The organism is Mediterraneibacter catenae (assembly GCF_008691045.1).
GTDB lineage: Bacteria > Bacillota > Clostridia > Lachnospirales > Lachnospiraceae > Mediterraneibacter > Mediterraneibacter ornithocaccae.
Genome location: NZ_VMSO01000016.1, coordinates 1 through 56,898, shown reverse-complemented (window position 1 = coordinate 56,898; position 56,898 = coordinate 1). Strand labels below are relative to the sequence as shown.

49 protein-coding genes, 2 pseudogenes and 1 riboswitch are annotated in these 56,898 nt (G+C 47.2%); of the genes and pseudogenes, 7 read left to right on the top strand and 44 right to left on the bottom strand.

Annotation, left to right across the window (positions count from 1 at the left end; translation table 11 throughout):
• Nucleotides 1-84 precede the first annotated feature (84 nt).
• The 8 genes from FNY66_RS11675 to FNY66_RS11640 all read right to left on the bottom strand — a co-directional run bounded on the left by FNY66_RS11675 (nt 85) and on the right by FNY66_RS11640 (nt 9,690).
• Complete coding sequence (locus FNY66_RS11675; protein WP_150311266.1) at nt 85-576, bottom strand: GNAT family N-acetyltransferase; 492 nt, start codon at nt 574-576, stop codon at nt 85-87.
• A gap of 109 nt (nt 577-685) precedes the next feature.
• A complete protein-coding gene (locus tag FNY66_RS11670) occupies nt 686-1,354 on the bottom strand; it encodes a cell wall hydrolase (protein WP_150311265.1) in 669 nt (222 codons plus the stop codon).
• A gap of 383 nt (nt 1,355-1,737) precedes the next feature.
• Nucleotides 1,738-2,271, bottom strand: coding sequence for an ECF transporter S component (locus FNY66_RS11665; RefSeq protein ID WP_150311264.1), 534 nt, complete (start codon nt 2,269-2,271; stop codon nt 1,738-1,740).
• Nucleotides 2,268-2,906 (bottom strand): ECF transporter S component, encoded by a 639-nt coding sequence (locus FNY66_RS11660; protein ID WP_150311263.1) that lies wholly within the window; start codon nt 2,904-2,906, stop codon nt 2,268-2,270. Before FNY66_RS11660 ends, FNY66_RS11665 begins: the two co-directional genes overlap by 4 nt.
• Nucleotides 2,907-3,085: 179 nt before the next feature.
• Nucleotides 3,086-3,221: riboswitch (FMN riboswitch) on the bottom strand.
• Nucleotides 3,222-3,468: 247 nt separating this feature from the next.
• Entirely contained in the window at nt 3,469-4,260 is a 792-nt protein-coding gene (locus tag FNY66_RS11655) for a DAPG hydrolase family protein (protein ID WP_150311262.1), read from the bottom strand.
• A 20-nt stretch (nt 4,261-4,280) separates the two neighbouring features.
• The gene (locus FNY66_RS11650) at nt 4,281-4,796 is read right to left on the bottom strand and encodes a DUF1097 domain-containing protein (RefSeq protein ID WP_150311261.1); all 516 of its coding nucleotides are present in this window, start codon (nt 4,794-4,796) and stop codon (nt 4,281-4,283) included.
• 20 nt (nt 4,797-4,816) lie between these two features.
• Entirely contained in the window at nt 4,817-7,573 is a 2,757-nt protein-coding gene (locus tag FNY66_RS15980) for an FAD-dependent oxidoreductase (protein ID WP_150311260.1), read from the bottom strand.
• A complete protein-coding gene (locus FNY66_RS11640; RefSeq protein ID WP_150311259.1) occupies nt 7,570-9,690 on the bottom strand; it encodes an FAD-dependent oxidoreductase in 2,121 nt (706 codons plus the stop codon). The genes FNY66_RS15980 and FNY66_RS11640 overlap by 4 nt, the downstream gene beginning before the upstream one ends.
• Before the next feature lie 224 nt (nt 9,691-9,914).
• On the opposite strand from FNY66_RS11640, the gene FNY66_RS11635 reads away from it, so the two are divergent.
• A complete protein-coding gene (locus tag FNY66_RS11635) occupies nt 9,915-10,526 on the top strand; it encodes a TetR/AcrR family transcriptional regulator (protein WP_150311258.1) in 612 nt (203 codons plus the stop codon).
• Between the two features lie 83 nt (nt 10,527-10,609).
• On the opposite strand, the gene FNY66_RS11630 is transcribed toward FNY66_RS11635, so the two are convergent.
• Complete coding sequence (locus FNY66_RS11630; RefSeq protein ID WP_150311257.1) at nt 10,610-12,151, bottom strand: DUF5597 domain-containing protein; 1,542 nt, start codon at nt 12,149-12,151, stop codon at nt 10,610-10,612.
• 165 nt (nt 12,152-12,316) lie between these two features.
• On the opposite strand from FNY66_RS11630, the gene FNY66_RS11625 reads away from it, so the two are divergent.
• Complete coding sequence (locus FNY66_RS11625) at nt 12,317-13,132, top strand: AraC family transcriptional regulator (protein ID WP_150311256.1); 816 nt, start codon at nt 12,317-12,319, stop codon at nt 13,130-13,132.
• Nucleotides 13,133-13,135: 3 nt separating this feature from the next.
• Here the strand turns inward: FNY66_RS11625 and FNY66_RS11620 are convergent, their stop codons facing one another.
• From FNY66_RS11620 to FNY66_RS11545, 16 genes are all read right to left on the bottom strand, one after another.
• Nucleotides 13,136-15,301, bottom strand: coding sequence for a GH39 family glycosyl hydrolase (locus tag FNY66_RS11620; protein WP_150311255.1), 2,166 nt, complete (start codon nt 15,299-15,301; stop codon nt 13,136-13,138).
• Nucleotides 15,302-15,408: 107 nt separating this feature from the next.
• Complete coding sequence (locus FNY66_RS11615; RefSeq protein WP_150311254.1) at nt 15,409-15,840, bottom strand: C-glycoside deglycosidase beta subunit domain-containing protein; 432 nt, start codon at nt 15,838-15,840, stop codon at nt 15,409-15,411.
• A gap of 22 nt (nt 15,841-15,862) precedes the next feature.
• A complete protein-coding gene (locus FNY66_RS11610) occupies nt 15,863-16,726 on the bottom strand; it encodes a sugar phosphate isomerase/epimerase family protein (RefSeq protein WP_150311253.1) in 864 nt (287 codons plus the stop codon).
• A gap of 155 nt (nt 16,727-16,881) precedes the next feature.
• Nucleotides 16,882-17,823, bottom strand: a complete 942-nt coding sequence (locus FNY66_RS11605; protein ID WP_150311267.1) for an ROK family glucokinase — start codon at nt 17,821-17,823, stop codon at nt 16,882-16,884.
• 203 nt (nt 17,824-18,026) lie between these two features.
• On the bottom strand, nt 18,027-19,097 hold the full coding sequence (locus tag FNY66_RS11600) for a Gfo/Idh/MocA family protein (RefSeq protein ID WP_150311252.1): 1,071 nt from the start codon (nt 19,095-19,097) through the stop codon (nt 18,027-18,029).
• An 11-nt stretch (nt 19,098-19,108) separates the two neighbouring features.
• Nucleotides 19,109-20,023, bottom strand: a complete 915-nt coding sequence (locus tag FNY66_RS11595; RefSeq protein WP_150311251.1) for a sugar phosphate isomerase/epimerase family protein — start codon at nt 20,021-20,023, stop codon at nt 19,109-19,111.
• Nucleotides 20,024-20,040: 17 nt separating this feature from the next.
• Nucleotides 20,041-21,003 carry a flavodoxin family protein gene (locus tag FNY66_RS11590; RefSeq protein ID WP_150311250.1) on the bottom strand — a complete coding sequence of 321 codons (963 nt, stop codon included), beginning with the start codon at nt 21,001-21,003 and terminating at the stop codon, nt 20,041-20,043.
• A 19-nt stretch (nt 21,004-21,022) separates the two neighbouring features.
• A complete protein-coding gene (locus FNY66_RS11585) occupies nt 21,023-21,415 on the bottom strand; it encodes a C-glycoside deglycosidase beta subunit domain-containing protein (protein ID WP_150311249.1) in 393 nt (130 codons plus the stop codon).
• Between the two features lie 14 nt (nt 21,416-21,429).
• Nucleotides 21,430-22,440: a sugar phosphate isomerase/epimerase family protein gene (locus tag FNY66_RS11580; protein ID WP_150311248.1), complete on the bottom strand. Its 1,011-nt coding sequence runs from the start codon at nt 22,438-22,440 to the stop codon at nt 21,430-21,432.
• Between the two features lie 67 nt (nt 22,441-22,507).
• The gene (locus FNY66_RS11575; protein ID WP_150311247.1) at nt 22,508-23,623 is read right to left on the bottom strand and encodes a Gfo/Idh/MocA family protein; all 1,116 of its coding nucleotides are present in this window, start codon (nt 23,621-23,623) and stop codon (nt 22,508-22,510) included.
• Nucleotides 23,624-23,805: 182 nt separating this feature from the next.
• Nucleotides 23,806-24,759, bottom strand: coding sequence for an alpha/beta hydrolase (locus tag FNY66_RS11570; protein ID WP_150311246.1), 954 nt, complete (start codon nt 24,757-24,759; stop codon nt 23,806-23,808).
• An 18-nt stretch (nt 24,760-24,777) separates the two neighbouring features.
• Complete coding sequence (locus tag FNY66_RS11565) at nt 24,778-26,979, bottom strand: glycoside hydrolase family 3 N-terminal domain-containing protein (protein WP_150311245.1); 2,202 nt, start codon at nt 26,977-26,979, stop codon at nt 24,778-24,780.
• A gap of 91 nt (nt 26,980-27,070) precedes the next feature.
• A complete protein-coding gene (locus tag FNY66_RS11560) occupies nt 27,071-28,468 on the bottom strand; it encodes an MFS transporter (RefSeq protein WP_150311244.1) in 1,398 nt (465 codons plus the stop codon).
• Nucleotides 28,469-28,734: 266 nt separating this feature from the next.
• The gene (locus FNY66_RS11555) at nt 28,735-31,131 is read right to left on the bottom strand and encodes a GH39 family glycosyl hydrolase (RefSeq protein ID WP_150311243.1); all 2,397 of its coding nucleotides are present in this window, start codon (nt 31,129-31,131) and stop codon (nt 28,735-28,737) included.
• A 73-nt stretch (nt 31,132-31,204) separates the two neighbouring features.
• Entirely contained in the window at nt 31,205-32,827 is a 1,623-nt protein-coding gene (locus FNY66_RS11550; RefSeq protein WP_150311242.1) for a glycoside hydrolase family 43 protein, read from the bottom strand.
• Nucleotides 32,828-32,981: 154 nt separating this feature from the next.
• Nucleotides 32,982-33,611 (bottom strand): cyclic nucleotide-binding domain-containing protein, encoded by a 630-nt coding sequence (locus tag FNY66_RS11545; protein ID WP_150311241.1) that lies wholly within the window; start codon nt 33,609-33,611, stop codon nt 32,982-32,984.
• A gap of 94 nt (nt 33,612-33,705) precedes the next feature.
• Here FNY66_RS11545 and FNY66_RS11540 point away from each other — a divergent pair, with 94 nt between their 5' ends.
• The gene (locus FNY66_RS11540) at nt 33,706-35,043 is read left to right on the top strand and encodes an MATE family efflux transporter (protein WP_150311240.1); all 1,338 of its coding nucleotides are present in this window, start codon (nt 33,706-33,708) and stop codon (nt 35,041-35,043) included.
• 50 nt (nt 35,044-35,093) lie between these two features.
• Here the strand turns inward: FNY66_RS11540 and FNY66_RS11535 are convergent, their stop codons facing one another.
• From FNY66_RS11535 to FNY66_RS11515, 5 genes are all read right to left on the bottom strand, one after another.
• Complete coding sequence (locus FNY66_RS11535) at nt 35,094-37,709, bottom strand: glycosyl hydrolase family 2 protein (protein ID WP_150311239.1); 2,616 nt, start codon at nt 37,707-37,709, stop codon at nt 35,094-35,096.
• A gap of 181 nt (nt 37,710-37,890) precedes the next feature.
• A complete protein-coding gene (locus FNY66_RS11530; protein WP_150311238.1) occupies nt 37,891-38,952 on the bottom strand; it encodes an AraC family transcriptional regulator in 1,062 nt (353 codons plus the stop codon).
• Nucleotides 38,953-38,991: 39 nt separating this feature from the next.
• On the bottom strand, nt 38,992-39,522 hold the full coding sequence (locus FNY66_RS11525; protein ID WP_150311237.1) for a hypothetical protein: 531 nt from the start codon (nt 39,520-39,522) through the stop codon (nt 38,992-38,994).
• The gene (locus FNY66_RS11520) at nt 39,513-40,199 is read right to left on the bottom strand and encodes a DnaJ domain-containing protein (protein WP_150311236.1); all 687 of its coding nucleotides are present in this window, start codon (nt 40,197-40,199) and stop codon (nt 39,513-39,515) included. Before FNY66_RS11520 ends, FNY66_RS11525 begins: the two co-directional genes overlap by 10 nt.
• Nucleotides 40,196-41,032 carry a DUF5685 family protein gene (locus FNY66_RS11515; RefSeq protein ID WP_150311235.1) on the bottom strand — a complete coding sequence of 279 codons (837 nt, stop codon included), beginning with the start codon at nt 41,030-41,032 and terminating at the stop codon, nt 40,196-40,198. Before FNY66_RS11515 ends, FNY66_RS11520 begins: the two co-directional genes overlap by 4 nt.
• Before the next feature lie 263 nt (nt 41,033-41,295).
• On the opposite strand from FNY66_RS11515, the gene FNY66_RS11510 reads away from it, so the two are divergent.
• Nucleotides 41,296-41,817, top strand: a complete 522-nt coding sequence (locus tag FNY66_RS11510) for a biotin transporter BioY (protein WP_229409510.1) — start codon at nt 41,296-41,298, stop codon at nt 41,815-41,817.
• A 67-nt stretch (nt 41,818-41,884) separates the two neighbouring features.
• On the opposite strand, the gene FNY66_RS11505 is transcribed toward FNY66_RS11510, so the two are convergent.
• The 7 genes and pseudogenes from FNY66_RS11505 to FNY66_RS11480 form a co-directional block, all read right to left on the bottom strand.
• Complete coding sequence (locus tag FNY66_RS11505; RefSeq protein ID WP_150311233.1) at nt 41,885-43,066, bottom strand: ABC transporter substrate-binding protein; 1,182 nt, start codon at nt 43,064-43,066, stop codon at nt 41,885-41,887.
• Nucleotides 43,067-43,198: 132 nt separating this feature from the next.
• On the bottom strand, nt 43,199-43,426 hold the full coding sequence (locus tag FNY66_RS11500; RefSeq protein ID WP_087152406.1) for a hypothetical protein: 228 nt from the start codon (nt 43,424-43,426) through the stop codon (nt 43,199-43,201).
• Between the two features lie 301 nt (nt 43,427-43,727).
• A pseudogene (locus FNY66_RS16235) lies at nt 43,728-43,820 on the bottom strand (glucosamine-6-phosphate deaminase); the annotation flags it as partial.
• 46 nt (nt 43,821-43,866) lie between these two features.
• Nucleotides 43,867-44,790: a dihydrodipicolinate synthase family protein gene (locus tag FNY66_RS11495; protein WP_150311232.1), complete on the bottom strand. Its 924-nt coding sequence runs from the start codon at nt 44,788-44,790 to the stop codon at nt 43,867-43,869.
• 36 nt (nt 44,791-44,826) lie between these two features.
• The gene (locus tag FNY66_RS11490) at nt 44,827-45,939 is read right to left on the bottom strand and encodes a Gfo/Idh/MocA family oxidoreductase (protein WP_229409511.1); all 1,113 of its coding nucleotides are present in this window, start codon (nt 45,937-45,939) and stop codon (nt 44,827-44,829) included.
• Nucleotides 45,940-45,967: 28 nt separating this feature from the next.
• Nucleotides 45,968-46,321 (bottom strand): annotated as a pseudogene (locus FNY66_RS11485) (carbohydrate ABC transporter permease); the annotation flags it as partial.
• Between the two features lie 347 nt (nt 46,322-46,668).
• Nucleotides 46,669-47,544: an AraC family transcriptional regulator gene (locus tag FNY66_RS11480; RefSeq protein ID WP_150311230.1), complete on the bottom strand. Its 876-nt coding sequence runs from the start codon at nt 47,542-47,544 to the stop codon at nt 46,669-46,671.
• Between the two features lie 186 nt (nt 47,545-47,730).
• Here FNY66_RS11480 and FNY66_RS11475 point away from each other — a divergent pair, with 186 nt between their 5' ends.
• The 3 genes from FNY66_RS11475 to FNY66_RS11465 are packed head-to-tail and all read left to right on the top strand — an operon-like array spanning nt 47,731 to nt 49,844.
• Nucleotides 47,731-48,186 carry a YhcH/YjgK/YiaL family protein gene (locus FNY66_RS11475; protein ID WP_150311229.1) on the top strand — a complete coding sequence of 152 codons (456 nt, stop codon included), beginning with the start codon at nt 47,731-47,733 and terminating at the stop codon, nt 48,184-48,186.
• Nucleotides 48,187-48,190: 4 nt separating this feature from the next.
• Nucleotides 48,191-48,907, top strand: coding sequence for an N-acetylmannosamine-6-phosphate 2-epimerase (locus tag FNY66_RS11470; protein WP_150311228.1), 717 nt, complete (start codon nt 48,191-48,193; stop codon nt 48,905-48,907).
• A complete protein-coding gene (locus tag FNY66_RS11465; RefSeq protein WP_150311227.1) occupies nt 48,900-49,844 on the top strand; it encodes an ROK family protein in 945 nt (314 codons plus the stop codon). Before FNY66_RS11470 ends, FNY66_RS11465 begins: the two co-directional genes overlap by 8 nt.
• Nucleotides 49,845-49,927: 83 nt before the next feature.
• Here FNY66_RS11465 and FNY66_RS11460 read toward each other — a convergent pair whose 3' ends face one another.
• From FNY66_RS11460 to FNY66_RS15535, 7 genes are all read right to left on the bottom strand, one after another.
• Nucleotides 49,928-50,944: an aldo/keto reductase gene (locus tag FNY66_RS11460; RefSeq protein WP_150311226.1), complete on the bottom strand. Its 1,017-nt coding sequence runs from the start codon at nt 50,942-50,944 to the stop codon at nt 49,928-49,930.
• 39 nt (nt 50,945-50,983) lie between these two features.
• Nucleotides 50,984-51,913 (bottom strand): 1-phosphofructokinase, encoded by a 930-nt coding sequence (gene pfkB, locus FNY66_RS11455; RefSeq protein ID WP_150311225.1) that lies wholly within the window; start codon nt 51,911-51,913, stop codon nt 50,984-50,986.
• A gap of 12 nt (nt 51,914-51,925) precedes the next feature.
• The gene (locus FNY66_RS11450; protein ID WP_087152409.1) at nt 51,926-52,975 is read right to left on the bottom strand and encodes a galactitol-1-phosphate 5-dehydrogenase; all 1,050 of its coding nucleotides are present in this window, start codon (nt 52,973-52,975) and stop codon (nt 51,926-51,928) included.
• Between the two features lie 2 nt (nt 52,976-52,977).
• Entirely contained in the window at nt 52,978-54,498 is a 1,521-nt protein-coding gene (xylB, locus tag FNY66_RS11445; RefSeq protein WP_150311224.1) for a xylulokinase, read from the bottom strand.
• A 21-nt stretch (nt 54,499-54,519) separates the two neighbouring features.
• Nucleotides 54,520-55,569: a LacI family DNA-binding transcriptional regulator gene (locus FNY66_RS11440; protein WP_150311223.1), complete on the bottom strand. Its 1,050-nt coding sequence runs from the start codon at nt 55,567-55,569 to the stop codon at nt 54,520-54,522.
• Between the two features lie 29 nt (nt 55,570-55,598).
• Nucleotides 55,599-56,450, bottom strand: a complete 852-nt coding sequence (locus tag FNY66_RS11435) for a class II fructose-bisphosphate aldolase (RefSeq protein ID WP_087152412.1) — start codon at nt 56,448-56,450, stop codon at nt 55,599-55,601.
• Between the two features lie 173 nt (nt 56,451-56,623).
• On the bottom strand, nt 56,624-56,898 hold a 275-nt coding region (locus FNY66_RS15535), incomplete at its 5' end, for a hypothetical protein (RefSeq protein WP_190324835.1).

Below are 56,898 nucleotides of genomic sequence, written 5' to 3'. Positions count from 1 at the left end.
CGTGGATACGTGAATTGTCTGTGCTGTATCAATCTGTTTTTGTGCTGTTTTTCAATTATGAGCCTGTACGATAAATCCGGAATTTTACAGTTCATGATAACACAGAATGATATCTTCATAATGTCCGTCTTTCATAAGAAAGCCTCCGGGAACCGTCCCGAGCCGGACAAATCCCAGCTTCTCATACAGTCTCAGCGCATATCTGTTGGAGGCGACCACTGCATTAAACTGCAGGATGCGAAACCCCAGTTCCTTTCCTTTCTGCATGCAGTGTGTTACCAGCTTTTCCCCGATATGCTGTCCTCTCATGCCCTTTTTTACAGCGTAGCTGGCATTGCAGATATGCCCGCAGCGCCCGACATTATTCGGGTGAAGGATATACAGACCGGTAATCTCACCGCTTTCTTCATCGTAAGCAATGCCGGTAAACGACTGTTCCCGGAAAAATTCGTCTCCGGCTTCCGCCGTCAGTAATTCCGTCTGAGGGAATGCTTCTCCATCCCCCACGACCTGATTCCATATATTTACCGCTTCATGAGCATCATTTTTTTCATATTCTCTTATCCGGACTGCCATCTTTTGTCTCCTCTGGTATCGTGAACATACACAGTAATTTTACTAATACCGGACTATTTTATCATAATTATACTGCTATTACCATCCACTATTTTAACGGAACCCCCGTTTAACGGAAGTAATGATCCCCTAATTGGTACCCGCCTCCGCCTGTGCTGAAATAAAGACAGTCTCCGATCGGGTTGCTCCCTGCCAGCGCATCTGCCGCTGCCTGCATCGCAGAGTCTGTATAACCATCGCTTGCAAGGACTGAATCCAGCCATCCTGTCATCGCCGGGGTAAACTGTCCGGACTGATAGATCACGTCTGTGATCGTATCTGGGAATGATCCGCTGCGCACGCGGTTCATAACAACCGCACCTACGGCTACCTGTCCGTCATAAGGCTGATTTCCCGCCTCACAGAAGATCAGTGCCGCCAAAAGCTCCTGCTCGGAAGCCGATGCATTGACTGCCGATGAAACCTGAGCCTGCTCTGCCTGAGCCTGTGCTTCTTTTTCAGCCTGGGCGGCAGCTTCCTGAGCCGCCTTTTCCTCTGCAAGCCGTTTTGCTTCTTCTGCCGCAGCCTTTGTCTGATCCACGGCATCTTCCTGAATATCCGTTACAGTATCTGCAAAATCCCACGAAGCTCCTTCCTCTGCTTCCTCCTGTACAAGGCCGGTATCTGCCGTAAAAGCATCCTTCTCCGCAGCCAGGCTCGTAAATCCTGTTAACAAAGTTACACTGGCAGTGGCGGCGTAAAACATACGAAAAATCCGCCTGTTCTGATTATATTTCATATACTCCTCCTCTAACATATTGCAATATCTTTACAAACTTCTTTTAAATATATATGTTATTATTTTCAGTTTTATTACAGATATTACAAAATTGTTACAGGCGGTATTTTAATACAAACTTTTTGAATTGTCAACTTTTTTATTTCTATCCTGTTTTGCACGCCAACACTGCTCTGCTAACGACGCAGACCGAACTGTTATTTTCAATCGGGTAGGGGAAGATTCCTTCCCCTACCCAATCACCGCGATACCTCGCTCATCTCACGGCATTGCCGCTCGATGACCGTTGCCCGTCGGATGCCCGCTCGTGCAAGCACGGCGGTCGCCCTCCGGGCGTATCGCGCAAAATAACTCCCGCTTCTCCATAAAGAAGCGGGAGTCATCTATCTCCTCAAAAAATTGGCAATCCGTTTGTAAAGGATAAAAGTAACTCCGCCATTGATTCCAGCCTTGATCAAATTAAATCCGACAATAAATGGCATAAGAGACCACACGGCTTCTGCCGAAACTCCCATAAAAAGAGGAGTAATGACAATATTGGCGCCCATCATAACGACCGCCATGGCAGCCATACCGCAGAGAAGCGATACAACTGCCATGTTTTTTGTCTTCTTGCGACCGTAGATTGACCCGGATACGATGACCAGCATCCCTGTCGCGATCACATGCATCAGGATGCCATAAAGTCCGCTTCCGGAACTCACTGTCAGCCCCTGGATCACAGAAGTTACTACTGTCAGGGCCAGCCCTGCAAGAGGTCCAAAAGCAAAAGTACCAATCAGGATCGGGATGTCTGCCGGATCATATTCCAGAAATGCAACTGCCGGGAAGATAGGAAAATGGATAAGATAAACCAGCGCGACCGATATCGCTACCATCGCTCCCATTTTAACCAGTTTTACTGTTCGCCCTCTCATGACAGACGCATCCTGAAGATCGGGCTGATCTTTTTATAGATAAGGAACACAATAGCGGATACGAGCACGCCTTTCAGGATATTAAATGGTGCAACCGCAAAGAATACAAATGTGGTCAGGCTATTGATCGCCGGGTTCACTGCTGTTCCCATTTCCACAAGAGCATCGATCGGCATTCCGAACGCTGTAGCATAAGTCGGCAGAAGGACAAATGCATTCACTGCGCATCCGATCACCGTCATTGTAACCGTGCCTGCAGCCATACCGATAAGCGCTGTTGTTCTTGTACGTTTTCTCCTGTAGATCAGACCTGCCGGAACACAGAGCGAACAACCGATGATAAAGTTCGCCAGCTCACCTACTCCGGCTGTATCTGTACCTGTAAAAACAAAATTGAGCAGGATCTTTACAAACTCTATGAGAGCTCCTGCAAAGGGTCCCATCGCAAAGCATCCTACCATGACGGGCACCTCGCTGAAGTCAATCTCGTAAAATGACGGAGCAAACGGCAGGGGAATCTCAAAAAGCATCAAAATGACCGCGATTGCCGCAAGCATGCCGATATTCACAAGGGCTCTGACGCCGAACCTCTCCTTCACCTGTGACTGCACTGTTGTTTTTGTTTCTGTACTCATCTTTCTTCTCTCCTTTTTCCGCCGCACATGCGGCAAATTATTTTGAAAAAGGCAATCTTCACGGAAATTTCGTCCATCAGCCGTATCGCGCAAAATAAAACCCCGGAAATCTCTTTCCGGGGTTAATCTCTCATGCAATGGACTGTCGTCTGATACACAAAATATATACGGACGACTATAAATCTCTTCTCTCATCCAGACTATACTGTCGGTACCGGAATTCCTTCTTATCAGAAGGTCACCGGTTCGGCTGCTGTGAAGCAGTTCGCGGACTATACCGCCGGTTGGGACTTACACCCGACCCCGAAGATTTTATTCCTTTTACGTGTAATAATATAACTCTTTATACACAGGATTGCAATAGTTTTTTACGCATTGTTCATACTCCATTCAAAAGTTGAACACACTTTTTACACAACTCTTTTCTATACTATAACTGTTCTTAAAAAGAACACTTTTTCATAAACTTTTTCCCCCTTTGAGCCACAGAGATGTGGCTCTTCCTTTTTTGCGGAAAAAGATATTCCAGTCCGGCACTGCTCTTTGCCTCACAGACAAGGCATCACAGTGCTCCTTTGTTCTCTTTATATACCTGAGGCAGAATTGCCGCCAGATTGGAAAATTCTTTAATGTTATGTGCAAACAGTCCTTTTGGCACTATATCCGGAATCCGCACGCCCTCCGGCAGTGTCTTCACAATTTTCCCGTCCACAACGCCAAAGCCGATCCAGAATCTGGAGCAGAACATGACGCCATCCTCGTACGGATACCACTTATGCGTCATGGCCGCCGCGCAGGAACTCTCCCCGATCGCGCACACCATGGACTGGCATTTTTCCGTTCCGATATTGGATATATCATATCCGAAATCCGCCGGATTCTTAAAACAGAGTTTCAGGAACTCGGGTCCGGGTCCCACATCTTCCATAATATAATGGTTGACCCCCCAGGTCTTCTGATTCATCGGTACATTCGGATCACATACATAGTCCGCCCTGTCCGCTCTTGCAAAGTAGTGGTCTTCCGGATCCCAGATCTTGTAGCGCAGATCCGAACCCACACTGTGCCACGGGAACCACCAGTCCAGCATCTCCCCGGTCACACCCGGCATATAGGTGGTATTGCAGACAAACCCTGTCCCGTCGTCCATTACACCGTACCCGGTCTGACAGTAATCTTCATCCATTCCCGCCAGAAACAGGTCTTTCCTTTCAAACGGCACCGCTTTCTTTTCATCCCCCGTTCCTTCCGCAAGGATCACAAGCTTTTCCGCAGGGATCGGCGCCAGGTCCTGTTCAAAATATTTATAATACGGAAGTGCTTTCTCTTCCGCACTCACTCCGACTTTTCCCATAACTTTATCTTAGCCTTTCTTTATTTTTTACTGAATCTGCATTGAATAATTTTCAACATTTTCTTCTGTACTTTATCAAGAAGGACACCGACATACCACACGCCTGCAAGCATTGCCGCAGCGATCTGCAGCGGATATCCTTTCATGCCTTCCATTCCAAGAGGCGACATGATTGTAAGCCCAATGGCCCATCCGCACAGCCAGGACGGACAGTAGATCCACTTTGGCGCAAGACCTGAGATCAGTACCGCAAGACCGCCCATGACAAAAAGCGTCAGGAACAGCTCAAGCTCCGGATTCCATTTAAGCAGATCCATAATGTGCAGTGCAGCCCATGCCCAGAAGTCACCCAACAGAAAACCAACGGAAATTTTTACTCCATCGGAAGCCCGGTTACCGTTCGCCACATATACCCCTGCGCAGATCAGCGCGACTGCACCGGTGGATACATGGATATGGGGCGCAAGCACCGCCCAGATGGGCGGCAGCAGTGCAATGCACAGTGCCAGTGTCAGATTATCCCATTTTTTTGACATTACCCACTGCCCCCTGACGTTTATGCTTCACAGTCATGGATATACTCTGCCACACTCTCACCTGCCATACGTCCGGAATTGATGGCGAATCCCATTGTGTTTCCCGGAAGAGTAAAGTTATAACTGTCTCCGTAAATTGTATTAGCATCTGATCCGGCGCTGTAGAGTCCCTCGATCGGCATCTGATTTTCATCCAGCACTTCACAGTACTTGTTGATGCGGACGCCGCCGACAGTTCCATAGGCTGCCAGATAATACTTGCCAACCAGATATTTCCCTTTTCCGGTAATCGGGTGCAGGTATTTCTGAGGTTTGTGGAACTTCGTGTCCACGCCGTTCTCACACATCTCATTATATTCATTGATCGTATCCTGAAGCTTCTCCGCGTCAATTCGCAGCTTCTCTGCCAGTTCTTCCACCGTCTCGGCTTCAATATATCCCGGATACCCCTGCTCTACCGCCTGTGCGGCCTGTCCGTCAAATGCAATGAATGCCTCTGCCGGGTGTACGATATCTACAATGTCCGGACCGTTCTTCTTGTATTCTTTCAGAATCCCCTCGTCCATAATGCAGTATCCGTAGTTGCCCGGCTGCAGATGAAGTGCATTTCCGGCGTACGTGGTATTTCCCATATCGCCCTCGTTCATAAACCGGTCTCCCAGCTGGTTGATCAGCAGATTCGGCTGACGAAGTACCGCATCAAGCAGGAACCAGTTCAGATTGTCCGGAATCTGATAGATAGCCTCGATGTTGGCGCCGAACTTCTCTGCTCCGACCTCCCACATCATACGCAGGCCGTCTCCTGTAATGCCCGGAATCTGGAACGGGAAGAAATCTTCGCCAAGGTTCAGGCCGAACTCCTCCTTCAGCATCTCCTTATTGTTTCCAAATCCGCCGGTTGCAACGATAACAGCTTTTCCTCTCACCTCAATGCCGTTCCCGTCCTTATCCACCGCTTTAGCGCCGCAGACTTTACCATTCTCTGTGATGAGGGAAACTGCCGGAGTCTCCAGAAGAATCTCTGCTCCCAGTTCTTTCGCGCGCTCGGTCATCTTCTTGATCATGGGGCCTGCCGCACGCGGCCCGATCACACCGTTCTCCGGCTTCACGATATGCCAGGTAGCCTCAGACTCCTTGAAGTAGCGGAACGCACCCGCAAACTCTACGCCCATCTCCTGAAGCCATTCAATGGTTTCCGCACTTTTGTTGAAATAGGTCTGTACCAGATCCTCATCCACACGGTAGTGAGTATACTGCATATGCATATCCAGCGCTTCCTGCACACTGATATTGTTGAAGTTTGCCTTCTGGATCTTCGTATCAATTCCCAGCGGTCCCATTCCCATATTGGCCGCGCCGCCCGTGGTACCGGATTTTTCCAGTATAATAGACTTCAGGCCGTTTTCTCCTGCAGTAATGGCTGCTGCCAGACCTGCCGGGCCTCCTGCAACAATGACCACATCTGTCTGTAATGTTTTCATTATCTTAACCTCCGCTTTCTTTTCTGTATGAACTCTCTGTTCGGCTTTCTGAGCTTTTTGGACTGCCATATGTATACCCGGCGCCGCGTACGCACGTTTTCTCCCTGCACTTCTCTCCCGCAGGCCGGAAGAGCTCCGGCGCGCTTCCGATGCAGCCGCTGCGCCTTTCAGTCTCGCGCGCTTCGGCGGAAGCTTCGGCATACGTCCGGATACTTTCTTCACAGCGTGATTTGCACAGACATCAAGACATTTTCCGCAGCGGGTGCAGTCAAACTCATCGATCTGTGAGACATACCCGTCTTTCCCTTCAATGCAGTGTTCCGGGCAGACATCCACGCACGCGCCTGTTCCGGTACACAGTTTCGGATCGATATAGAACTTGGTCAGCGCAAGACAGACTTCCGCAGGGCACTCTTTCCTCCGGATATGTGCCTCCGTCTCATCCCGGAAGGATTTCAGCATGGAAACTGCCGGCACGCCTGCGCGGTCGCCCAGCGTACAGTTGCAGGACACTTCCATGGCCAGGCCGATTTCTTCCGCAAGTTCCAGATCCTTGAGCTCCGCCCGGCCTGCCGTAACGGCATGAAGAATCTGGGATATCTGATACAGTCCCTCCCGGCAGAAGGTGCATTTGCCGCAGCTCTTCTTCCGCAGCGCAAACACTTCTTTCGCTGCCAGATCCACCGCACAGTCTGTTTCACGTATGGTCCGGATCACACCGCCCCATGTATGAAGATCTTTTATCTTCACTCCTTCCAGCTCGGCCAGTGTATAGAGACAATGTCCCGTCCGGATACCTCTGCATCCTTCCGCCGGCAGGAAACTCTTTACCGGTGCCTGCGGGTCTGCCTCCACAGGCACTTCATCGTCCACTGCAAGAAAGATCCCTGGTTCATTTCCTGTCATGCGCTCCGCAAGAGCGGCCAGTTCCTCGAAAGTCATCATCAGATCCTGCTTGTGTGCAGTTTTATTAACCATCTCCGCGTGCTCAATTTCAAGCTCAACACCTGCAGTGGCCGCAGCGGCCGTATATTCCTGTTCATTGATATCACAGTCTGTGACAAGAACAGCCCCCTTTGCTCCGGAAAGCTTCACCGCAGCCGCCAGCCCGGCAACGATCCCCGCCGGGTTGGTGTGGAGCAGCATATTCATCTTTCCTTCCGTATCTGCATTGTACAGCGCGGCCAGAACTCTTCCTTCCGTCTCCGGCAGTCTGCCCAGCTTCGTTTCCAGCTCGGCCTGACTGAGCCTGCCTGCCATTGCAAGGGCTTCTGAATTATTGCTTAATAAACTCATCTTACTGCCTCCTTTTCCTGATCGGTATAATCACTCCACAGTCTGTGACCGGTGATATCAAATCTGAGATCGCACTTCAGGCACCTGCCTGCCTCCGCACAGATTTTCTCGTCACAGATTCCGCTGCTGACAGGCCGGAAGCTGTCCCTTCTCTGATCAGCCGGAAGAAATACCTCCTCTGCTCTTTCCAGATATCCGAACCCTTCAATGCGGCCGATCCGGGCATCCCTCTTCTCAACCGGCACAAGGACTTCGGAAATATCCCCGTCACCGCCGAGATACCGGTCAATTTCAGACGCCGCATTCCGTCCGGACGCCACGCCCTGAATCACTGTTTTTGTTCCATATACCGCATCGCCGCAGGCAAAAATACCATCCACGCTGGTGGCAAGCGAACCTTCTTTCACGGCAATCGAATTTCCTCTTCCAAGCTCCAGACCGGCATCAGCCGTAATCTGCGCACGCTGACCCACCGCGAAGATCACAGTGTCAGCCTCGATCACATGGTTCGAACCTTCTTCTTTCTCAATAATGGCACGCCGGTTCTCATCAAACCGGAAGCTTTTTACATTACAGAACTCCACACCCGTTACATGATCCACGCCGCAGATTCGCTCAAAAGTCTGGGCCGGATGAACATGGATACCTTCCTCCTGTGCCTGCTCGATCTCCTCATCATCCGCCAGCATATTTTCCCGTGCTTCAAGACACGCCAGATGGATTTCTTTCGCGCCGAGCCGGACAGCCGACCTCGCACAGTCAAACGCGACATTTCCGCCGCCGAGCACGATCACGCGCTCTCCCATCCCGGTCTCCAGCCCCATAGAGGCATTCTGCAGGAAATCCGCATTCAGTATTACACCTGGAAGTTCATTGCCTTCCATCGGAAGCCTCACACCCATGTGAGTCCCGATGGCCATCAGAACTGCGTCATATTCCTGAAGAAGCATCCTGGGATCTTCCACTCTGCACCCGGTCTCAACACGGACGCCTGCATCCTGAAGATAATCCGCTTCTTTATCTACCACTTCTCTCGGAAGGCGGTAGGACGGGATTCCATACTGCATCTGACCTCCAAGTTTCGGCATAGCCTCCTTGAGTACAGTCTCATGCCCCTGCTTGGCAAGATAATATGCCGCTGTCATTCCTGCCGGACCTCCGCCGATCACGCAGACTTTCTTCCCTGTAGCCGGAAGATGTCTGCTGTTCTTCTTCCACAGTTCATTATTTGCGTGTTCCGCGGCATAACGTTTAATATTGCGGATCGATACCGGTTCATTTACTTCTCCGCGCCTGCAGTCCGCTTCACACGCATGATTGCAGACATGTCCAAGACATTCGGGGAATGGAATCTTTTCATGGATCACGGCTGTCGCCTCTTCCATTCTTCCTTCTTTTACATATCTTACATATCTTGGAACATCGGCATGTGCCGGGCATGCCGCCTGACACGGGATGAGAGTATCCCGCTTCTCAACTGCCGTATAATTCACCATATCTCTGATCGTGCCTGTGGGACATACTTCCGCACAGGCGCCGCAGAACCGGCAGTCTGAATCTTTCAGGAGACGGTCATGAAGGGTTCCTATGTATGTCTCCATCTCTTTCTTATTATACTGAAGCACGCCCACCCCTCTTAAGTCCGCGCAGGCGCGGACACAGCGCCCGCAAAGCACACAGCGGTTCATATCATGGATGATAAGTGGATTGCTGTCATTCATTTTAATCCCTTTCACCCGGGTATTCATTCTCGTTGCTGAGACACCCATATACTGGATCAGGGTCTGCATCTCACACTGTCCGTATTTCGGGCAGGTCGAACAGTCTTCCGGATGTGCCGCCAGGATCAGTTCCATGGACAGATTTCTCAAATGACTGATCTGTTCACTGTCCGTGCGGATTTTCATCCCTTCCTCCGCCTCCAGCTTACAGGACGGCCATACTCCCTCCCGGCCTTCCACCTCCACGATGCACAGCCTGCAGGAACCGATATCCGGAAGATCCGGATGATGGCACAAATGCGGGATATAGATTCCGTTCGTCAGAGCCGCCTCAAGGACGTTGCTTCCCTGCTCCACATGGAGCTCTTTTCCGTCGATCTGAATCGTAACTTCCATTGCTTCTCTTCCTTTCATTTTTACTGATCCCGACAGAATATATTTCTGTAGAGATTTCCTATATTACTATGTTATCAATCTGCCTTTTTTGTGCATATCACCAGTTTATTTTTATTTGTATGATATGCAACATTTTGTTTTATTCTGTTGCTTTTTGGGAATATTTTGCTTGAAAGAAAGGGAAAAAACAGCTAAAGTAGAATTATCGGAATAAGGAGAATAAAATGGGAAAGAGCGATTTACGAATCATCAAAACACTGAGACAGATTGATGTGTCACTGCTGGAAAATCTGGCCGCCTGTCCGTTCCGGAAAATTACCATAAGCATGATCTGCGACAGGGCCATGATAAACCGGTCCACCTTCTATAAGTATTATCTTGACAAGTATGATCTGCTGGACAAATATCTGAACAGGACAATGGAAGAATTCAGACAGCATATCAATGTGGAATTTATTAACGCGGAACCTTCCCGCATACACGATATCTGTTATATCAATAATTTTGATGCCACTCTGGAATTTATTGAAAAAAATAAAGATAAATATGAAATTCTGTGGACTGCTTCCACAGATCGGAGGATTTATGATGAAATGACGGGAATCATCCGCGACAGCATTATTACGGCCATGAAATCCTCATCTGAACAGACGCCTCACCAGAAAAAATGCGCCAGCCTCTACGCCTTCATTTTTGCTTCAAATATGATGTCGCTTATTCAGTGGTGGTTCCAGTACTATACCACCGTTACAAGGCAGGAAGTCGAAACAATCATGACCGACAACATGCATTTCGGACTTTTTAAAACATTCAAAAATCAGACAGAAAAATCATAATAAAGATCCGGCAGAACAAATTACTGTATTGTAATCTTCTGTCGGATCTTTTGTTTCAGTCAATATTGACTCAATTCCGTAAATCAGAACTTGTAGAGTTCAACCAGCAGACAGCCGGGCATATCCCCGAGTCTGACCGCCATCTTTTCATCGCCGTTCAGCACCCGTGCGGTTTTCCACTCTCCGTTCTGCAGAATACCTTCCTCAATCTTGAGATAATCTGCCTTTACGTTCTCTCCGGGCTTCGCCATAAAAGTAAATTCCGTCCGCATTCCGGCCAGCAGAAATCGGTTATTTGACAATTCCAGTACAATTCCGGCAGAAAGGGGTTTTGCATTCTGCTGAGGTGAGTATGCCGCAAGAATATCAAAATCGGAAAACTGCAGATACGTTCCAAAATCCGTAGCGGATTTCTTCACATAACTTTTCATATGCTCCGTCCCCCTGTACTTCAGAAGCAGCGGTTTCATTTCATTAATGATTCCATATGCCGCTTTCAAATAATCCCGGCTTCCGGTAATATCAAAGGCGGACGGGTCGATATTGAGCGCGATCATTACTTCCATAGGCGGCTTGTCCACAGCCTCCGGAGGAAGCGCAAGCTCTTCAATACCGAAAGGCGAATACCCTACAGCATTCCTGCCGGCAAAGGCATACAGGCAGTAGGAGGAAGTCACTGCGTCCTTCCGGACTTCCGGAACAAACAGGGGATTGCCGTCATATCCGTACTGATCCAGTATGTCTGCCACATACGGTACATAAATATCCGGAGAAAGAGTAAACAGCGACGGGGCTGTTTTCTTCCATATTCCATGCATTTCCTTCACCGGTCCTCCCATAGGATAGGAACCCGGATACCATGGATACTGCTTCAGCCATGCATTTGCATAGCAGGGCAGTGCATACTCTTTTCTTCCGGCTGATGCAATCCGTTCCACAGCGGATGCAAACTGATACGCCATAAAAGCTTCAGCCGCATCCTCCCCGAAAGCTTCCGCCCATGTTCCGGACTTCTGACAGCAGTCTTCCAGTTCTTCCGGAATTTCTCCAGCAAACGCCTGCTCCGCTGCGGCACAATGATCCCTGTCCGTACCCATCAGCCCGATCTCGTTTTCTACCTGCATCATAATGACAGTGGACTCCTGTTCATCCACCTCCCTGATATGTTTCATCACCGCCGAAAATGCTGCCGCATCCTTTTCCACCGCTGCTTTACATAACGGAGAAACAGTGTTCGTCTTTTCCCCGTTCTGCTTTTCCGCACGGAAATAAGTTGCCGTATCTTTCTTCATCCACGCCGGGATATACATGGATTCTGCATTTTTCCACAGCCCGAACCAGAGGAATACCAGATGCATCCCGTTTTCCCGGGCTTTATATATCAGTCCGTCCATAAGATCAAAACTGTATTTTCCCTCCTCATGCTCAATCTGCTCCCAGTACAGCGGAAGAACAACTGTATTCATGTTCATTTCCTGCAGATTAGGCCACACATTCCGATCCATATATTCCAGACTGGCAGCTGCGGAGTTGTGAAGCTCTCCACCCAGAATAAAAAACGGTTCCCCGTTTACAAAAAGCGTCTGAATTCCGTTTACTTCTCTGATCTGCGGTATCTCTTTCATTCTGCTCTCTCCTCTACTTTTAATGATTTAATTGTCAACTCATGTTCAATAGTTTAATTGTCCGGACTTTCTACGCTTTCATTATAATATCTGTTGACATTTGATCTCAATATTAATATCATAATATTTATATAAATATATTAATATTGTCAAAAAGGAGTTTATATGATTTTATCTGTCGGATCATTAACAGGAACCCTTCCTCTCAATCTGAATATGCTTGGGATAGGACATCGGCAGGAACCGATCAACCGTCCTTCGGGAATTCCCCTGTACCAATGGTTTCTTTGTGTAAAAGGTTCGGGCGAATTTGTCTCCGACCAGCAGAGATCTGTCGTATCAGAGGGGCAGGGGCTTCTGATCTATCCGGATATACCGCATATTTACCACAGTCTCAGTGACGACTGGACTGTAGATTTCATCGGGTTTTCAGGCCCTGTCTGTCCGGATCTGCTCCTCTCACTTTCCATGAACAGATCCGGCGTGTATCATCTGGCTGATCCGGAAGTCTTTCGGAATGCTGTGAACCGATTGTACAGATTATACCGGGGAAATTCCGATTCTGACTCAAAAAAAATCGCACTTTCTTCCGAATGTTATACCTTCCTGCTTCGGCTTTCAAGAGAGATCGCGTATCTCGCCCCGTCAGATCTTGCCGTAGAAAACCAGACTCTGAAGGCTGTCCTGAATTATCTGGAACAAAATTATTCCCGGCCTGTTACGCTGTCGGATCTTGCAGACAATATCGGACTTACAAAGGAATACCTTTGCTTTCTTTTCAAAAAAGAAATGAACCAGACGATCATGCATCATCTCCTCACGCTGAGGATCAGTCATGCACGGATCTGCCTGGTCCAGTATCCGGATAAAAAAATATCAGAAATATCAAAAATGTGCGGCTTTGAAAGCCCCGGCTATTTTGGACAGATTTTCCGCCGGGAAGTCGGGATGACGCCCGATCAATTCAGAAAAGTACAGTAACCGCTATACGGTATTTCCCATATATCTGATTTTATAAAGCTGTATCTCGTTTGCGCAAAGAGACGCATTGACAGCCAGGGAATCCTTCTTTGCCTCCAATTCCTCATACTCCAGCTTTGGTATGCACACGGAAGAAAGATATCTGACCTCATCCTTTTCAAGTCTTTTTCCATATCCCAATTGTTTCCAGTTGTCCAGGATGTTCCCTTTTCCTGATCCCAGACAGCTCTTTTTTATATGATACTTTCCTTTTTTCATATTCCGGAAAACAATCTGTATCTCAAGGGTATCCTTTTCAAAAAGACGCTCCACTTCCTCCGCGCTGATATCTTCTTTCTGATTCTGATAGAAGAGCATATCCATTCTGTAGCAGTTGAATACAATCATATAATAATTTCCCCGATCGTCTTTTGAAATAAAATAATTTTCATCTCTGGCAACAAAATACTTTCCCATGTTCTGCAGGAAACGTAGTGCATAGAATGCCGGCTTTCCGATCCCGTCCTTTGTGATCAGCCCATAGCCTCCGAAAATAGATTCCGCTGTATCATAAAAATCACAGAGAAGATCCGTGCTTCCAAAGCAGGACATTACCTCCGCCTTCCCCAGGCAGGAAACAATATTTTTAATAAGCGAAGCACCTCTGTAGCAGCTCTCGTTCAGATAATTCCTGCAGGACAGGGAGATATCCCAGCGTGTAACATAGAGCGGTATGTTCCCATATTCTTTCAGAATATTCTGTACGGCCGATATTCTGCTGCAGATATAATCAGGATTTCCCGATACAATCAGTTTTTTCTCTTTTTCATCATCCAGAACAAGCTCGTAGGGGTAAACCCATACAGACAGAAAATCCGGGTAGGACCTCCGGCTTTTCCATCCTGACAGAAATTCTTTCAAAATACTCAGGTCGTCGTACACAAAAATTGCTCCGCCCCCTACCCTGGCTTCCGGAATCCTTTCCCGGATAATGAGGCTCACGGACTCATACATCTGAAAGAAAGACGCTCCTCCGTGAAGAAACAGCCTGTCGTCCTTGGATATTTCAAACTGCCAGCCGGCCGTCTCATATTCTCCATATCTTGCAACGCAGTGGTCCGCAAATTCACGGATCAGTGACAGATACTGTTCCGGTTCTTCGTATCCCTTTTCCTTTTCTCTGTACAGTATCGTTTTTCCCGCACTGTACAATTCCACAGGATGAAATCCCAGATCAATCATTGGCGACATATGATGTAATACAAGGAAATCCAGAACCTGATCAATCCTGCTGAAATTATAGTTCTCTCCTTTTTCCAGCCGGATCAGCATTTCCTCCGAAAACAGTCCCCAGATATGCACTGTTTTCATCCCCAGTTCTTTCTGCATTAAAAGAATATGTCTCTGCACGTCCGCACGGAGGAGTTCTTCTGCACTTCCAAGATTCCAGAGCTGTTCCCATATCCTTGTATAATTCTTTGACAGGGCTGCATCTATGATACATTTTACACGGGTCTCCACTCCGATCTCAGGCATCTGCTTGTCATTCTCTGTCAGATAATCCCGAAGCAATGTCATCCCGGCATAAAGGTTCTTTTTAATATATTTGGACAGATATGGAACAGAAAGATGGAACTGCTCCGCCAGGTCTCCAAGACCGATCTGACGGTTGTAATTACCGTGTATAAATTCTATGATCATCCTCGTCCTGTCTTCCGAATTTTCGTCTTCCTGCTGATTCCGGAAGTCCCATACAGCATAATTTTTCAGCAGAAGTTCTGTCAGCCCGCAGAAGTATTCCTGCTCTTTCAGCTTTTCCTGCCATCTCTGCCATGTATGCACCGCCAGGATTCGTTTCAGAAGACTACGCAGCAGACCGTAGTCATATTCAGGCGGGCGGGAAGAATCCAGCTGAAACCGGATAGACGGCTTTGCGGTAATATAACTGATATATGCGGAATTGATATAGAATACTGCCGCAAGGCTGTCCTCCTTCAGAATATACCGGTGCTTTTCCCGTTCATTGACCAGTTTTATTCCTTCCTTAACAAGCAGGCTTATCTCAGTCCCGCAGATAATCTCTGTGGTCCCCTTCAGACAGAAAAAAAGTTTTATATCCGAATGCGTAAGGTCCCCGGGCGCAGACTCTGTCAGAATCTCGATCTTCACCGTTCTGTTGTTAAACTCCAAGTTTCTGTTCCCCCTTCTGTTTGCCGCACACGCCAAAAAGGATATCGTATCTGCGATATCCTTCCCGACTGTCTTCTCTTACGGCCGATTTCTTTTCCGGAATGGGACTATACAATGATCATATTTTCTCTTGTATAGGTTCCTCCGTTGAAAGACCTGTCATCTCCGTCCTCATCAAACTGATCCAGAAAAGGCGGCATGTAGGAGCAGCTCGCCGCAAACCTTACGGAAACATTGTGGAAGCCCTGCTCCAGTCCCCCTTCTTTCGGAATCTTCAGTGTGGCTGTATCAGTAATCCTCCAGAAATCATTTCCCGCTTCCGCAAGCTCATCTACAGTATAATCTTTTCCGTTGATCTGCCAGATCACACTCTCCTTTGGATAAGTAACACCGTCAACCACGACCTTTCCCGGACGCAGCTGACTCAGCCACACGCCGCGGTAATAATCGGACCGGATGCAAAGCTGGAATCCGGTTACCTTTCCATCTTCAACAATATTATGAAATCCTCTGTACTGAATTACATTTGACTCTAACATATCCTGCCTCCTCTCATGCCGGTCAGTATCCCAGCATTCTCTTTAACATGACGTGGTGTTTCCTCAGTTCATGGGATACATATCCCGGAACATCCTTCTTTTCCCCTTCATATTCGCTGAGCAGATAACCCTCCCAGCCCTGATCCTTCAGAATCCGGATCACTTCTTTATACGGAATTGTCAGCTCATTGAAACTGTCATCCATCTTATTAAATTTGGCATGGATACATTTTACATAAGGCAGCAGCGGGATAATCTCCTCCGGCTGTGAATGTTTGCAGTCCGGATTAAATACAACAACTCCCGGAACGTCAAACCGGTTCTGAAACACGCTCAGATCAATATTAAGTCCAAAGTTCTTTGTTCCCGTTTCCTCAATAAACTCTACGTAATCTGAAACGAATTTATCTGCAAGAACCGTGGTTAGATGGATCTCCGGACACATCACCACATCGTACTTTTCCGCCTCAGGCAGTACACTTTTGATAATCTCTCTCCAGTTCTCCACAGGCGCCAGCTCATCGTTAATTACACCGAGTTTTGTCCGCAGAATATGAAACCCGAGACGGTTGGCAATTCTGAAATCATTGACCAGTTTTTCCTTTGCCTCTTCCAGACTGATTCCACGGCTTTTATAGAGACGCGTGTCCACCCAGTGCCCGTACTCCGCAGGCTCGATCTGATACTTTGCGCACAGACGTTTCCATTCCGCCACGTATTCGTCACTCAGTTCAGGGTAGCTGTCGATATGGGAATTTGCAAGAATCTCAATTCCTGTCGCTCCCATGTCGTACATGTCTTTGAAGCAGTCTTCCAGGTTCATGGTCCTGCCGTACTCTCCGGAGTAGCTGTAGATTGCCACTCCGCGTTTGATTTTTTTCTCCATTTCGTCCTCCTCAATGATTTATCTTATACACATATTATAAAAAATCCGGGGTACAGATTACTGTGCGTTCATTAATGTGATCGGGATGATATTTTAACGCCCGGCGTCCGAAAGGTTCTGGAGATTAAAAATTAACTGCTGTTTTTTAACCTTTCTTAGCCGAGAACCATCTTCACGCATCCGAACATTCCGGCATTATTTCCAAGCTCCGCCAGCTTAAACTCTGTCGCTCTCTCTGCATGGAACGCATACTCCACATAGTATTTCTGAATAGCATCTGTTAATATTTCTCCGGCTTTTGACATTCCTCCGCCGATCACAAATGCTTCAGGATTGGCCACACATGCAATGGAAGCCAATGCTTTTCCAAGCAGCTTTCCGACTTCATCTACCAGAGAAAGTGCAAAACCGTCGCCTGCTTTTGCGGCATCAAAAATATCTTTGGACGTCACATCCGGGATATCCCTCAGGGATGTTTCAATTCCGGCATCCGCAGCCAACCGCTTTCCTGCCGTTCGCGCAATCCCGCTGGCGGAAGCATACTGCTCCAGGCAGCCTTTCTTTCCGCAGCCGCAGCATTCCGTCTCGCCTTCCTTCATGGGAATATGTCCGATCTCGCCGGCCGCTCCGTTTACGCCTGCAAGAATACGCCCGCCAATGATAATACCGCCGCCGACACCGGTTCCCAGTGTGACCATTACAATATCCTGATGGCCTTTGCCGCCTCCCTGCCACATTTCACCGAGAGCCGCCACGTTTGCGTCATTTCCCGCCTTCACTTTCAGCCCGGTAAGTGCGTTCATCTTTTCCTCTACATTAAAAACGCCCCAGCCGAGATTCACACACTTGAGCACCGTTCCGTCCGGTCCCACCGGTCCCGGAACACCGATCCCAAGTCCTTCCACCTCATCGGCTGTGATTTTCTTTTCATCCAGTTTTTTCTTAACTTCCTCCGCAATATCCGGGAGGATAGACTCTCCGTCATTTTCCGTTCTGGTGGGAATTTCCCACATCTCCAGAAGTTCTCCTCCTGTGGTAAAAAAGCCCATTTTTACCGTAGTTCCGCCGATATCCACCCCAAACGCATATCTTTTCATTTCCTTACTCCAATCTTTTGATAAATCTGTCATTTTCCGTATCTCTGCATTTCGGAACCCATATATTAAGATACAGGCAGCCCTCACTCATCGGAAATATAAATTCCGGGTCATGATAAAACTCCCTGTAGTTTTTTCCTGTGAAGGGACTGCCCGCCGCCGTAGATTCCCCGCCGGCGGCAATGCATATCCCCCCTCAAATCTTATTCAAAATCAATAGATTTTCCTGTTCTTCCGGACTCTCTCACTGCATCCATCAGTGCAAGGACTCTTCTTGTCTCCGGAATCTTTACCAGGAACTCTTCCTCGCCATGGTAGGCTTTCATATAATTCTCGAAGTAGTTTTCATGACAGGTATTAACCTGCGGAAGTTCTTCGGTAAGGATCTTTCCTTCCGGCGGCGGTCCAAATGAACGGGTCGGTCCTGCTGCCGTCATAGTCCTCTGTCCGCCTACATTCTGAAGGAGCCCTGCCGTGCGGACAATCTTTCCTTCCGGCTCGAATCCGTCCACATAAGCACTTCCCTTATTTCCTCCGATAAACCAGTGACGCTCAAACCACTTGTCATGCATCTTATCTGTCAGATAATAAGTTCCAAGTTCCACTTCCGCGGTAATATTATTGTCAAAACGCATCATAATCTTAAAGTAGTCGTCTACTTCAAAGTTGATCACGTTTCTGATATCCGCATAAAGGCTCTTGAGCTTTGCTCCCGGCATCATCCACAGGATCTGATCCAGAAGATGTACGCCCCAGTCATAGAGCATTCCGCCGCCTTCAGCAATGTATACATGCCAGTCGTGCATGTTTCCGTTGAATCCGTACAGGCTGCTCTTGATCGTAAAGACATCGCCCAGAGTTTTCGAGTCAAACACTTCCTTTGCCGTGCGGAAATCCGGATCAAATCTTCTCTGATGATGTACGGTAAATTTCACGCCGCACTCCTCAGTTACTCTCACCATGTCATCCAGCTCTTCCAGACTCATTGCCACCGGTTTCTCGCAGATAATGTCTTTGCCTGCCCGGGCTGCCTGAAGCACCAGATCATGATGCTGGTTGTTGTTTGCTGCGATCAGGACTACCTGTACCTCCGGATCGTTGATCAGCTCTTCATTGGAGCTGTATCTCCTGAGGCCCTCCTGCACATCCTCCAGCTGCCTGGGATCGATGTCAGAGAATCCGAGCAGCTTAATGCCGTCCATCTTCGTCAGCATTTTCTCGTGCTCATGGCCCATAAAGCCATGACCGATGATTGCGATTCTGATATCTTCCATTCTCTGCCTCCTTAGATCACAAAATTTCTGAGATACTTCGCGCTCAGGATGACCGCCTTCTTGGCGTCGTCCAGGCTCTTCTCGAACGCCTTGTCCTCCACCTCAATGCATGTGTATCCGTCGTATCCGATATCCGTCAGAGCGGAGACATATTTACCCCAGTCTACATCGCCCAGTCCCGGAAGTTTCGGGGACATGAACTGCAGCGGAGTAGCCATTACACCAACGTCAGCCAGCTTATCCTGGTACACTTTAATGTCTTTATAATGCACGTGGAAGATCTTGTCTTTGAATTCATAGATCGGTTTGATATAATCGATCTGCTGCCATACAAAGTGAGACGGATCATAGTTGATTCCGAAGTTGTCATAAGGCAGGATCTCGAAGATCTTTCTCCAGTTTGCCGGCGTAGTCATCAGGTTCTGTCCGCCCGGCCACTCGTCTTCCGTGAACAGCATCGGGCAGTTCTCGATGGCAACTTTCACGCCCTTGCCCTTTGCGTACTCGAGAATCGGAGGCCATACCTCTTTCACAATCTCAAGGTTCTCGGAAACCGTCTTATCCGGAACACGTCCCACGAATGTAGTGATCATGTTCACATCCAGCATAGCGGAAGCATCGATCAGTTTGTAGAGGTGATCAATATAGCTCTGACGTTTTTCGAGATCCGGATCCAGTGTGTTCGGATAATAAGCCAGCGCAGAGATCGCAACGCCTTTCTCAGCGCAGAGATTTTTGATATAAGCTGCTTTTTCCTCGTTCAGATTTGCAACATCAATGTGGCTCACCCCCGCATATCTGCGTTGTGCGCCCCCCTGCGGCCAGCATGCCACTTCCAGGCACTCCAGCCCGTTCTCTGCTGCGAAATCAACGACTTCCTCAAATGTCATACCCTCACAGATGGAGGTGATCAGTCCTAATTTCATATCTGTGTTCTCCTTTCTTATTTCTCGGCATATCCGATATACGGAGCTTTCAGTTCTTTCAGATTGGGGATCTGTCCCGGTCCCACTGCCTGAGTCTTGATCTCTGTAGAATGTTCAAGTTTTCCTGCCCAGCGGAGTCTGGAACGGTTCTGCTCTTCCTCACTGAAGGACACCTCAAGTTTCCCGTCTTTCACTTCAAATTCACCCTTAATACCGCACACCGGACACTCGACAGATTTTCTGTCCGGGGATACATTCAGCATGTTGAGGTGGCATACCGGACAGACGCCCTCTTCGTCGCCTCTCCATTTTGTACGCTCTTCTTCAGTCTCTGCATTAAGAGCTGCGGCGATGTTCTGTCCCATCTTTTTCATACGTTCCATCTGCTCCTCATTGCCAAGCACATGCTCGTATGCCATTGCGCCGTGGTATTCATGCATATCCACAACATCAATTCCCATGGACATCGTAAACTCATACATAACCGGCAGCATGAATGCCAGCCAGTTCTTTGTCATTGCTCCGCCCACTGAGATAAGAGCACCCACACGTTTCTTGAAGGAACGGGGATCCGGAAGCTGCTCCGGAGCTTTTCCTGCAGCAAGTCCTTCTTCATAAGTTGCTTTTCTGAATGTCACATCATGGGACGGTCCCATACGGTCACATACGGTTTTGAAACGTCCCGTCGGTGAAGTCTCATAAGTAGGAGATCCTACGATCACAGCATCACATTCCATCATAGCCTCATCAATTATATGGAAATCATCTTTGATCGGGCATCCTCCTTTTCCGCGGCCTGTGGTCATTCCCACTACGCATGAGATACATCCTGTACATGGTTTGATGTCAAGATCATCCGCCCGGATAAACTGTACGTCACATCCCGCCTTTTCGCATTCCATAAGCGCTGTTTTTACCATGACATCCGTATTTGCCATTTTTCTTCCGAATGATATACCTAAAACTTTCTTTTTAGCCATTTTTATTTCTCCTGCTCTGCTATACGATTTCGACTTCACGCTCTTTGATTCCTTCAAGCGGAACCGGAATATAGGCGGTTCTTGTAGCTACTGTCAATTTTACCTTGTGGGTTCCTTTGGGAACTCCGCCGTCTTTGAGCACGCGCACATAAAGAGGCTCTCCGTACTCCCATTTGTAGGATGTCACTGTCTCTGCTTCTTTCAGCGTAAACCAGTCAATCCTGTCAATGGAGATGCGGATATCCTCAGCCGGCGCTTCCACTCCGTCCACAGCAACCTTAACGTACTCGATCATAGACATCGGAATTCCGCGGTAGTATGTGATGTTTGTCTCCATCTCATAACCGATGACTTTGCCGTCCTCTGTTACATTTGTGAATGTATTTTCTTTAAAAACGTTATTATCAAACATTTACTCACGCCTCCTTAACCCTGGATCTCTTTCAGACATTCATTAACATATTTGAGCTGCATTGCAACCTGCTGTTTCTCCATCATCGGATGGCCCGGGAGAGTGAAACGGTTTCCTTCATATTCTGTGGAAACATATCCGTCATAATCATGGTCATGCAGATACTGAAGCAGTCCCTTGTAATCCATGGAGTATTCCGGTCCTTCCGGTGTCATCTCGAACATTTTGAAATGGAAATGCTTAATGTACGGCATATACTCATCCAGTACACTGTAGTCATAATTCTCATAGCCGTCGCACAGCGGTACAAACATCCGGTCATGTTCAGACTGGATCGCTGCCTCAAGTTCTGCAGGATATTTGCCGTCATTCTCGATCAGCACTCTGTGAAGGTCTGTTCCCTTTTCAAACAGAGTATCAATATAATCAAATACCTGAGAGCTGGTTCCGTTGTTCGTCTCATAAGCTCTTACGACTCTCGGGAACTTTCTGCAGAAAATACCGGTATCAATCACAAGTCCTGCATATTTGGAGTTCAGCCTCTTTACCTCATTGATGAAAGCCATTGTCTCAGGCACATCGAATGCCATGGCTGCATGGATCTCGATGGCGATAGCAACATCATACTCCTCACAATAAGGAAGGAGCGGTTCAACAACCCACGCCGGAACCATGGATACCAGACGGATCAGGTGAATACCGAGACGCGCTGCCTGTTTGATTTCCTTGACAAGAAGATCGATACACTCTCTTTTTGTCAGTGTCCTGTTTTTATACAGGTTTGTGTTAAGAAATACATCCGCGATAACCGGCTTCAGCCCCGTCTCTTCAACAAGCTTATTCCACTCTGCAACGGTCTCATCAGAGACGTCCGGAGCATTTTTCAGCATCTGGTCCGGAAGGATCTCTACGCCCTCTGCGCCTTTTTCTTTTACATAGTGCATAATTTCACTTAAGTTCATTCTCTTGTTCAGATATTCATCCTGCAAGCTGTAAAGGCTTACACATGTTTTAATCTTAGACATTCTATTACCTCCTGCATGTTATTTCAGGCCGGCTGTTTGAGGCCGGCCTGCCAGATACTGCTTTTGATTAACCAAGCTTGATCTCTTTTCCTTCGCTTGCTGATTTGTAGATCGTATCCAGGATCTCTGTTACAACAAATGCCTGCTCCGGCTTTACGAGCGGCTCTTTGTCCTCAAGGATTGCCTCAAGCCACTGCTTGCACTCTTTCACTTCCGGTGCCCCGTCGCCGTTGCCCTCGAAAAATGCGATTGCGCCTGTATCGGAGATGTGCTCTTCCGTCAGTACTCCGCCTGTTGTTTCGTTAAATACAAGATCATATCCTTCCTGGCTCATTCCGCCGATCATTTCAGCACCTGCTTTTGTTCCGCAGAGCGTTGTCGCGGCTTCTCTGGAATCTTTAACATTCAGTGCCCATGCGGACTCAAGGAAGATCGTCGCTCCGTTCTTCATCTTAATAAACCCGAATGCAGAGTCCTCTACCTCATAAGTCTCCGGATCCCACGGTCCGAACATATTTCCCTCTGTCGCCTCCGGAAGGTGGCCCAGTTTCTCAAATACGGAACCTGTTACAGATTCCGGCTCATAGTTGTCCATGCACCACAGTGTGATATCAAGTGCGTGCGTTCCGATATCGATCAGCGGACCGCCGCCCTGTTTTGACTTATCCGGGAATACGCCCCATGTCGGAACTGCTCTTCTTCTTACTGCGTGTGCTTTCGCGAAGTAAACCTCACCCAGTTTTCCTTCCTCACATGCGCGTTTCAGTGCCTGTGCGTCTGTACGGAAACGGTTCTGATATCCGATGGTGAATTTCTTGCCGGATTTCTTCCATGCATCCATCATCTTCTGTGCATCTTCTGTTGTAGCGGCCATCGGCTTCTCGCACATTACGTGTTTTCCTGCCTCAAATGCAGCAACCGTGATCGGGCAGTGTGCCACGTTCGGTGTACATACATGGACTACATCGATATTCTCATCCTTAAGCAGCTCATTATAGTCCTCATAAACCTTTGCATCTTCTGTACCATACTCTTTGGCAGCCTTTTCCGCTCTTTCAACCTGTATATCGCAGAATGCAACGATCTCGCATTTGTCTGCCTGAGATTTCAGAGCCGGAAAATGTTTCTGATTTGCAATTCCTCCACAACCGATCACAGCTACCTGCAGTTTACCATTTCTCATAACCTTTGTTCTCCTTTCGTGTGATTCACTTTGTAACTACATTTTATCTGAATCAGTCAGAACAAACCTTTCTGATTTCAGCATTTTTTTCTTCAATTTTTGTCTAAAAAACAATTTTGATACTCAAAAACAACGTCAGGACAAAAATGCTACATATATTTTTGTCCTTGCAACCTGTTCACTTAATCTTCCGGCATTACCCATACAGGGCACACATCCGGCACATCAAACGGAAACATCTCCTCCAGCCATCTCTGGGCCATCGCCGGCCACTGGGCAATCTCAGCCATGTTCTGCTCCTTCGCCTGAGATGTCGCCTGTGACGCAAGGGACAATCCGTGCATACCTCTGGAAAAGACATGCATTTCAAACGGGATGTCGTACTCCGTCAGCGCATTCGCCATAATAATTGTCTGCTGTACAGGAACTACATTATCCTGGCGCGTCGTCCACAGGAACATAGGCGGAGTATTTTCGCTCACGTGATATGCCGGGCTTCCCGCAATCTTGTCGCTCTCCGATGGTTCCGGTGTTCCGAGAGCCGCGAGATAGAACCCTTCATTTGCGGAAATTCGTCCCTTATCACCAATCTTTATAAGAGATTTCTCCATAGCCGGATAGTCATACACACCGTAGCCAAGCACTGCCGCTGCAGGACGGATCATCTCCCTGTCAACCCCAAGATAATCTGTGATCACCGGTTTATCCCAGTTCACGCAGTAAAGGGCGCAGTTGTTTGCCCCGGCAGAATACCCGGTCAGGATAATCCGATCCATATCCACCAGCCACTCATCAGCATGCTCCCGGATCTTCAGAATCGCACTGCCAATCTCACGCATAGGACCCGGCACAACAGATTTCTCATAAGCCGGACTCTTCCGCGGATTTGGAAAATCGATGCCGGAGTTGCTGTACACGGAATATCTGAGCACAGCCGCATGGTATCCCATAGCCGCAAACCGGAGAGCGACAGGCTCTGCCTCACGGTCGGAGCAGAACATATACGCTCCGCCCGGGCAGACCAGCACAAGCGGTCTTCTGCCGCCCTTCAGGATCTCGTCAGAATCCTCCTGAATGTAAGTTGTCAGTGTTACTTTCTCTCTGTCTTCAAAAAGCTGAAATTTCTCTATTTTCATTCTGTTGTCCTCCTAAAACTAAAACTTCAGGGTCATTGAAACCTCCAGGCAGTCTCTTGAGTTTCCGCCCACGTAGATCCGGAACTCACCGCTCTCCAGGCGGTACTCTCCTTCATTATTATAGAAGCCCATATCCTGCTTCTTAAGGGTGAAAGCAACTTCTTTCTTCTCACCCGGCCTGAGAGATACTCTTCTGAAATCTTTCAGTTCTTTTACCGGCCGCACGATTGACGCTGTCACATCTCTCATGTAGAGCTGGACAACTTCCGTCCCTTCTCTGTCTCCGACATTCTCCACATATACAGTGACATTTAGACAATCGTCCGTTTCTTTCACGTTCAGATCGCTGAATGCGTACTCTGTGTAGCTGAGACCATATCCGAAGGGATACAGAGCGTCAAACGGCGCGTCCAGATAGCGGGATGTAAACTTGCTCTTTCCGCCGGGTCTCCCCGTATTCGGGTGGTTGTAATAGATCGGACACTGGCCTGTCACTGCCGGGAAAGAGGACGCCAGATGCGCGGACGGATTCACGTCTCCCGCAAGTACCTCTGCCACCGCGTTCCCCATCTGGATTCCCAGATGCCAGCCTTCCACAATCGCCGGAACATGCTCCGCCTCCCAGCCAAGGGCAAGAGGACGTCCGTTCATCAGTACAGCCACTACCGGCTTGCCTGTCGCCATCAGTTTTGCCAGGAGCTCTCTCTGCTGTCCCGGAAGAGTGATGTCTGCGCGCGAAGAAGCCTCCCCGGACATGCTCACCAGCTCGCCGACGACCGCTACGATCACATCGCCGTATTCGCCGGCTTTCCGGATATCTTCCTCGTTCAGATCCATGGACGGACCACCGCATGGGAAGTACTCCACGCTGTCAAACCTGCTTTCCATTCCCTCGCGGATTGAGACGCAGTCCTTCTCTTTCCAGCTGATCGCCCAGGCGCCGATCACTTCCTCGCGGCTGTCTGCCAGCTGACCCACCAGACTGATCTTTGCGTCCTGTTTCAGAGGGAGGATATTTCCTTCATTCTTCAGGAGAACAATGGATTCCTCAGCGGATCTTCTCGCAAGAGTCTTGTTCTCCTCCGGAAGCTCCTCGTATTTCCCGATCAGTTCTGCAGGTACATACGGATGGTCGAAGAGTCCCAGCCACATCTTGACACGGAGAATTCTCTCAACCGCCTCATCGATCACTTCCATGGAAACTTCTCCTGACTCCACCGCTTTTTTCAGGTGATCCCTGTAGATGCCGGTTCCCATATCCATATCCAGTCCCGCATTGGCAGCCTGTATTCCGGCCTCCGGCTCGTCTGCCGCAATCCCGTGAACCACGCACTCCCGGATGGCATTGGCGTCACTTACCACGAATCCCTGCAGTCCGTATGTTTCCTTCAGCATCTTCCGCAGGGTAAACGGGTTCACCGTACATGGAACACCATTCAGATCATTAAAGGAAGCCATAACCGTCTGGGCGCCTTCTTCCACCGCCGCCTTGAAAGGAGCGAGATAATTGTTGTACAGGATATGAGGAGCCATGCTGGTTGTATTGTAGTCTCTTCCGGACTCGCATGCACCGTACGCCACATAATGCTTCAGGCAGGCTGCCACATAGTTTTCCGGGGTACTGTGATCATTCTGGAGTCCCCGTACCTTCGCCCGCGCAAACTCGGACACCAGATGCGGGTCCTCGCCCGGTCCTTCGGACACTCTCCCCCATCGGGCGTCCCTTGCCACATCGATCATAGGTGCAAAATGCCATGCCACACCGTGGGCTCTTGACTCTTTTGCCGCCATCTGAGCCGTCTTCTCAAAAAGTTCGGTATCAAAGCTGCCCGCTTCCGCGATGGCAATCGGATATACCGAACGAAAACCGTGGATCACGTCCAGACCGAAAATCAGCGGGATGCCAAGCCTGCTCTCCTCCACGGCAATTTTCTGAAGTTCATTGACTTTTTCCGGTTCCTGGACCATCAGAGAACCGACTTTCCCGGCACGGATATCATCCTCATGATAATCCTGCTTCGCATTGCTCATAATATTTTCAAATTCTTCCTGGGAGATCCGCCCGTCCGTCATCATCTCGATGAGTTCCTCAAACGGAACGTCGAACCCTCCCACAATGGAGACTGACTCCTGGTTCATCTGTCCGATCTTCTCGTCCAGTGTCATCTCCTTTAACAGTTCTTTGATCTTTGCTTCCTGCTGCTTTGTAAGCTGCGTCATCCTGACACCTCCATTTTATTTTCTATAAAATAATCCCCGGAGACACACAATTCTCATTCTGACATCCCCGGGGACCCGTTCACGTTATTATTTAGTTTTCTTTTTCTTTTGCAGCGTTTCTTGCATCAATTTCAGCCACGATCTTGTCCATTGTCTTCTTGTTCAGTTTGTAGAAGAACAGTGGGATCATGGAGATGAATACCAGCGCTGCCGGGAACAGGTTGACGATCGCATTGATTCCTGTCTTTGCAGCTTCAGTCTGCTCTGCGTTCGGAACGAATCCTGTAGCAGCCAGCAGAAGGACACCTACAGAACCTGTAACTGCTGTAGCCAGCTTAACGCCGAAGCTCATGTAGGCATATGTAAGACCTTCTTCACGGATACCGTATTTCCAGTCGCCGTACTCGATACAGTCAGAAAGCATTCCTGTACATACATTGGCAGCAGAGTTTGTGATACCGATCACACAGCTGACGCCGACCAGGAATATCATATTGTTCGCCGGAACAAGGAACATAATTACAAATGCAGCAATCTGAACCACATTCAATATGATCAGCCAGTTTCTCTTTCCGAAAATTTTTGTTGCCATCGGAAGGAGCAGACATCCGATAAAGTTGAAAATATTCATAGCCGAGAAAATAGCCGAGAGTGACATAGGCGATCCAACAACGTAAATTGCATAATAGGACAGAAGGCTCATACGTCCCATCGTGGAAGCAGCGCCGATGAATACACAGAACACTGTGATAAGGAGCATCTTGTTCTTACTCATCAGTTTCAGGGACTGGAGAACAGAACGTTTTTCTTTCGGTCCTTCCATCTGTTCAGTTTTTTCCACAACAACCGTCTCTTTACAGTTATAAGCACACAGCCAGAAGATCGGAACCATGGTTATTGAGCAGATAAGCGCTGTCATAAAATATCCTCTTGCCTGCGGCATATCGCTTCCGCTGAAGTAAAGGATCAGCGGCATTGCAGCTGCTCCGATAACGAACTGCGTTACAGAAGATCCGATGGCACGTGCGGATGTGTAATTCATACGTACCTGAGAATCTCTTGCAATCCTGTTTACGATAGCGCCGTATGTGATACAAATAGCGGTGTAAGCCATACCCGCCCCAATGTAGCATACCAGGCAGATAAGAACTTTCGCGATACCCTCAACCGGGAATACGGTAAAGGTTAATACGTTGAACACTGCCAGGAACGGTGGTGCAAACATCAGATACGGGCGGAATTTACCCCATCTTGTGTTGGTACGGTCCGCGATAACACCCATCATCGGGTCGTTGATAGCGTCCCACACACGGGCGATCAGCATAATGATCGATACAGCTGCCGCTGTCAGCCCTACAACGTCAGTGTAAAAAACCGTCAGATAGGTGTTGATCATAGCCCAGCTCAACTGGGATCCCACCTCACCGAAGCTGTAGAAGAACGCAGTCTTCATGCTTGTCTTTTCTTGTACTTTTACTTGGTTTTCCATAAAGTACCTCCTCTTCCTTTCTTGATGGTATCATTCTATCAACTGATGCCGTATCGGACTAACGCCTGATAGTCATAATATTGCGCAATTTTTGTTCAGTTTTGCCGAAAAATCTTTCTTTCAAAAATGAGAGCAAATTCTCACATATGATTTTTGTTTTTATATGTCCTGCACAGAAAATATCAGATTCAAAACAATCCTTTGGCACTTTTCACAATTTTCCACATTAAAATTCCCCGGCCGGCCGCCGGGGAATGGACGTTGTTCTACATCATTTCCGTAACAGTGATACGCTGGATCTCCTGAGGACTGAGCGTCGTTTCGACCAGAAGCACGCCATCGCTGCAGGTTTTCTGGGAGATATGGATATTGGGCTGTGATACTGCTCTGAGATAGTTCATCTCCTCCAGCGTCAGCTCGTTATAATACCCCATCTTCTTCCATTCCGTCTGTATATTCCCAAATTCTTCATTAACAGAACAGATTTTGACCTGATACTTTCCATCGGAAAGATTTTTTAAACGGAATGTCATCTGCAGTTTCTCATTATCCTCATACATTCCCGCCTGACGTTCGATCTCAATCTCATCTTCCTCGATGAGATAATAGCGAAAATTGAAATGCTTGTAATTATGACAGCAGATACTGATCTGCTTTCTTTCCGTATAAGTCACAATTGCATTTTCATTCATACCCAGAAAGTAACTGCCCAGGGAAGCCAGAAACCTCAGCGCATAATAGGCAGGTTTCCGTATCCCGTCTTTTGTCAGAAGCCCGCAGCCTCCGTGCAGGATCCTCTTGGTGTCATAATAATCCGAAAAAAGGTCTGAGCCGAGCCAGTAACCGATCAGGTCAGCCTCCCCCGTATTCTGGATCAGGTTTCTCATAACATAAGCGCCTTTGTAGCATCCGTCATTCAGGACATTTCTGTTGGAAAGAGTATTGCTCCATTCTGTCACATGGAGTTCGGCGCTGAACCCCGCTTCATCCATAATCTCCCTTGCCTCCTGAATCTGGTTGCGGAGATAGTTCCGGTCCGATGCGTAAGAGTTGCGCCCGGCCTCCAGAAGCTTTTCATCCATTATATAAGGATAACTGTACAGACTGATAAAATCCGGCTGTATTTTCCGTTTTTTCCATTTTTCGAGGATAACTTTCAGATCTTCATCCGGATAATTCAGACAGAACCCTGCTCCGCCGACCCGTATTTCCGGCACATAGGTTTTGAATATTCCGCAGATGATCTCAAAACTGTTGAAATATTTTTCCGGCTCCACATAGGCGCGCATAATTGAATTTTTTTCCAGCTCTACATACCAGTGCTTTACTTCCTCAACCCCGTACCGCATCACAAGATGCAGGATGAGTTCCTCCAGAAACCCTTTGTTCTTCTCAATGATTTCAAGCTGATACTTATTGTCCGTGTCAATCAGCATTTTATGTACATTCTGATAGACCTCTTTCGCTTTAAATCCCATCTCGATATAGGGACGGATTCCGTTCTGCACCAGAAAATCAAAGATTTTATCTATCCTTGTGAAATTAAATTTTGTCTTATTCTCATCCAGAAATATCATCATCTCGTCGGACAGAAAATTCCAGAATCTCACATATTCGAATCCCAGAGAACTTTTGAGGTAGAGAAGCTGCTCTCTGACATCATACTGAAGCAGCGCCTCCGCGGGGCCGATATTGATCATCCGTTTCCAGTTTTTTTCAAAACTGGTTTCCTGCTTAACATCACATTCCAGAGCAGACACAGTCAGATCCGCCTCTTCAGGCGCGTTGACCTTGTTCCGGGTCAGATACTGTTCGACACGTTCCAGTATCTCCTCCGAGTTTTCCTCCTGCCGCGGCTTCTCCGCCTTTTTCTGCATTTCTTCACGGTATTCAGCCGGTGTCTGTTTATAAATTTCTTTGAAGGTACGGTTAAATCCCGCCAGGTTGGAAAATCCGTTGTCCATGGCTATTTTGATAATGGACTTATCTGTGTAGATCAACTGCCCCATGGCATACTCCATTCGGATATTATTGACCAGTTTCAGGAAGCTCAGCCCGAAATTACGTTTAATATATTTTGAAAGGTATGCATTCGAAAGATACAGTTTGTCCGCAAGTTCCTGGAGCGTGATCTGTTCCTGATAATGAGACATGATATAATTCAGGATCTCACTCATTCTTTCATCTGATATCCCTCTCATTGAGTCATAATGACTCATCCCCTTCTTCACGATAAATGCCGAAGTCAGCAGATAAAGCATCTGATATGATATGCTCCTCCTCAGGAGAATCGCCTGCCCTTCCGTCGTCTGGTAATAATTAAAAATCTGACGGATATAATACCGCATCTTCTCGTACTCTTCCGACTTTTCCCTTGTAGAATCGCAGAGGAAATAAATCTGCTCGCCGCTAAACATCTCAGTCAGAAGATTATAATTGATGAATATACTTCCGATCAGCAGATCTCCGGACCCGTGCCACTCATGTCTTACATTCGAGTTGGCCACAAGGAAATCATCTTTTTTCAGCAGATGGGACATATTCTCGCCCGATACTGTCAGTTCCCCGTCCAGCAGATAGATAATCTCCGGTTCCTGATGGAAATGGAGTTCTTTATCCTTCATTGTCGAAAACTGACACTCTATAATCTCTTCGTACTTCATTCTGTGCCTTCCTTACTGTAGTATTTATATCTTTTTGCCCCCTCACGGCTGTCCTGTTTACGCAGGAACGGTCTTACTTATCTTCATAGACGACATCTGTGAACACTGCCGTATTCGTGCTGTCGGTTCCGTTTCCACTGGCAAATATTCCTGCCAGCATACCTGTCATACATCCTACAATTTCCGGATTGATCAGTCTTCCGTCCGCATGCTCGAAGATTGGAAATTTTCTGCCCGCTCTGACATAGTAAAAACTGAAATCCTGCTCCGAAACTTCGGCAGCCAGCTCTGCATCTGCGGAAAACCACGGGATTTCCGCCAGAATCTTTTCCTTTGTCTCGCTTGTGAACCCTGGAAAATGCGGCGGCACATCCATTTTGCAGGTAGACAGAACCACCTGAAGGACTTCACTTTCTCCCTTGCGCACTTTTTCCAGCCGATACTGATGATTGCTTGCCTGAAGAAGCACAATTCCCGCTGACTCCCCTTCTTCAGGAGAAAAATTCATGCGGCAGGAAAATCTGTAGTCCACACCGGTCACCCTGTGCCCGATGAAGCTTACACAGTCATCCCTGCGCCCGTTTTCCGATTCATCCAGAAGACATTTGAGCGGTTCATTGATTTGTCTGGGCAGACACCGAAGCGATACCGATTTATCTTCCGCTTTCCAGAAATCCCCGTAAGGTGTTCCCCAGAAGCACCATTCATCGGTAACACCGCTGTCCAGACTCTTCTGGTTTTCTTTCGAAACTTCCATCCACGGCAGATTTTCATCCGCATCATATTCCCATTCCAGCTTTCCGGTCCCCGGACTGAATACCGGCCAGTCCCGTTCCCAGATAACCGGGCATATATAAGTCTCACGTCCCAGATTTTTATAATAGCCGCCAATGGTTCTGGATGCGAGCATTACCGCATACCAGTTTCCTTCATCTGTCTCAACCAGATCTGCATGTCCCGCGTTAGCAATCTCACAGCCGTACCCCAGATGCCTGTGAGTCATAACCGGATTCCCCGGAAAACCTTCATACCAGCCTTTCACGTCACGGCTTCTGGCAACTGTCACTGAATGATAATGCTCGGTTCCTCCCTCTGCAATAACAAGATAATACCAGCCGTCTTTATGGTACACATGAGGCGCCTCAGGAGATGCCGCATTTCTGAGAGCACTGTCCCAGATAGCTTTCGGTTCTCCGGCAAGCTTCATTTCCTTCAGATCAAATTCTGCGATCCAGATTCCCCTGTCCATACTTCCGTCTGCCCGCTCAACCACATTTCCGGTTCCCAGAACATATGCACTCCCGTCATCATCAATAAAGAGAGATGCGTCAATTCCCGGGACATCATCCAGCCAATGAGGTTCGGACCATGGACCGGCCGGATTTTTTGACGTAACAATATAGTTTCCTTTGTCACTGTAATTTGTATTAATAATATAAAAAGTTTCATCGTAATACCGGATTGTAGGCGCCATAACGCCTCCGGTAAATGTATTGGCCTTGACATGAAAGCCGTTATCCTTTGTCATGACGTTTCCAATCTGTACCCAGTGGGCCAGATCTCTGCTTCGAAAAACCGGAATGCCCGGATAGAGTTCAAAACTTGAACAGACAAGGTAAAATTCACCATTGGCTTTGCAGATTGACGGATCCGGATAAAATCCCGGAAGAATTGGGTTTTTGATTTTTCTTTCCATAGATAATTCCTTTCTTCGCGTTATACATATGTTACTATTATCCTAAAACAAAATAAATCTTAAAACCTCTCACGAATTCACATTTCTCAACAATAAAATTGACCTGTTCTTTTTCAGAAGCTCATAAGTTTAATCATTGGTCAATTTTAAGCATTCATTTTTTGTCATCTGTAAGGCAATACCTGCCCCGCCCGGTTTTTTCTATTCTGCTTTCCTCCGTCAGTTTCCGGAGAATCCTCTGAAGCTGACGACGGCTGCAGCGCAGATGAAGCGCTGCAGCCTCAACTCCGTCCAGCACACCGCCGCAATTTTCTTTCATATAAAAGAGCACACGGTCCTCGATATTGGCCGAAACTGCTTCCATGGAAGCAAACATATTCAGTTTATCTGACAGAGAATGCAGGACAAGATGGAGAAACGATACATCCTGATGCAGCTGTTCGCGATATCGTCTCAGTGGAAGGACAAGGCATATCACTGCAGATCTGGCTTCCACAAACAATGGAGAGGCCTTTTCCTCACAGAATTCCATATCTCCCAGCAGCGCTGTTCCCGATATGGCAGTGATGGGTGACATCATACCATTATCCCGGATGCCGTATATCGAAATCTGCCCCTCCGCAAGAAACAGAATGTTCTCCAGCATAGTATCCGGAGAAAGTATCACTTCTCCCTTCTCATATTGAACCGCACGGAATTCCAGGTCCGGTGTATCAAAATGATCTCTGATTCCGCACTGATCCAGCCATTTTTCAATAAGTCTTTTATCCCTGATCTCCTTCATATCAGTTTCCACCCAAAAGTCTTTTTCTTATTGTGACATATGTCACACAAAAAATCAACCGGCTCGTATAAACTATGGTCAGGAGGTTGAAAAAATGGGAAATGAATTATTTGAAAAGGAAAAACTGTCAACAGCTTATTTCAGACTCTCCATTCCTCTGGTGCTGAGTCTTGTTGTCACACTTATCTATAATCTCGCGGACACATTCTTTGTCGCGCAGACCGGGGATACCAACCTGGTAGCCGGTGTCTCACTCGGCGCTCCGGTCTTCATGCTGCTAATGGCTTTCGGAAATATATTCGGACAGGGCGGAAGCTCAATGATCTCCCGGCTGCTGGGCCGGCAGGACAGCGACGGTGTAAACCGGGTCAGCTCCTTCTGCTTTTACGCCGCATGGATCGTCGGGCTTGCAGTGACCGTCATTCTGCTGGCTTTTAAATCACAGGTCCTTGTTCTGCTTGGCGCCAATTCAGAAACTCTGCGGCATGCATCCGACTACTATTTCTGGATTGTACTCGGTTCACCTGCAATTGTGGCATCCTATGTGCATACAAACCACCTGCGGTCGGAAGGCCTCTCGAAAGAATCCATGATCGGAAGTGTGGGCGGCGCCGTGGTAAATATCATTCTTGATCCGATCCTGATCACACTCCTCGGACTGGGCGCTGCCGGAGCGGCTGTCGCCTCTGTGATCGGTTACCTGTTTACAGATATCTTCCTTATCCTGATCGTAGCTTCAAAAAGCCGGAGCCTTTCCATGAATCCCGGAAAGATCCGCATACCTCTGGGCTACGTCGGCCAGATCTTCGGCATCGGGATTCCGGCTGCGATCGTAAACGTCATGCAGAGTATCAGTGTAATCCTTGTCAATCAGTTTCTTCTTTCCTACGGGAATGACAGGATTGCAGCAATGGGAATCGTTCTGAAAGTCAGCATGATCGTTCTGCTTGTCCTGACCGGTCTCGCCTTCGGCGGCCAGCCGATGTTCGGCTACTACTTCGGATCCGGGAACCACAAAAAACTCTGTGAACTTCTCAGATTCTGCATGATTTTTATCAGCATTACCGCGATTATACTTACCGCGGCCGTATTCATCCTGTCCGGCGTTCTGATGAGGATATTCATCGACAATGAAAGCATTGTACGCGAGGGAACACTGATGCTCCGCTGGCAGGTAATTTCCATGGTCTTTGTAGGAGTTGTTCTGCTTATTACCATTATCTTCCAGTCGGCAGGAAAAGTTGCAGGATCATTCATTCTGTCGATCAGCCGACAGGGCGTAGTATTCCTTGCTGTACTCCTGATTGCGGTGCGTGTCGGCGGATATACGGGAATCATCGCCGCACAGGCTGTATCCGATGTCCTCTCCGCGATACTTGCTCTGTTCCTGCTGCGGATCCAGCTCTATAACGAATTCCGTACAGAGAACTGATTGAGTGGAAATTCAAAAGAAGACACAGAACAATCCTCGGCGCGTCAATGTTACTCTGCCGGATCATGCATCCTTTCTTTCACAAGGCAGATCGTTCCGAACATGCCGGACGGCTCCATGACCGCCCTGTCCGGTCCGAAGATTCCCGGCTTTGTATTTGCGTCTCTGAGAAGTGTATTTACCACCCTGACTCTGATCTCATTTTCACCGTCTGTCAGCGCATCCGTAATATCCACATCGTAGGGCGGGCAGATCTTTGTCCCTGCGGCAGCTCCGTTTACGGATACTTCCATGCACTCAAAAACATACTGTGGACTGAAAATATATCTGCTGCCGTCTTTCTTCACATTTACCATCTTTGTATATTCCATCACGCCGGAAAAATCTCTGTATTTTTCCGATACCGGACGCAGGCTGTCCATTTCTTCCATCTCTGTCCATTCCTTGCTTCCGGCCGGACACATCCTGAATTTCCAGCTGCCTGAAATATCAACAGCCCCGGTGGATCTGGCTTTCAGGTTCTCTTCAAGCCCGTGATCCGGGTCAACTGCCAGAACCACAGACTCATACGGCTTCAGTTCCAGGCGGAAGCTGCTGCCCTTCTGGTCTGCTTTGTACCACCTGTCAGTCATCGCATCATACATTCCAAAGCAGCCGTTCTCTCTCAGGGTTACCTCTGTGGAAATTGTTTCCGACAAAGAGGTGTTAAAGAAATAGTAGAAATCTTTCTCCTTTTTATAGTGATATACACTCAAAGTCTTATATTTATTCTCTGTCTGTATGTCAAATATTCCGGCATTCCTTAGTGTATCCGCCAGTTCTTCGAGCGGAACTGCCGGATATTTCTCCAGCACATCGGCGCTGAATTTTCCCCCGGTCACTGCTTTCGGCCTGCTGTTTACAAAAATGACGTTCAGATCCGAATTGGCAGTAATAAATTTAACCGCCTCTTCAGAAATATGATCTGCCTGAGGAATGATGAGCGCTTTCATACAGCGGCCGTTAACGATAAGACTGCCGTTCTCAACCTTTGTACCGTAATACTCACTGTCCTCAAACACATCCGCCGGAATTACTTCATAGTCGATCTGATGCTCCAGAAGTTCTCTGCCCGGCGCGTAAAACGGCATCGTCTCACCCGCCCAGTCTGCTTCCGCCTCATAAAGCACTGCTGCCTGAGGGACATTCATGCCGCCGTCAAAAATCTGACACAGTCTGTCCGTATATTCCATAAGCTTCCCGAAGAACGGAAACTGCGGGTTATTTCCTCTTGCATAGTAGTGCGGCGGGCAGTCGTCATCCGGATACTCTGCCATGGAAAATGCATGGGGTACAAAACGGTTTACCCCCTGAGCAATAAAGCTGTCCACCATCCATTTCATGTTCTTTATCCCCAGGCTCCATCCGTATGCCCCAAAGTTCTCGCACAGCAGACGCCCCTGCTTCTTCGGGTCAATAGCTGCCGCAGAGGCTCCCAGCTTTCCGATGCCGAAATGGTAGAACGTGGGATCCCAGAGGATCGCACCGTTGTGTCTCGAACTGTCCGGGTTGCCCGGGATCAGCTGGTTTCCGATGTTATCGATTCCGGCCATATCCTGTCCCAGCATGGCACGGAAATAGTGAGCTGCTCCGCTGCCCAGTCTGGAATGCTGCCGGCCGTCCTCCACAACATGTCCGACATATTCTACGCCGTGCTCCCTGCACCATCTGCCAAGCTGACCGCTGAAATTCTTCGCATACAGTCTGCTCACACAGTCCATATAGTGAAATCTCAGATCACTGAATTCACCATCTGCATCCTCGTACCAGAGATACGGAATCTTTTCCTTCCAGTCATCCCCGCATGCCTCAGCGAACATTTTTTCCATCTCTTTTCCCCATGGAAGAGGCATAAGTTTTGTTCCGATCTTATCATTCATTTCCAGACCGTTCGTATTATAAAATCCCGGTTCGTCTGAGAAAAATCCGAGGATCGTTTTTCCGAATTCGTCTTTATAGCGCTCATAATGCGGCTCGTATACACTCTCAATCAGCACCTTTACGGAATCCTCATCAATATAGTTGATATACTCCGGATTTACGCCGAAATCTGTGGTGACGAAGTTGACGTGGATCCGCCATGTTCCTGCCGGAATATCCCATGTCAGAATGCCGTCCCGGATATTTCCCGTCAGGTCCACCACTTCACCGCTTAACACTTCCCCTTTTTCCAGACGGCATGCTGTCACGCTCACGATCCGGCTCTCATCGATCAGCGGTTTCACAATCGGTTTACCCAGATCCATCCATGTGATCTGCTTTGTGGTCATCAGATCCACATTGACCTGAGCGCACGGCACCGGTCCTGTCAGTTCTACGAACTGCGTATAGAGATATCTCCTTGCGCGTTCCGGATATTTTTTAGGGAGCAGACCATTTGCCTGACCGGTCGGGAAATGAGCATCATCGAGAATCCAGATTTTCATATCACGCTTCTTTGCCTCGTCCAGCACGATGTCAAAATCATGCCACCAGCCGTCCCCTGCAAAATCCGGGTGGGGCCTTGCCTCCAGACATACCGCATTAATGCTGGACTCACTGATCTTCTCCAGTTCTGTCCGTAAAACGCTTTCTTCCTCACCACGCATCCACAAAAACGGAAAGATATGTACCTGACTGTTTTTCATTTCATTGCACCTCACACTTCTTTTACTTTTACGTTTGCACACACTGCTTCTAGGATAGGAAAAGTATAACAATACATGGAAGTAAAATATTGTATATTTTTGATAACATTAACGGTATTTTTTTGATAATAAAAAAAATACTGCAAAGCAGAATTTCCTCTGTTTTACAGTACATTTTTAATTAATTCAAATCTTCTTTCAATTTTTTTCGGTATTCTTTTGGTGATACTCCATATTTTCCCCGGAACTTTTTGCTCAGATGGCTCGAATCAAAGCAGCCGACTTCCTGGCTGATTTCGCCGATTGTTTTATCCGTGTTCCCCAGCATTTCCTTCGCATGTTCCATGCGCAGATCATTAACGATTTCATTGAATGTTTTCCCTGTATGTGTTTTGAGCATCCTGCTGACATATGACTCATTATAACAAAAGAATTCCGCCAGACTGCGCAGAGTTACATTACTGTAATTCGCCGCAATATACCCCAGCATAGCCACAATATGGTGATCTGTTTTCGCACTGGCGTATCCCGGAACCACCGCCATCATTTCATAACTTCGGATCAGATAAAGGAACAGGATCCTGGCATAGAGAGCGATACATTTCTCATATGCGTATTTTCCGGATATACGTTCCTGATACATCGCCATCCACAGCCCGTCAATTCTGAAATCACCGCCCGTAGGGAACAGGATGAACGGCGTTGCCGCCCTGTCATAAAGCACACGCCTGAAAAAATCAGAAATCAGATTCTTTTCTCTGAGCATCTCAAGAAAAAAGCATTCGAAACTGTCCCTGCTGAGGATCAGGTTCATAATAATATCCTCATCATTCACCGAGACAATGGTATGCATGGAATCCGGCGCGAGAAAACAGAAATCCCCCTGCTTCATCTCAATGAAAGTATCTTCGATATAATTGATACAGGAGCCTCTGTATACATAGATAATTTCAAAAAATGTATGATTATGAAGCAGAGGGTATGAATATCGCCCATTGATATTCATATCAACCTCGTTCCGATCAGCGAATACACCTTCTCTTGCCAGCGTTGTTCCGTATCCGAATGAAGTCGTGGTACGGTAGAACTCCCTGACATCCGGAAATTCCGGATGTTCATCCATAAGCTGCTCATACTGTTCAAAATTCAGCGGTGTTGTCAGGATCTCTCTTCCGGTTGTCTGATAGAAGTTTTTCATCTTCTTTTCATGTTCAGTCAGTTTAAACAGTTCTTTATTGTCCATAATATCTCCATCCGGTTCACCAGACAGATCCGCTCCGTCTCACAGAAATCTTCCTCTCATCTTTCCCCATATATGCTCCTGTACATAATCATAAGCCCTGTCATAAATAAAGAGCCCGATCTGTCCGCCAAGAATTACGATGACAAGCAGCGTGTCTGATACCGCCTGTGCAAAAAGCATATCACGGAAAAGAATCACGATCGGAATATATACAATATTAAATACGACATATTTTCCAATCCAGAATATAAGATATCGTTTTTGTATTTCATCCCGCCTGAGGAGCCAGCGCCACACCGCTTCAATCCCCAGGATGTAAAATCCCATTGCCGCAAATGTAAGCACATAAAATTTATTCGGAGCCACAAAGAATCCGAGCAGTACTGCCGCCAGATAAAATGCAGCGCCCGCCGCAAGTCCGAACTCACGGACCACGATCCCCACGAAAAAGGAGGCCGCCGCAAGGAGAAAAAGCGTACTTGTCTCGATCACGCTCCCGAGCGCCATAAAAACAATGGTCAGCGCAAGAAAAAGTCCCCCAAGCGCCACTGTCTTCGCCTTTACATGCATGAACAAAGATCTCCTCCCATACATTCGCAGCACGTATCGGCAAGCCACAGATCACAACAGAAATTTCCTGTACCGCAGGATGTATTGCCTCCCATGCCGTAACCATTTCCATAGGGACTGTTCTGATATCTCCTGCTGCTGAAATCAAGCTGATTTAAAAGCTGTCTGTACTGCATATTATTGGGTTCCATATTAACTGCCTGAGCCGCGTGGTCTCTCGCCAGTATATTATTTCCAAGCCCGGCATTCGCACAGCCGCTCAGATAATACCAGAGGGCAGACCTTTCAGATACCTGATCCAGCGTATTAAGAGCTTCCCGGAAACGTCTGTTATTGATATAGTTAACCGCTGCCTGAAGTCTCGGATCCTGCTGCGCGTTCTGATAACCGTCGTAATTTCCGTAAGATGAACCTCCATAGGAGTACCCGCCTGAGCTGCCTGAAGAGGAGCCGCCTCCGTAGGAATAACCCCCGGCATTTCCGGAAGAGCGCTCATGCATGATGGTATCATATGCCTCCTGCACTTCTTTGAACTTTTCCTCAGCCAGATCTGCCAGAGGATTGTCCACATTGGCATCCGGATGGTATTTCCGCGTCAGCTCGCGGTAAGCTTTTTTTATTTCCTCATCTGACGCGTTCGGAGATACTCCGAGCACCTCATATGGATTTTTATTCATTTTTTCTGATCCTCACTTTTCTTCATCTGTATCTTATTATATCGATTCCACACCCCATCATACAATATATTGCGCAAAATGTCCACATCTACAAGGCATGGAAGACGTTCAAATTCCGCCGTGCTCTCCGCGATCATCATACAGAGAATCTGCCTGATCCGATCTTCATACCCCGGCTCCCCGCAGATCTTCCTGAGCGGATTATATCTGTTTTTTTCCAGATCCTCCGGCAGATCTTCATACGCATCCATGAGATAGATAAATTTTCCAAGAAAAAATCCCATTTTACGCAGATTTTTCTCCCACATATCATTGCGGTAGAGAAACAGTTCTTCCATCAGCCTGCCGAAGCATCCCGCCGTCCGGTCGATATCCATGCTATTTTCCTTTTCGCATGCCGAAAGCTCTGCCATAGAGGTCCGGATTGCCTCACTCTGTCTTGGATACTGTTCTATTATTTTCTTTACTTTTCCATGGATCACGCTCTTCGCCATAAAACTGCTGATCTTCCTGTCGTCCCGCCAGTCATCATCCAAATGGTAATAGGCCAGCAGCACATTCATGGCAGCCGCATAGGATGTAATCTCGTTTCTTAACATCAGCTGCTTTTTTACGGGATGGACTTTGCATCGGTGCATTTCCATATCTGCAGTATCCTCATACAATGACGACAGAAGAATGATCGCGAACGTCATATCATAAGTAAGCGTCATCTGTCCCATAAAACCGTATTCTTCCTTAAGCACACGGCAGAGCCCGCAGTAATACCCTCTGTACTTCTTCAGATCTTTTACTTTCAGTTCCGGCTCGCATATCGTAACATAACCAAACATATACTGCTCCTGTCTTCATATCTTTCTATCCTGGTATCGTCCCTGCTAAGCATTATACCATGCGTCCCGCCGCTGTGATATGATTTTTTTCTGAATAATCTGCGTATATCCGCTACAATTGTAAACCATTTCAAATATCAGGTTGACAATTCTTGTTTTATTCTATATACTGCTAACTACAATAAACTTCAGTATAAGAAAGGTATATAACTATGAAAGATCATGCTAACACTAACTGTGACCGGATGAGCAGAACAAAGAATATGGCTGTAATTGGTCTTATGACGGCTGTCATCTGCATCGCAGCTCCATTCTCCATTCCGATTCCGATAAGCCCTGTTCCCATTTCCCTGACGAATTTTATCATATTTATAGCCGTCTACATACTGGGAATGAGATCTGCTTCAATCTGTGTGGTCCTGTATCTCATACTTGGAACTGCAGGACTCCCGGTTTTCTCTTCTTTCAGCGGCGGTCTGGCAAAACTTGCCGGTCCGACCGGCGGTTATCTGGCAGGTTTTGTTCTCCTCGCTCTCATACAGGGATTCGTTCTTGAACGCTTTCCGGGTAAAAAATATGCCGCCGTCCCGGGAATGATCATCGGAATGGCAGTGTGTTATGCTTTGGGAACCACATGGCTGGCATTGCAGACAGGACAGAGCTTCGCTGCAGCTCTGACAATCGGCGTACTGCCCTATCTTCCGGGTGATGCAATCAAAATCATTATAGCAGCGATTACGGGACCGAAACTGCGGGCTGCAGTCCGTCGATCATTGAATAAATAAAAATCAGGAAGCCGGTAAAACGGTTTCCTGATTTTTATTTTGCGTTATTTCCTGCGTCAAAGCTTTATTATTCAGCCTGAAGGACTTTATATGCTCCGCCTTCCACAACTACTACAGTAGGTTCTTTGGACGGCTCTCCATCCTCGCCCCAGGTGATCTGTTTTCCTGTAAGACCATCGATAGTAGTTTCTGTCATAGCAGCTTTCATAGCATCGCACATATCTGAAATGCTCATATCCGGCGTAATATCAGCCTTCTCTGCTGCCGCTTTGATCACGTACAGACAATCATATGCGTCTGCTGCAAACTGGATCGGTGTATCGCCGAACTCTTCCTCATAGTTTGCAACGAATGTCTGAGTTGCTTCATCCTCTGCATCCGGTGTAAACGGTGTCAGGAACATCAGTCCCTCTGCGAGAGCTGTGTCAAATCCTTCTACGTCAAGCAGTCCGTCCATACCGTCCACGCCAAACCACTCCGGAGCGAATCCTGCTCTGTCAGCCTGTGCAAGGATCAGAGAAGCCTCCTGATAATAAATCGGAAGGAACACAAGTTCAGCTCCTGAATCCTTTGCCTTCTGAATCTGTACTGAAAAGTCTGTGCTGCTGTCAGAAGTGAATGCCTCTGCCGCTACAACTTCAAGACCTCTTGCTTCTGCCTCCGTAGCAAAGTTCTGATAGATACCTGTTGAGTATGTGTCAGAGCTGTCATAGATAACTGCTACTTTTGTTGCAAGTCCGTTGTCTGCAATATAATCTGCAGAAACTGTACCCTGGCTCGGGTCAGAGAAACACATACGGAATGCATTGTCATACTGGATACTTTCTACAGCCGTAGCCGACGGTGTGAGCTGGAACATATTATCTGCATGCGACTCCTCGACAACTGCTGTACACGGTGTAGATGTAACTGTACCTACCAGCATCTGCATACCCCAGTCCTTCAGTGTGTTGTATGCATTTACGGATTTTTCGGAATCATTCTGATCGTCTTCAAACTGATACTCGATCTGATACCCGTTAATTCCGCCGTCTGCATTGATCTCATCAACTGCCAGCTGGATACCGTTCTGAACTGCGGTACCGTAAATTGCTGTATCTCCTGTAATCGGTCCGATACTGCCGATCTTAAATGTTGTTGCATCCGAATTGCCTTCATCGCTTCCGCCGTTACCGCTTCCACACGCAGCAAGAGAAAATACCATAGCTGACGCAAGGGCAACGCTCGCAGCTTTTTTCCACATTTTCATAATAACTCCTCCTTGATAAATGCTAACGGTTTAATGGTAAACGTGCCGGAAGGATTTGTCAAGAGGAAAAACCGATTACGCTCTATTTTTGCAATGATTCAGCCATCAGAAAGAGACGGCTGCACTGTTATTTTATATCTGATAGCAACTGAATTTGTCAAATATCTCGACTTCATCTGTTACTGCATCGAGTACCAGCGGCTTGGAGAGATCCAGGCTGAATATGCCGAGAAATGATTTTGCATCAATTACTTTTCTTCCTGAAACCAGATCAAACTCTCCTTTTACATTTGCAATGTCCCTGGAAAATCTCTCGATCATGTCGTAGGAATCAAAACGGATGTTCATTGTTTTTCTCATAAAGATTACCTCCCGTTCATCGTTTGCAGTCACGAAAAAAAGAGAGATAACAAAATGTTATCCCTCTTTGGACTGTCTGTATTTGCCTGTTTCTGACTCTGTCGGTATAATAAATACATATTTATATATACCAGATTATTCTCTCTTTTGCAAGTATTTTTTTATTTCTCCGAACAAGGTAACTGTTCCGTATTCCAGCTAAAGAGGAGGACACCGTCCAATCCGGTCCGCCCCGCCATACTGGGCAACTATGGCCGATGCTGCGCTGTCCACGCAAATCTTCAGAATCCCCTTCATATCTCTACTCCGGAATCTTCGACAGAGCCGCCTCATCCGCAACAATCACAACATCACTGTGGAGCTGCTGGATAGACGCCGGAACTTCCGGAGTTAGCAATATTCCATATAACAGTCAAGGAATTTGCTGTGCATAGCCTTACTTATCCAAAGGCCTTTATAGCTTCATTGATCATGACCGAACATTTCTTGATCTTCTCCATATCCGCACTGGACACAGGTTCGAGAGGAGCTCTTACACTTCCGATATCCACGCCTCTGTCTTTCAGGATTTCCTTCATTACTGCATAAAGGTTCCCGCGACATTCGCACATAGCATAAATAATTTCATCAATTTTATTCTGGATAACAAGAGCATCGCTGCATCTGCCTTCGCGGAACGCCTTATCCGCCGCCAGAAACAGCTCCGGCATCACGGCATAAGTTCCGCCGATACCTCCGTCGGCTCCGATCATCCGCCCTGAAATAAACTGTTCATCTGGTCCGTTGAATACGACGAATTCGCCTTTTTCCTCCACGCCTTCGGTTTTAAACATCTGAATATCCTGAACTGGCATAGAGGAGTTTTTTACGGCAATTACCCTTGGATTCTTGAGCATTTCTTTAAACAGGTTCATTGTAAGAGCCGTTCCAGCAAGCTGAGGAATATTATAAATAATAAAGTCTGTATTAGGTGCTGCTGCACTGATTTCGTTCCAATACTTGGAAATAGAATACTCTGGAAGATGGAAGTAAATCGGCGGAATAGCAGCTATGGCATCAACCCCAACTTCCTCTGAATGCCGTGCCAGTTCAACACTGTCTTTCGTATTATTGCAAGCGACATGATTTATGACGGTTATCCTGCCCCTCGTCACCTCCATCACATTTTCAATGACAGTCTTCCGCTCTTCCACACTCTGGTAAATGCATTCACCGGAAGACCCGTTAACATATACTCCTTTAACCCCTTTGCCGATCAGATATTCCGTCAATTTTCTGACTCGTTCCGGACTGATATTTCCCTGCTCGTCATAGCAGGCGTAAAAGGCAGGAATAACACCTTTATATTTTTCAAGATTATCCATATCTGATATCTCCTCATTTCAACCAACTAAGTGTACTTATTCACCTACAATTTCACTCAGTTTGACCTTTCTGTTTTCAACTCTTGACTTAGTACAAGCATCAGCTGTTGCGATTGCTGCTCTTGCCGCTTCTCCTGTCAACAGCGGTCTGAATTCATCGTCCGGTTCCATACCGTGCATAATATCATTAAGATACTTCATTTCTTTGTTCATAACACCCTGGAGCCACAGCGGCGGCGTCTTGCCCGGTTTACCATATTGAATTGCCCCATCCATCTCTGTACCGTGATAAATACTCGTTCGGTTTTCATCTTCTTCTTTTGACTCATGAAGCAAAAAGTGTTCCTCTTTTCCATCTACTTTCAGAGTTCCTCCTGCATCAAACATATCCAGTTTAATCGCACCTTTTGTTCCTTGGATCAGCAGATAGTGTTCTGGCCAGTGGAAAGCTGATCCCCACTCCATCACTGCATATCTTCCATTGCTGAAGCGAGCCGTAATAAATAGCATGTCATCTTCATCTCCGAACGCTTCACCCTGATGTGCTACATTTCCCGCCTCCATGGTTACTTCTTCAGGCATCCCGCCCATGATAAACTGTACGCAGTCCAGCTCATGAATATGGTGATAGAGATGCCCACCTGATTTCTCCCTGATTTTTTTCCAGGAAATAGACGGCTGAACATCTTCCCATCCGTTTCTTGCCGAATGACAATATAATACTTTGCCAATCTTTCCCTTGTTTATAAGCTCTTTTGCATAATGTACTCCATGGAAAAAATTCATTATATGTCCTGCCATAAATATCACATTGTTTTCTTCACACGCACGTACCATCTCGTCACAATCCTTATATGAAAGGGCAATCGGCTTTTCACAGAATACGTTTTTTCCATGTTCTGCTGCTTTGATAACTGGTTCTTTGTGCAAATAATTAGGTGTTGCAACAATCACACAATCAATATCCTCTCTTGATACCAGAGAATCTAAAGATTGTTCTGCGTCACACCCTAACTCCTGCGCGATTTTTTCCCCATTCTCCGGATCAAAAACACTTACGATTTTTGCATCATTTTCTTTTTTCATGATCCTTGCCAGTTCAGCTCCGAAATATCCTACTCCAACCACACCATAATTAATCATTTTTATTCTCCATTCTACTATTTTTTTATCTATACTATTTTACTGCTCCATCCGACATTCCGCCTGCTATCTTATTCTGAATTATCATAAAGAAAATAACCGACGGAACAACAACAAGTGTTGAGGCTGCCATCATATCTCCCCAATTCAGTATCTCTGCTCCCTGAAGAGAACGTAGTTTAACAGAAACTGTCATTAAATCCTGACTATTTATTAAGATTAATGCATATAAAAATTCATTCCAAGCATTAATAAACGTATAAATTGCTGTTGCCACGATTCCTGGAAGGACAAGAGGCAATACGATTCTTACAAAAACCTGTACTTTATTTGCTCCATCCACACGTGCCGCCTCCTCAATTCCGACTGGCACTGTTTTAAAAAAACCTACCGCCGCATCCCGACAAAATACTTCCAACCAGCATCACTCCCGCTAGTAACATGGCTAATTTTCTCTTCATAATTCTTACTTTCCTCCTTTTCATAAAATCTCCGCACCGCGGAGAAACTTTGTCTGACCAGTTATGAAGTGCAGCCGGCTTATAACACTTCTCTCGTCATTTTGCTTGTTCTATTAAGATTATACGTTTGTTTTTTGTGCAATTCCATGTCGAGCAAACCTAATAATAGCACAATGCACTTATTTTATGATGTTATTTGTACAAACACATATGCCTTTCGCACATGAAAAATGTCTGCCTTCCACATTCGAAAGCAGACATCAAAGTAATCAAATTATTCTCTGGCAGCCTTTCTATATTGATTCGGCGTGTATCCAAACGCCGCCTTAAATTCACGTATAAAATAATTGGGATCTTCATAGCCGACCTCATATGCAATATCGCTGACATTTTCACTGCTTACCAAAAGCCGCCTTGCCGCAATAGTGAGTCGAAGTTCTTTTATGTATACCATCGGAGATTTTCCAGTCTGTTCTTTAAACAGATGCGTAAACCTCTGTTTGCTCAATCCGGCTATCTCTGCCATTCTGGCTGGCGTATACTTTTCCGTAGGATGAAGGGATACATAATCCATTACAACCTGAATTCGCCCATCAGCCCGACTATCTGACTTTTTTATTCTCTGGCGCAGTTTCTCTATAGTAATTTCCTCATCATTTCTCAGACCGCCGCCTGATATCTCTGGTTTTCGATTTTTACTTGCACGGAAGATCAGCTCTGCAATCAAAACTTCCAGATACCCGCGGACAAAAAACATTCTCGCCGGACTCTCGCTCTTTACCCACTTATAAATCAGTTCAAAGTATCTATCCTCTCCTGTATTTTCCATCACACGCGGTATCCCATAATAGTCAGCAAGGAAGTCCCCTCCCTCAAAGAATACTGCTGTAGTAAATCGGATACTGCAAAATGAAAAATTATCTGTAAGTGAATGGCATGACATACGGCATCCCCGCGGGATGTAAGCAATCTCATTCTTCTTCACTTTCACTTCCTCATCATCAATACAAAACACGCCTTCTCCCGAAATAATATATCTCAACATATTATACGGCACTACGCTCTCAGGATATACCCAGGTTGGACCAAACGAATATGTGTCTATATAAAGAAAATTAAATCTCACATTATCAATCTCATTTTTCACCATTCTTTGTTCCCTCCTTTTCAATATCATTTTTATGATAACTTCCGCTACAGTTTTTTTCAAGACAATAAATCTATTTTTTAAGCCTCTTATGCTATTAATAACTTTTCCTTCTATATTATTGCAAGAGTAGATTTCCTATAATGATATCAACTAATATATTTTATTCGAAAAGGAGGCAGACTGAACATGATTTTCGATTCTCTCAAAAACAAAGATAACTATAAATGGAATTCTTTTCTCTATCAGGCTCTGTGTTTTCTGGATGAACTGCCGCCAGACGCACTGCCCGAAGCCAATACGGTACTTATTCCCGACATCTTATTTTGCAATCCTGTCTCGCTTTCGACACGGCCGGAGTCAGAATGCATGTATGAAGCGCACAGAAAATATATCGATGTTCATTATATCGTATCGGGCATTGAAGGAATTGCGACAGCCGATACATCTGTACTGACCGAAGTAACTCCTTATTCTGAGGAGAAAGACATCGCTTTCTACAGTGGGAAGGAAGACGGACGTTATTACTTAAGCTCCGGACAGTTTATGGTCTGCTATCCTTCGGATGCACATAAGGTTGCTATAGCGTTAGGACAGCCCGCACCTGCTAATAAAATTGTATTTAAAATCAAAGTGGAGGTCTAACAAAATGAAATGGTCTAAAGAAGAAATTCTAACTAAAATCAAGGGGCAACTTATTGTATCATGCCAGGCTTTACCGTCAGAACCGCTCTATGTTGAAGAAAAATCAATCATGTATCTCATGGCGCGTGCTGCTAAGCAGGCTGGTTCCCCCTGCATCCGCACGAGCAGCGTTCGAGATGTAAAAGCCATTAAAGAAGAGACAGGCCTTCCGGTTATCGGAATCATCAAGATCAATTATGACGGGTATGATTCCTACATTACTCCGACGATGAAAGAGGTAGATCAGCTGGTAGAAGCCGATTCCGATATCGTCGCACTGGACTGTACTTTGCGCAAACGCGGAGATGGCTCTACTATTAATGATTTTCTCTCAGATATTCGCAGAAAATATCCTGACATTATACTTATGGCCGACATTTCCACATATGAAGAAGGTATCAATGCATGGAAATGCGGAGTTGATCTTGTAGGAACCACCTTGAGCGGTTACACGGACTATTCGCCGCATCACGAGGGGCCTGATCTGGAATTGGTGAGCCGGTTAAGCACAGATCTTGATATCCCGGTCATTGCAGAAGGGAAAATACATTATCCTGAACAGGCTGTTCAGATGCTGGATGCCGGCGCATATGCAGTCGTTGTGGGCGGTGCGATCACACGCCCTCTTGAAATTGCATCTCGTTTCATTTCTGCCATAGAAAAGAGGAATACAAATGAGTAAGAGATACATCGGCATTGACATCGGCGGCACTGCAGTAAAAATCGGATACGTAACAGCCGAAGGAGAACTTCTTGCGACCGACTCAAAACGCGTTGATTTTGATCACTATCAAACGCCGATCATTGTAACTGTAAAAAACGCTGTAGATCAGTTTCTCGCATTGGAGCATATCACACTTGCAGAGCTGTCTGGATTCGGTATCTCGGCGACCGGTCAAATCGACACGAAGGAAGGTGTAGTATCTGGAACAGCCGGCCATATTGCTAACTGGATCCAAACGCCTATTGCGCAGATTTTTAAAGATAGTTATCACCTTCCTGTATCTGTTGTAAATGACGCTGACTGCGCTCTCATGGGTGAATGCTGGCTTGGCGCCGCCCGTGGATACAGGGATGTTGTCATGGTGACTATCGGGACTGGAATTGGCGGAGGAATACTTACAGAAGGGAGACTGCTCACAGGTGTCCGGGGAATTGCCGGAGAACTAGGACACTTTCCTATCAGGGCGGATGGAGAACTTTGTTCCTGCGGAAACAGAGGGTGTTATGAAAAATATGCTTCTACAACAGCTCTTGTCAACATGGTACGCGATCGGGCCGATGAGCTTGTTCCAGACATTTCTGCTGATCATATAGACGGTCAACTCATATTTAACCGGGTTAGTCAGGGTGATACAGCTTTGCGTTCCGTTGTTTCGGAATGGATTACTTCAATAACTCTCGGACTTGTCGGGCTAATTCACATCTTTAATCCACAGCTCGTACTAATCGGCGGGGGTGTTAGTCAGCAAGAGGAGCTGTTTATTGAGCCGCTTCGGGAACAAATTCTTTCTTATACTATGCCTGGTTTCTGCAAAGATCTCATTATAAAATCTGCACAACTGGGCAATAACGCAGGACTGCTCGGGGCAGTAGCATACCTTAAGAATCTGTTCTGATTATTCCTGAAGTCTCATAAAATCCCGGGATGGATACTTTCCGTAATTTCCATCCCGGGATTTTATATGTCCGTATGATTAAATTATTCTTCCACTGTTACTATCTTCCCATCCTCATCCCAGAGATCATGCCAGTCTTTTGCCCCCGGCCAGAGGAACACATGACCTTTTACAAGGCGGTTGTTTCTCTCGAGTGTGGCGATCTTTGCCATCTCCTCGTCTGTCAGCGGATCTTCCGTCATAGACTTTAAGTTGCTCACATAGTTTTTCTCACGAACAGAGAACGGAATCGGGATTGCGCCTAACTGATGAGACCATTTCAGGCAGATCAGCGCCGGATGGCAGTTATGTGCCGCCGCGATCTCTTTCATCTCCGGCAGTTCCATATCTGCTACATCCTCGGGCATGATATCCCTCTCCGGTCTCTGCGGCGATCCGAGCGGCATATAGCCGACTACCTGAATATCATGTGCCACAAGGTAATCGAAAAGTTCTTTCTGCTGCATACATGGATGAAGCTCGATCTCACATGCGACCGGCTTGATCTTCATAAGCGGAAGTACGGCCTCCAGTTTCGGAATCGTCATATTGGAAATACCGATATGACGGATCAGACCTTTCTCCACCAGACTCTCGCACTGTCTGTATGTATCCATGAACTCTTCCACACTGAACGGTTTTGAATCCGGATTTCTGGAGTCAACATCGCACCCCGGTGCATGATAGTTCGGAAACGGCCAGTGGATGAAAAACATATCGATATAGTCACACTGCAGATCCGCAATGCTCTTCCTGCAGGACTCCTCCACTTTCCTGTGCATATCATTCCAGACTTTTGTCATGATATACAGCTCTTTCCTCTCTACGACGCCTTCATCGAAAGCATCTTTAAATACCTTTCCGATCTGGTCTTCATTCCCATAGCATGCAGCGCAGTCAAACATCCTGTATCCGCAGCGGATTGCTCCCGCTACTGCATTTGATACTTCTTCCGGGCTGACGCGGTCAGAGCCAAATGTTCCCATTCCGATCCCCGGGATCTCTTCTCCGGTGTTAACTTTCATTTTCGGCACGATAGCCGGATCAATAAATTCTCCCATCTTTTCCTCCTTATAATATCTTTATTTTCATCTGCTGCATCACAGTTCCGTGATCTTTATCTGAGGAAGAATCCGTTCCATATCTTCCTGTACAAAGAATCCGGTCTCTTCTCTCAGGGCAGCTGCCGCCGAAATAGCGCTTGCTTTCCGGAGCGTCTCTTTGACAGAAAGCCCCTCGCTGATTCCCAGGGCATAGCCCGCGATCATGGAATCCCCGCAGCCCACAGTATTGACTGCATCGATCTTCGGCACTTCTGCCCGGAAGATTCCCTCATCACAAACTACAAACGAACCGTCGCCTCCAAGAGAAACTGCAACGATATCTACGCCCTTCTTATGGATCTCCTTTGCCGCTTCGATCATATCTTCCATATGGTCACAGGACTTTCCGGTAAGCATCCGGATCTCGTCAATATTCGGCTTGATCATCGTCGGACACGCCTGGATCCCCATCTCCAGAAGCTTTCCGCTTGTATCCAGGATGACCGGTTTTCCGGCTTCTTTGCAAATCTTTACAAGCCGCTGATATGCAGTGCCGTCCAGTCCTTTCGGCACGCTTCCGGACATGGCGACAACATCCGCCTTCTTTACCAGCTCTGAAAACTTGTCTTCAAATTTCTGAAAATCTTCTTCCGAAACAGTAAATCCCGGCTCAAGGAACTCTGTCTGCACGTGATTCACTTCATCCCAAATGTTGATGCATGAACGGCTCTCAGCTTCCATGTGATAAAATTCACTTTTGATCCCGAATGGTTTCAGCGAATCTACAATATAATTACCTGCATGTCCCCCGACAAATCCGGTGGCCGTCACATCTGCTCCGGCGATGGATGCCGGTTTAGAGACGTTGAGTCCTTTTCCGCCCGGCGTATAGGCACATTCTTTGACACGGTTCACCTCTCCGACCTGAAATCCGTCCACCACGTACCGTTTGTCGATCGCGGCATTCAGTGTCACTGTCAGTATCATATCAAAAGCCTCCTAATCCTCATTGACCAGCATCAGTTTTCCTTTGACAAGTCCGGGCGTCTTAAACATCTGGAACGCCTCCTGCGCCTGGCTCATCGGCATCTTCTTATAGATAAATTCCGGATCGACCTTGAGCTGCCCTGTTGCAAGATAGTGAGCGGTCAGATCCCACTCTTTGCCCGGGAACGGAGCGCTGTAGGACATCCATGAACCGGTCAGTTTAAACTCCTTGCGGTTCATCTGTTCCCAGAGATCCTGTGTAAAGGACAGCGTTTCGTGAGGAGTTCCGATAAAGCAGACATGTGCTTTATTTGCCGCAAGCTTAAATGCCATCTGCATCGTAGGCACCTGCCCGGCTGTCTCGAATACATATCCGTATCCCTTTCCGCCTGTGACCGCCATCGCTTTCTCCATAAAGTCTTCTTCTGTTGTATTGATCACCTCGTCTGCTCCGAGACGTTTTGCCAGCTCCAGTCTTGCCTCACTGATATCGAATACGACCACTTTCTTAGAGCCGAATATCTTCGCCCACTGCATCGTGAACATACCGACTGTTCCCCCGCCCAGGATTGCCACATACTGGCCGCCCTGATAATCATTCTGGTACAGGCCGTGGATCGCTACTGTTGCCGGCTCGAACATCGCCGCCTCCTCATACGGGATAGACGGATCAAATACGATGGCGTTCTGCTCCGGTATTACCACATAGTCCGCGTTGCTCCCCTGTTCTCTTGATCCGATGAAGCTGTAGTGTTTACACAAGGAGAAATTACCGTTCTGGCAGTCATCGCATTTCATACAGGGTTTCAGCGGAGCGCATGTCACATGGTCGCCCGCTTTCACTTTCGTCACGCCCTCACCCACTTCAGTCACATAGCCTGAAAACTCATGGCCCAGTACGATCGGATAGAAATGCACGCCGTGGTTGAGCACACGGGGGATATCAGAACCACAGATACCGGAAGCCATCACTCTGACTTTAACCTCTCCCGGACCTGGCACCGGTTCTTCATAATCCATATAACGCACATCTTCATTTGCACATACAACAGCTGCTTTCATGTTTATCTGCCTCCTCTTTGTTTCATGATACCTTTTAACTGTTGATAAAGTTCTATATATGTCTTGTAATTCTTGTCGTATACCGACCACTTCTGTTCATCCGGTTCATGGGATCTGCGGTCATGCACCGTCAGTTTCACTGCCTCTTCAAAATCAGCGTACATTCCGATCCCCACGCCGGCAAGAATCACGGCTCCCAGCGTGGTCGCCGTATCCGATGAGGGAACAATGATCGGTTTTCCTGTAATATCGGATTTGATCTGTGTCCAGAGCAGTGAGTTTGCTGATCCGCCCATGGCGCGCATTACTGTAACTCTGGCACCCGCCTCTTCCGCAACATCAAGATTATGCTTCAGGGCGTAGGCTGTACCTTCCATAGCCGCCCGTATAAAGTGCCCTTTCGTCTTGCTGAAATCAATACCATAATACACTCCTTTGGCATCCGGATCCCAGATCGGAGTCCTCTCACCGGACATATAAGGAAGAAAGATCAGCCCGTCACTTCCCGGATCAACGCCTGCTGCCTCCTCATTAAAAAGATCAAGAGAACTTTTTCCCTGTCTCTTTCCCTCTTCTCTCTCATAAGCACCGAATTCTTTCTCCAGCCAGCGCATTACTCCGCCGCCTCCGGTCGTGCCCCCCTGGAGGAGCCAGTGACCCGGGATGACATGATATCCAAGAATCAGCCTCTCATCCGCCTGATATGTATCCGTACAGATGCTCATTCCTCCGGCCTGTCCGCCCTGCTCCTGCGTCTCTCCGCTGTGGATGACTCCGGCTCCAAGTGTACCGCAGGCCGCGTCCAGGCCGCCTGCCGCCACTGGTGTTCCCGGCGCCAGTCCACACTGTGCCGCCGCATCTTCAGTCACGGTTCCGATAATATCATGACATGCATGGATTTCCGGAAGGATATCAGGGGAAAAGCCGAAAGCTTCACACATCTCCTCATCCCATCTGCCTCTTCTCATATCAAAACAGTGGAGGCCATACCCCTGGGACAGATCCTGACTCAGCACGCCTGTCAGCCTGTATGCGATAAAGCTGTTAGACTGCAGGATCTTATATGTCTTTTTATATACTTCAGGAAGATTTCTCTGATACCAGATGATCTTCGGAGTCGTATATGACGGTTGCAGCGGATTTCCGCACAATTCGAAAATCTTCTCTTTCCCGATCTTTTCATTATATTCATCACAGATATCTACTGCTCTTGTATCCATCCAGATCGGGGTGTTGGTCAGGACATTTCCATCGCGGTCAACCGCAATGGCAGACCAGCTCTGTCCGTCAATCCCTACACCTTTGATCTCGGCAGGATCGATTCCGCCTTTTTTCAACACCTCCGGTATGGTTCTGCACACAGCATCCCACCATTCATCCGGATTCTGCTCTGCCCATCCCGGATGGGGATAATATACCGGATAATCTCCGCTGCCGGACGCCGCTGCCTGTCCGTTTCTTGTAAATACGGCAATCTTGCAGGCGCTTGTTCCGATATCAATTCCCAACAAATATTCGCCCATATCTTTCTCCTTTATAATCTATCAGGAAACTTTCTCCGATGCTTTGACTGAGCAGCCCTCGACAAAACCGGTTTTTAATGTAACCGTTACCGTCGTTTTTTCTCTGTCCTGCCCATCTTCCTTCTGGTTTACGGCGCTGTCTCTTTCCTGCAGTTTTTCAATCAAAGTATCCGCCGCTTCCTGCGCGATCTGTGCTGTAGGCTGTGTGACAATGCTCAACCGGGGAACGGATGCTTTCGCGAAGTCAACGTTATCAAATCCGATTACCGACAATTCATCGGGAACCCGGATTCCCAGGTCATTAATCTCCATCATCGCTCCTACCGTCATCTCATAATTTGAGATAAACACGGCAGTCATATCCGGATTGTTCTCCCACAGCTGGCGCATTGCTTTCGCGCCTCCGGCAATCGTATAATTACCACGGGCCATTAGCCCCTCTTCGTATACAGCGTTGTTTTCGCGGAGTGCTTTCTCATATCCGCGCTGTCTCTCCCGCGCCGTATAGACGTCCTCCGGTCCCGCAATCATGCCGATCTTCCTGTGTCCGGCGCGCACAAGCCTGTTCACTGCATCTTCCGCCGCGCCTTCATTATCTACCAGTATACAGTCGCAGCAGACGTCTTTCATTTTCCGGTCAATCATCACAATAGGCTTTCCTGCCCTGATAAATTTCTGAAATCCGGGATCTGATGTTCCCGTAGGCATAACTATAAGTCCGTCGACACGCCTGTGATACAGAAAATCTACCGCTTCTTTTTCACGCTCCGTGTCCGATCTGCAGTCGCAGATCATTGTGGCATATCCGTGGCTTCTCAGAATATCCTCTGCCTCAGTGATAATCTCCGCAAAGAAAATATTGTTCAGTTCGGGAATTACAATTCCTATAGTCTTCGTCCGATTCGTCTTTAGTCCCCGCGCGACTTCATTTACTTCGAAATGCAGTTCCCTGATAGCTTCTTCGATCTTAATCCGGTTCTTCTCACGGACGTTTCCGCCGTTCAGGTAAGACGAAATAGTGGCAAGTCCAAGACCGGTGCGCTTCGCGATATCCTTCATCGTAGCTCCCATTTTACCACCGCCTTTACTCAATCAGATGCCTATTCTGCCTTGCCGTCACAGCCGCACATCTTCATGCGGATCTTAACCTGTTCTTTTACTGCCGCCATTCCTACATTGCCCAGCTTCTTCGGATCGTATGTCTCGGGCTTCTCTTCGAGAAGTTTCTTGACAGCGGCCGTATATGCAGCTCTAAGCTCAGTTGCAAAATTGACCTTGCACATACCGCGCTCTACGCATTCCCTGACATCCTCTTCACTGAGTCCCGATGCTCCATGAAGCACCAGCGGTACGGATACAACTTCTTTAATCGCGCTTACTCTCGGTTTGTCAAGCACCGGTGTACCTACATAGAACCCGTGAGCCGTACCGATCGCAACTGCAAGTGAAGAGATACCTGTACGCTCTGCGAATTCTTTTGCTTCCATCGGATCTGTATTGGTATCTGCATCAGCCTCAAGATCGTCTTCCTTTCCGCCGACTTTTCCAAGTTCTGCCTCAACCGGGATACCGATTGCCTTTGCCACATCCACAACTTTCTTTGTGATTGCGATATTATTTTCAAAATCCTCATGTGAACCATCGATCATAACAGATGTGTACCCCGCCTTCATTGCCTGCACAGCAAGCTCAAAACTATTGCCGTGATCCAGATGCAGGCACACAGGAACGGATACTTTCTCCGCCTCTGCTTTTACGATTGCGGCGTATGTCTCAACTGTTCCATATTTAATTGTACCAGGTGTCGTCTGAAGCATGACCGGAGCCTTCAGCTCTTCAGCAGCTGCGAGTACTGCCTTGACCATCTCCATGTTTTCGACGTTGAATGCGCCTACCGCATAACCGCCTTTCTGAGCATCTAAGAGCATTTTTTCCGAAGTAACTAATGGCATAATATTTCCTCCTTCTTTTTTAAACCGAAACGTTTCGGTTTTGCTTATGTATTTATATTAATACATAAGTTGTATGAAGTCAAGATAATTTATAATTTTTCATAGAAAGAGAGACATCAGTTCTGCCGTCATTCTTATGGCTGTCCTGATGTCTCTGCAGCATATTGCATATATCACTTCATCGTATTCTCCGTCTGATTCACTTGAAACTCCTTTGGAATATAGACCGCCCCCGTAACAGTGCCGTCCTTATTCAAGGTAAAAGTGACTATCTTCAAAGACTCTATACCTATTTCATAATCATAATACGCTATACGGTCTGACATGCCTGTCTTGCCATCCGGGAACTCTCTCTCCCGGCTCATAGGTCTTCTGATATGCTCCCCGTCCGGCATTGTATAGTCATACCATACTTCGTCCTCTTCGGGGCCGAATACATGAACCGACT

Bases quoted from the DNA above. Each gene is read 5' to 3' on its own strand.
- FNY66_RS11675 (WP_150311266.1), bottom strand. From the start codon at position 576: ATGGCAGTCCGGATAAGAGAATATGAAAAAAATGATGCTCATGAAGCG.
- FNY66_RS11670 (WP_150311265.1), bottom strand. From the start codon at position 1,354: ATGAAATATAATCAGAACAGGCGGATTTTTCGTATGTTTTACGCCGCC.
- FNY66_RS11665 (WP_150311264.1), bottom strand. From the start codon at position 2,271: ATGAGAGGGCGAACAGTAAAACTGGTTAAAATGGGAGCGATGGTAGCG.
- FNY66_RS11660 (WP_150311263.1), bottom strand. From the start codon at position 2,906: ATGAGTACAGAAACAAAAACAACAGTGCAGTCACAGGTGAAGGAGAGG.
- FNY66_RS11655 (WP_150311262.1), bottom strand. From the start codon at position 4,260: ATGGGAAAAGTCGGAGTGAGTGCGGAAGAGAAAGCACTTCCGTATTAT.
- FNY66_RS11650 (WP_150311261.1), bottom strand. From the start codon at position 4,796: ATGTCAAAAAAATGGGATAATCTGACACTGGCACTGTGCATTGCACTG.
- FNY66_RS15980 (WP_150311260.1), bottom strand. From the start codon at position 7,573: ATGAGTTTATTAAGCAATAATTCAGAAGCCCTTGCAATGGCAGGCAGG.
- FNY66_RS11640 (WP_150311259.1), bottom strand. From the start codon at position 9,690: ATGGAAGTTACGATTCAGATCGACGGAAAAGAGCTCCATGTGGAGCAG.
- FNY66_RS11635 (WP_150311258.1), top strand. From the start codon at position 9,915: ATGGGAAAGAGCGATTTACGAATCATCAAAACACTGAGACAGATTGAT.
- FNY66_RS11630 (WP_150311257.1), bottom strand. From the start codon at position 12,151: ATGAAAGAGATACCGCAGATCAGAGAAGTAAACGGAATTCAGACGCTT.
- FNY66_RS11625 (WP_150311256.1), top strand. From the start codon at position 12,317: ATGATTTTATCTGTCGGATCATTAACAGGAACCCTTCCTCTCAATCTG.
- FNY66_RS11615 (WP_150311254.1), bottom strand. From the start codon at position 15,840: ATGTTAGAGTCAAATGTAATTCAGTACAGAGGATTTCATAATATTGTT.
- FNY66_RS11610 (WP_150311253.1), bottom strand. From the start codon at position 16,726: ATGGAGAAAAAAATCAAACGCGGAGTGGCAATCTACAGCTACTCCGGA.
- FNY66_RS11605 (WP_150311267.1), bottom strand. From the start codon at position 17,823: ATGAAAAGATATGCGTTTGGGGTGGATATCGGCGGAACTACGGTAAAA.
- FNY66_RS11600 (WP_150311252.1), bottom strand. From the start codon at position 19,097: ATGGAAGATATCAGAATCGCAATCATCGGTCATGGCTTTATGGGCCAT.
- FNY66_RS11595 (WP_150311251.1), bottom strand. From the start codon at position 20,023: ATGAAATTAGGACTGATCACCTCCATCTGTGAGGGTATGACATTTGAG.
- FNY66_RS11590 (WP_150311250.1), bottom strand. From the start codon at position 21,003: ATGGCTAAAAAGAAAGTTTTAGGTATATCATTCGGAAGAAAAATGGCA.
- FNY66_RS11585 (WP_150311249.1), bottom strand. From the start codon at position 21,415: ATGTTTGATAATAACGTTTTTAAAGAAAATACATTCACAAATGTAACA.
- FNY66_RS11580 (WP_150311248.1), bottom strand. From the start codon at position 22,440: ATGTCTAAGATTAAAACATGTGTAAGCCTTTACAGCTTGCAGGATGAA.
- FNY66_RS11575 (WP_150311247.1), bottom strand. From the start codon at position 23,623: ATGAGAAATGGTAAACTGCAGGTAGCTGTGATCGGTTGTGGAGGAATT.
- FNY66_RS11570 (WP_150311246.1), bottom strand. From the start codon at position 24,759: ATGAAAATAGAGAAATTTCAGCTTTTTGAAGACAGAGAGAAAGTAACA.
- FNY66_RS11565 (WP_150311245.1), bottom strand. From the start codon at position 26,979: ATGACGCAGCTTACAAAGCAGCAGGAAGCAAAGATCAAAGAACTGTTA.
- FNY66_RS11560 (WP_150311244.1), bottom strand. From the start codon at position 28,468: ATGGAAAACCAAGTAAAAGTACAAGAAAAGACAAGCATGAAGACTGCG.
- FNY66_RS11555 (WP_150311243.1), bottom strand. From the start codon at position 31,131: ATGAAGTACGAAGAGATTATAGAGTGTCAGTTTTCGACAATGAAGGAT.
- FNY66_RS11550 (WP_150311242.1), bottom strand. From the start codon at position 32,827: ATGGAAAGAAAAATCAAAAACCCAATTCTTCCGGGATTTTATCCGGAT.
- FNY66_RS11545 (WP_150311241.1), bottom strand. From the start codon at position 33,611: ATGAAGGAGATCAGGGATAAAAGACTTATTGAAAAATGGCTGGATCAG.
- FNY66_RS11540 (WP_150311240.1), top strand. From the start codon at position 33,706: ATGGGAAATGAATTATTTGAAAAGGAAAAACTGTCAACAGCTTATTTC.
- FNY66_RS11535 (WP_150311239.1), bottom strand. From the start codon at position 37,709: ATGAAAAACAGTCAGGTACATATCTTTCCGTTTTTGTGGATGCGTGGT.
- FNY66_RS11530 (WP_150311238.1), bottom strand. From the start codon at position 38,952: ATGGACAATAAAGAACTGTTTAAACTGACTGAACATGAAAAGAAGATG.
- FNY66_RS11525 (WP_150311237.1), bottom strand. From the start codon at position 39,522: ATGCATGTAAAGGCGAAGACAGTGGCGCTTGGGGGACTTTTTCTTGCG.
- FNY66_RS11520 (WP_150311236.1), bottom strand. From the start codon at position 40,199: ATGAATAAAAATCCATATGAGGTGCTCGGAGTATCTCCGAACGCGTCA.
- FNY66_RS11515 (WP_150311235.1), bottom strand. From the start codon at position 41,032: ATGTTTGGTTATGTTACGATATGCGAGCCGGAACTGAAAGTAAAAGAT.
- FNY66_RS11510 (WP_229409510.1), top strand. From the start codon at position 41,296: ATGGCTGTAATTGGTCTTATGACGGCTGTCATCTGCATCGCAGCTCCA.
- FNY66_RS11505 (WP_150311233.1), bottom strand. From the start codon at position 43,066: ATGAAAATGTGGAAAAAAGCTGCGAGCGTTGCCCTTGCGTCAGCTATG.
- FNY66_RS11500 (WP_087152406.1), bottom strand. From the start codon at position 43,426: ATGAGAAAAACAATGAACATCCGTTTTGATTCCTACGACATGATCGAG.
- FNY66_RS11495 (WP_150311232.1), bottom strand. From the start codon at position 44,790: ATGGATAATCTTGAAAAATATAAAGGTGTTATTCCTGCCTTTTACGCC.
- FNY66_RS11480 (WP_150311230.1), bottom strand. From the start codon at position 47,544: ATGGTGAAAAATGAGATTGATAATGTGAGATTTAATTTTCTTTATATA.
- FNY66_RS11475 (WP_150311229.1), top strand. From the start codon at position 47,731: ATGATTTTCGATTCTCTCAAAAACAAAGATAACTATAAATGGAATTCT.
- FNY66_RS11470 (WP_150311228.1), top strand. From the start codon at position 48,191: ATGAAATGGTCTAAAGAAGAAATTCTAACTAAAATCAAGGGGCAACTT.
- FNY66_RS11465 (WP_150311227.1), top strand. From the start codon at position 48,900: ATGAGTAAGAGATACATCGGCATTGACATCGGCGGCACTGCAGTAAAA.
- FNY66_RS11460 (WP_150311226.1), bottom strand. From the start codon at position 50,944: ATGGGAGAATTTATTGATCCGGCTATCGTGCCGAAAATGAAAGTTAAC.
- pfkB (WP_150311225.1), bottom strand. From the start codon at position 51,913: ATGATACTGACAGTGACACTGAATGCCGCGATCGACAAACGGTACGTG.
- FNY66_RS11450 (WP_087152409.1), bottom strand. From the start codon at position 52,975: ATGAAAGCAGCTGTTGTATGTGCAAATGAAGATGTGCGTTATATGGAT.
- xylB (WP_150311224.1), bottom strand. From the start codon at position 54,498: ATGGGCGAATATTTGTTGGGAATTGATATCGGAACAAGCGCCTGCAAG.
- FNY66_RS11440 (WP_150311223.1), bottom strand. From the start codon at position 55,569: ATGGGAGCTACGATGAAGGATATCGCGAAGCGCACCGGTCTTGGACTT.
- FNY66_RS11435 (WP_087152412.1), bottom strand. From the start codon at position 56,450: ATGCCATTAGTTACTTCGGAAAAAATGCTCTTAGATGCTCAGAAAGGC.